We start from the raw sequence: 50,934 nt of genomic DNA, 5'->3' as shown, positions 1-50,934 counted from the left end.
AAACTGTTGGCGCTCCTTCTTGGTCATCCGGCGAAGGTTGGCCTGGTAAAACGGGCAATCGTTGTTCTTGCACTTATAGATGTKGTATTCTTTGCGTTCCTTGATTTTTTCCAGCGTCTTTTTGCAGTGCGGGCAGCGAAAGACCGCTTGCTTGGTGAACCGATTTCGGTGGTTGAACCGGCACTGGCACACTTTGCATTGGTATTGCCCGTTTCCGCCGTTATTGGCGTACAGGTAAGAAGAGGGAGCCTGGCAGCGAGGGCAGGTCAACGAATCCGGAACACGGTGTTTCGCCTTCGCGCGGCGCTGGATGGGCCGTAAAGGACGTCCGTGCTGGGCTTCGTAGTCCGCCAACAGCTTCCGGTAATCAAGGGTTTCCGGCACATCGATGATCGGAAGGTCATCGACCTGAAGTTTCCGGTACGGCTTTTGGATGGGTTCGTCCAAGTCCTCGAGATTCAAGGATTTTCCCAATATCACACCCATCAAATACACAATGATTTGATATTGGGTCTTGATTATTTCGAGCAAATAGGCTAATAATTGAGGTAACAAAGCTTGTCACTCCTTTGTTTTGGCTGTTGAGTGTGTGGTTACCTCAATGATGGCCGAAAACAACGGGGGTGGCAAGCTTTTTTTCTTCCAACCGTTGAAACTCAAGAGAAAACCGTGAGTGTGGAGGATAAACTTTTGACAATACCCCGAAAACAGGAGGGAGAGAGTCCATGAAACATCTTACCACAGAATGGCCTTTATTCAAAGAGCTGGAGGAGCAATTAGTCAGAACTCTTCAAAAGGTGTTCGCTGTCTTGTTGGCCGCCCTTTTGGAGGAGATCGATCAACAACTGGCGGAAGCGCGGGACAAGCGCCGGCATCAGCTGAAAGACAAACGGCCGACTACGATCCAAACGCTGTTTGGAGAAGTGACGTTTCGACGGAACTACTACTATGATCGGCAGACGGGGGCGTATACGTTCTTGCTGGATGCCGAACTGGGCTTTGATGGAGCGCAGTCGATCAGCCCTTGCCTCGAGGAAACAGCGGTCGAGTTGGCCGTAGAGTGCTCTTCCTACCGCAAAGCCGCTCGCACGCTGGAGTCGATCGTGGGGTATGCGGTCCTCAGCCACGAGGCGATTCGCCAGTTGGTGCTGGAGGCCCCTGTCTCGCTGCACCACCCTGTTTCCAAACGGCAGGGCCGGGTGCTGTTTGTGGAGGAGGAAGGACTCTGTTTCCCGCCAGGGGAAAGGGAAACGGGCGAAAGAGGAGAAAATCTTGGCGGTTCACGAGGAATGGAGACGAAACGGGTCGCAGCTCGAGCTCGTGAACCGGCGCCACTACCTCCATGAAGGGACGGGGGACGTGTGGGAGCGGTTTGAGGAGTGGCTGATGAAGGAATATGCCTATGATCCGTGCCGAGACCTGTTGGTCATCAACGGCGACGCGGCGGCGTGGATCACGGCCTGCCGGGAGTATTTTGGGAAGCGGGCGTGCTTTCAGCTGGATCGATTTCATGTGGCGCGGGAGCTGCGTCAGTGTCTGTCCGGCCATCCGCGTTGGCGGGACGTGCGGAAGAAGCTGGCGAAACAAGACGAAGAAGGGCTTCTCGTGGAGCTGAACAGCGCGGTCGGCACGTTGGAGGACGAAGCGAAAGAACAACAGCTGGCTGCCATGATCCGCCGGATCGAGTCGATGCCGGGATGCCTCCGGGACTATCGGGAGTGGCTGTCGGAGCAAGGGGGGGAGACGACCGGCATGCGTCCGATGGGCCACGCGGAGAGCGTGATGAGCCGGTTTGCGCATCGGGTGAAATCCCGCTGCAGCTGGAGAGACCAAGGGCTTCGGGCGTTTCTGAGGGCGATGGCAGCCTGAATCGACGGGATCGGGTGGAGAAAGGGACGGCGGGAGGAGGAGCCCCGGCCGGCCGTTTCGTCCTCAACAACGTCCAAGCGGGTTGAACAGGCCAAACGGAAGGCCGGACGGTTGTGGGCAGATGTGGTGCGTCAGAATCTACCGTGTCTGCAGCAGTCATCCGGGACGCCGATCCATCAAGCCTTGTCGGCGCTCCGAGATGGCGGTTGTTTGTAAAAAATGGAATAGTATATCATCACCTCAAAGATGAGGGATGAGAGTCCGAAAGCGCTTACGATATCCATTCCCGAAAATGGATCACTAACTAGTGATTGACAACGCCCGTAGTGAACCGAAAAAATGTTCTCCACAAAGTCTTGGCTGACTCTTTTGTTTGCCTAGTGACTGTCGAACTCGGGTCACACATCATGGATGAAATGGAACAAAAAGAGTCGCGCCAAGTAGACGCGACCATGACAGAGCTCTATAATGCCCGATAATGCCGTGCAAAATCCGTGCAAAATTTTTTCGGATTCTATCGATTTCTTTAGGATTCCCCAAAAATGAAAAACGACCGCAAACGCGGTCGCATCAAGGGTTTCACGATTTCGCATCCGAACCGTTCGGATGTTGGAAATGGAGACGGTGGGAGTCGAACCCACGTCCAGAGGCATCGCCACTTAAGCATCTACGAGCGTAGTCGGTATATTTCGCTTCGCCGTCCGTTCCGCCTACCGACAGGCATCCCGGCGGCTAGCCTGGTTCGTCTCTTCCCTCATCCTCAGGCAGCGGATTTGGGCGTAGCCCGCTTCATATGAGCCCCTCGAACGCCACGCGGGCGATGGCGGGAGGAGCTAGCTGCAGCAATTAGGCAGCTAAAGCGTAGTTTTGTTTGCCAGTTATCTTTAGGTGACGTTTTTACGAGGACGTCCCCCTCGGCTCGCCGCTTAAGCTCGACCTACCCCTGTCGAATCCGGATCGTCCCCGCGATGGCGAAGAAAGATCGGAATAGCGTAAGCGATGGATAACTGGCTGTTGCATTATTTATTATACCATGGCGATGCGCATTTTCAATGGGAATGTTTTCAACCCCGGTGAAAAACGGTCATTTTTGCCAAAGCGATGGAGTTCGCCAGGAAAGAAGAGCCGATGTTTCAATGCTTCTCCACTTGAGAAGATTCGATTGAGAACTGTTTTTCCCATACACCACCGACTCCCTATAAGGCTGGTGAAAAACGGGTTTTGCACCCAGATCGGCGGCGCTGGACGAGAAAGGCATGTCGATCCAACAGGGTTTCTCTAATAGAAAAAGAATTGGGATCTCCCGTTTTTTCTTTGAATCACCAACCCTCTATAGTTTTTGCCGCTCGCGGAACGCCCGCTCGATTTCGCGCTGCGCTTCTTTCCGCTTCATGTCTTCCCGTTTGTCGTATTTTTTCTTTCCTTTGGCCACCCCGAGCTCCACTTTGGCAAAGCCGTTCTTGATATACAATTTGAGCGGCACGAGCGTATACCCTTGCTCTTTCGTGTAGCCGATCAGCTTGTTGATTTCGCGGCGGTGCAAAAGGAGCTTTCTCGTCCGCAGCGGATCATGGTTGTAGCGGTTGCCTTGTTCGTACGGGCTGATATGCATGTTATGGAGAAACACTTCCCCTTTTTCCACTTTGGCGAACGAATCTTTCAAATTCACCCGGCCGTTGCGGATCGATTTGATTTCCGTCCCTTGCAGCACAAGGCCGGCTTCATACGTCTCTTCGATGAAATAGTCGTGGTGCGCTTTTTTGTTTTGGGCGATCACTTTTCCTTCGCCTTTCGGCATCCGTTTTCCCCCTCCTCATCGTAGCGTTTCTTATTTTACCAAAAACGAAAAAGAAGGAAAAGCCGCCCGTTCGGCTTTTCCTCACCGTTTTTTCTTTTTCTTCTTTTTCGCCTTCGCGCTGCGGTTTGAGCCGCTTTGCGCTTTCGGCTCCGCCTTCGCTTTTCCTTTCTTTTGCTTTTTCCCTTCAATGACGACCGGAGCGGCTTTCGCTTTCGGCGGACGGCGTCCCTTCATGCCGACGACTTCAAAATCGACGATCCGTTCGTCTTTGTTGACGTTGATGACGCGGACGGTGATTTCATCGCCGATGCGATACATTTTCCCGGTCCGTTCGCCGATCAACGCGTAGTGGCGTTCGTCGTAGCGGTAATAGTCGTCCGTTAAGTAGCTGACGTGCACCAAGCCTTCGATCGTGTTCGGCAGCTCAACGAACAAGCCGAAGTTCGTCACCGAGCTGATAATGCCATCAAACTCCATCCCGATTTTGTCTTCCATAAACTCGGTTTTCTTCAGATCGTCCGTCTCCCGCTCCGCCTCAACGGCGCGCCGCTCCATATCGGAAGCGTGTTCCGCAATTTCAGGCAGCTTTTCCGCCCATTTTTGCTGGGTGTCAAGATCCATCTGGCCGTTAATGAGATACGTCCGGATCAACCGATGGACGATCAAATCCGGGTAGCGGCGGATCGGTGACGTAAAATGGGTGTAAAACTCGGTCGACAGGCCGTAATGGCCGAGGCTCTCGGCGTCATAGCGCGCCTGTTTCATCGACCGAAGCATGACGGTCGAGATCACCATTTCTTCCGGCTCGCCGCGCACCGCTTCGAGAATTTGCTGGAGGGCGCGCGGATGGATTTGGTTGCCCGTTCCTTTCACGACATAGCCGAAGTTCGTGATGAACTCTAAAAAGCGCTGCAGTTTTTCCGGCTTCGGATCCTCGTGAACACGGTAAATAAATGGCACGTTCAACCAATGGAAATGCTCAGCCACCGTTTCGTTCGCCGCCAGCATAAACTCTTCAATCAACCGCTCAGCGACCGACCGCTCGCGCAAGACGACATCGTACGGCTTGCCGTTTTCATCGACAAGCACCTTCGCCTCCTTAAAATCGAAATCAATCGCCCCGCGCTTCATCCGCTTTGCCCGCAAAATGTCAGCAAGCTCAGCCATCAGCTCAAACATCGGCACAAGCGGCGCATATTTTTCCCGCAAGGCTTCGTCTTTGTCAACGAGAATTTTATTGACATCGGAATACGTCATCCGTTCCGCCGTGCGGATGACGCTTGGGAAAATTTCATGGCGGACGACTTCTCCTTGCGGGGTGATTTCCATTTCGCACGAGAGCGTCAGCCGATCGACTTTCGGGTTGAGCGAGCAAATGCCGTTCGACAGCCGATGCGGAATCATCGGAATGACGCGGTCGACCAAATAAACGCTCGTGCCGCGCTCGTACGCTTCGCGGTCAATGGGCGAGCCTTCCTCAACATAGTAGCTCACATCGGCGATATGGACGCCGAGCTTATAGTTGCCGTTCTCAAGCTTCGTCACCGTCACCGCGTCATCCAAGTCTTTCGCATCTTCCCCGTCGATCGTGACGATCATCTCACCGCGCAAATCGCGGCGCCCTTCCAAATCTTTCTCCGTAATGACGTCCGGCACCCGGTTGGCATGCTCGATCACGTCTTCTGGGAATTGAAGCGGAAGGCCGTATTTATAGATGATCGCTAAAATGTCGACGCCCGGGTCGTTTTTATGGCCGAGAATTCGAATGACTTCCCCTTCGGCGCTCATCCGCCCTTCTGGATACGACGTCAGGCGGACGACCACTTTATGCCCTTCGACCGCGCCGTTCGCCGCGTTTTTCGGGATGAAAATATCGTTGACGATCCGTTTGTCATCAGGGATGACAAAGCCGAAATATTTGCTTTCCGTGTACGTGCCGACGACTTCCTTCACCCCACGCTCCAAAATGCGGACGATCGTTCCTTCGCGGCGCGCCCCGGATGAATCGGCTTGGACGCGCACAAGCACCGTGTCGCCATGCATCGCGTTTTTCAATTCGGACGGCGGGATGAAAATATCATCCAGTCCCGGCTCCTCCGGTGTGACAAACGCGAATCCTTTCGGGTGGCCGGTCACTTTGCCGCGCACGAGATTCATCCGCTCAGGCACGCCGTAGCGGTTGCTTCGCGTCCGGACGACAAGACCTTCCTCTTCCATGGCGACAAGCGTCTTGACAAATTCTTTGAACCCGTCCGCATCCTCGATGCCAAACGCTTCTTCCAGTTCTTCGACGGTGAGCGGTTTGTACGCCTCATCGCGCATAAACGTTAAAATGCGTTCGGCCAACACATGATCCATTGGCCATCCCCTCCTTTCTCCATTACCAATCTAACGATTCAAGAAATGCATAAATATCTTCATGCAGCTGATCTTTTTCTTGATCAAGCGTAATCACATGGCCTGATTGCTCATACCATTTGATTTGTTTGACCGGCGATTCAATTTCGTTATAAATGATGTTCGCGCTGTCTGGATTGATCATCTCATCATGGCGCGCTTGGACGACGAACGTCGGTGCATAAACCAAATCAAGGTGGGCGCGCACATCGGCAATGAGTTCTTGCAAAGCTTTCAACGTCTTCATCGGCGTTTGTTTGAACCATTCCATTTCCTGTTCGATTTGTTCCTCTGATTTTCCTTCCCGCTTTTTATACTCGCGCGCGTACTCGAGCACGCCTTCGTACATTGTTTCTTCGCTTTTGATGTACATCGGCGCGCACATCGTCACAATGCCTTGTATAGGTACAGTGTAGCCTAATTTGAGAGAAAATACGCCTCCAAGCGACAGTCCGGCGACGGCAATTTTTTCGTAGCCTTTGTTTTTCAAAAACTGATAGCCGTTCATGACGTCTTGCCACCAATCATCCGGTCCGGTGTGGACGAGCTCTTCCGGCGGCACGCCATGCCCTTTGTAAATCGGAGCGTGGCACGTATACCCTTTCGATTCCAAGAATCGCCCAAGCATCCGAACGTCGGCGGAATTGCCGGTAAACCCATGCAAAAGCAGCACCGCCCGCTCCCCGGCTTCAAAGAAAAACGGCTTCGGCGGAACAATTTTCATCATAGGCTCTCCTTCCTCTCTGGTGTGAAATAGAAAGGGCAGCCCTTCATTCTATGGACCGCCCCATGTTTGACTTATGATGGCTGTACGTACGTAACCAGGATCGTCAATACGAAAAACAAGACGGCCAACACGACCGTGACGCGCTGAAACACCGCATCGAGCCCACGGGCTTTCTGCTTCCCGAACAATTGCTCGGCGCCGCCAGTGATCGCCCCCGACAGCCCGGCGCTGCGGCCCGACTGCAACAAGACAACCGCGATCAGCGCGATCGACACAATGACAAGCAGCGTCACAAGCAAGGCATGCATGCCTGACACCTCCAACGACCGACGTTGCAATAATTTCACTATACCATAGATCGCCGTTGGCGGCAACTGGCGGGCCTGTCTCAACACGACGAAAGGCACAAATTCACTTTTTTGTGAAACATGTGATCATTTTTGGTGAATTTGTATATACTGTGTATATACATTTAAGGATGGAGATGATAGAATGAATTCAAAACAAAACAACATCGCAAAAAGGAAAGGAGAGAATGATATGTCTACCGTAATCGTGCAAAAGTGGGGGAACAGTTTGGGCATTCGCATCCCAAAAGACGCGGCTGACCAAATCGGGATTCAACAAGGTTCTGAAATGGAATTACATGTCATCGAAAACGAAGGAATCATCACATTAAAGCCGAAAAGAACACGGAAGAAATACACACTGGAAGAACTGATATCACAAATTACCCCTGAAAATCGACATGAGGAGATGGATTTCGGGGTAGAAGGACGTGAGTTGATCTAATGCCCGCAGACGTACCGGAAAGAGGAGATTTCGTTGTGTTGAACTTCCATCCACAAGCTGGCCATGAACAGGCAGGAAGAAGAATTGCCATTGTTTTATCTCCTAAAAAATTCAATCAGGCAACAGGATTTGTGGCTGTTTGTCCAATCACCAATCAGAAGAAAGGCTATCCGTTTGAAGTGGATTTGCCAAAAGGAGGAATACTCCTTGAAGGCGGCGGCGATCCCATCACAGGAGTCATTTTAGCGGATCAAATCAAATCATTGGATTGGAAAGCCCGTCATCTAAAAGTTTTAAAAAAATACAATCCGGAAGATGCTCAAATGGAGGAAATCGATGAAATCATTGACGAATGCCTGGCAAAAATCGCAACGTATCTGACTTGATCGGCCTGGAGGCAACGGAAGAATGGAACGGTGTTGAAGGAAAGACTGCGTTTCCTGTCTTTGCAAGACAGCTGAATCGAAGGGCGGGGGCCAAAAAAATTCCCTGCCTCTACCCCTTTGCATAGATGGGGGAACGTTTCATCCTCCATCTGCTTGACGCTCCATGCCTCGGGCGCGGTATGATCATTGTCGTCCGCAGCCGAAATAAGTTACAATGAAAGCAAATCGGCAACGACTGGAGGGACTCCAATGGCAAGACCAGACGAACGAGTCGTCATCGCGATTGACGGCTATCAATTCAAACGGGCGCGGGAGGCGAAGAAAGGAAAAATTTTCGTCACCTCGCCGATCGGGGCGAACTTTACGTTTGACGTCAACGTCATGCGGAAGCTGCTTGAGGCGATCGACCGCGACCCGGCGCTGGCGGAACAGTTCGGGCTTCCTTCACCGGGAGCAAACGAATAACAAAGGAACGGCGGTTGGCCGTTCCTTTTTCCTTATGCGCGCGTCATCCACGCCGCACGCTCGCAGCCGAACGGATCGTCTTCCACATGGCTTGCCGCGGCAAACACAAACACCGGCTTGCGCTCTTTCGCATACGCCGGCCACTCTTCCGGCAAGTGATCGCCGTTCGGGTTGCCCGTGCGGGCGAACGAAAGCCAAGCATAATGCATTTCGTTGGCGATCGCCTCGCGCTCCGGCCGATTGCCGACGAAATTCGCGACGCCCGGCTGATGGAGATTGTGAAATACAAACGGCAGCTCGAGCGCGTGGCATGCTTTCAGCTGGCCGCCGAACACCGGCGTCTCATAATCAAACCGGTACATGTACACATCCGCTCCGTGGACCGCTTGGGCGTCCGCCGTCCGCAGCATCCCCTCGACAAAAACGCGGTACGTCATGATACGAAGCCACTTTTGCCAGGCGGGCGCCGACGGCTCCGCCGTTTCTGCATAATAGCGAATCGCCGCCTCCGGCACGGGCCCGACTTCACGGTTGATCCGGTCAAGCAGTTCTTTTTCGCCAAGCTTTGTCCACGATGGATCCGTCAAGGTAAACAAATTGTACTCGTCTTTCGTGACGCCGATGAGAATCGGAATGCCGCTGGCCGCCCCGTCGTTGAGCGCCTCGATCGGATGGCGGCGCAATACGCGGCCATCTACCACCGGACCGTACATGATTCTTGGGCCGAGCGACAGCGCCGCCCGCAGCAGCTCCTCGGCCGGAATCGACAAGAGCCGGCCGCGGTCGCCCAGGCGGATGCCGGCGCGCTCGAGAATACGCTCGGTCATCGCCATGGCTGTCTCCGGTGAACGAAGGAGAAGCGCTCCCGAACCACTTTGCAAAATGGCGCGCCGAAACAGCCCCCTCGCCTCCGGAAGCGACAAGAGGACGCCGACGCTCGCCGCTCCGGCCGATTCACCGAAAATCGTCACATTGTCCGGATCGCCGCCAAACGCCTCAATGTTCTCCTTCACCCAGCGCAATGCCGCCACTTGGTCCAAAATGCCGAGATTCCCGGCTTGGGCGTACTCTTCGCCAAACGAATCACCGAGATGCAAAAAGCCAAACACGTTCATTCGGTAGTTGATCGTCACGACAACGATATCGCCGTGTTTCGCGAACGCCGTCCCATCATACCACGGCGAAGAACCCGAACCGAACAAAAAGGCTCCGCCATGAATCCAAAACAACACCGGGCGCTTCTTCCCATCAGCCGCGGGCGACCAAATGTTCAGGTACAGCCCGTCTTCGCTCGGCGCCTCGCTCATCCGCCCGAGCAATCCGCTGAAAATCGGATCCGACGGCTGCATGACCACGGGGCCAAACGCGGCCGCCTCACGCACCCCATCCCACGCATCGGGCGGTTCCGGCGGAAGAAACCGACGCTCGCCGACCGGCGCTTTCGCATACGGAATTCCTTTCCAAACGAAAACGCCTTCATTCGTCCCCCCGCGCAACCGTCCATACCGTGTTTCGACAACGGTTGGTTCCATTCCCTTTCCTCCTGAATATTCAAATGATTCAAAAATATTATAAACCAACAGCCAGTCTGCGTCCATCGTTTTGCGACCGCACGCGAGGTTCTCATACCGCGTCCAAAAGAGAGGTGCCCCGCCCATGCACAAAAGTAAAGATAGACGCGGCCGAAACAGTCAGCGCCATGAAAAAGATGATTCTAGGCGCGATCACCTTAAGCGGCGTTGTTCGGTCGCCCGACAGTCGATCAAATACTCGGGAAAAGCTGCAAATGGTAAAGCTTCAAATTGCATCTATATAGTTGAGCAAATTCACTAATAAACTGTAGGTTGGTCTCTTTGTTAATGGAAAATATTGTAATGAAAATTGCTCATCTACAGTAAAGTTTATTTTTTTGAACCGCTTTAACTATACTACAATTATCTCCAACTTTAATTTTTTTGACTACTTTACCGTTTTTAACTAATCGCAGAGTTCCATTTTGAGGATTAGAAACTATGAATTCTTCAAATCGCTTATTGTAGTCAAAATACGCTGGATTTTCTATTGAAAAAAAGATTCACTTAAGTCATTTTTATCAAGTATTGTGAAAAATCCCCCTTTCATATCCAAATCCGTATAATTATTAATGTATAACTCACATTTCGCACCCTCTCGACGAAAATCGGGAGGATTTTTTCGTTCCGATGTCGAATGAATCCTTGACACACAAGGAAAGTGAAGGAGTTTTTCTCTCATGGATGTTCAAGTCGAAGCGGTCTATCGCAATTCTTATTTGAATATAATAAGTGCCCTATTCAAGAAACTGGGTCTGCCTCAATTGATTGACCATCTCGTGCCCGTCGATCCGCAGTGCCAAACGCGAGTCAGCGATGCCGTTCAGGCCATCCTCTACAATGTGTTTGACGGCCGGCAAGCCCTCGTTCACTTGGAACATTGGGCTCAGGAGGTCGATTGTGAGAAACTCATCCGTTCCGGGCTCCATCCTTCCCAGTTGAATGACGATGCGTTGGCCCGTCATCTCGATCGCCTGTATGAGGCTGGCATTCACAACGTCATCAGCACTTGCTTGATTCATATTTATCGCAAAGAAGGCCTTTCCCTCCGAGCCTTCCACGCCGATACGACGGACAAGACCGTTTACGGCGCGTATGAATCGGCCTCGTTAGAGGCCTTACAGATCACACATGGCTACAACCGCCATCATCGTTGGCAAAAACAGATCGGTTTCGGACTGGTCGGCAACGAGGACGGCATCCCGTTTTACGGCGATGTGCACGATGGCAACCTGCCCGATAAAACATGGAATCCCGAGGTGCTGTCTCGTGTCCATGAACAGCTGAAGCAGGCCAAAATCGAAGACGAATGGATTTACGTGGCCGATTCCGCCGCGATGACGAAAGAGACCCTGGCGCAAACCAAAGCGGCCAACGCCTTTTTGATCACGAGAGGCCCTTCGTCGCTCCGGATCGTGAAACAGGCGTTGGCTGAAGCGGATGCTCAGGACACGACGTGGAGCGATCCCTTTACGTTGGCGGAGAGAAACGGCGCCACGTACCGGGTATGGGAAACGGCCTCGACGTATGAAGGCCACCCCGTTCGGCTGATCGTCGTTGAATCGAGCGCGCTCGACCAGCGAAAAGGAAAGACGCTTGAAAAAGAACGAACCAAAGAAGCGGAGCTTCTTCGCGAGGAACAAGCCCGTTGGGAGCGTCACCCATTCTCCTGCCGGGAAGATGCCGAACAAGCCTTGGCGTCCCTCAAGGCGTCCCTTCGCCCCCGGTTTCATCGGGTTGAGGCCGCGGTCGAAGAGATCGTACGCCCGAAAAAACGGCGCGGACGGCCGAAAAAAGGGGCGGAACCCGAGGTGGAGACGCTGTATCTCTTGCACCTTGACGTCGAATTCGACCAAGACGCGTGGGAACAGGCGAGACGGAAAGCGTCCCGGTTTGTCCTTGTCACGACCGTTCCGAAGGAATGGAAGGGCCAACCCATGGATGCCCAAGAGATCTTGAAGCTATATAAAGGGCAGATCTCGGTGGAAATGAACTTCGCTTTTTTGAAAGATCCGTTTTTCACGGATGAGATTTACGTCAAAAAACCAGAACGGGTCGCAGTATTAGGCTATTTGTTTCTGTTGGCCTTGGCTATTTACCGCGTTTTTCAGCGCCGAGTGCGTCAGTTTATTACTCCAGAACACCCGTTGAAGGGTCCTGGAGGCCGCAAGCTGACCCGGCCGACGGGACAGGCGATTTTTCAGCTGTTTCAATATGTGAACGTCGTCCTGTTCAAGCTGCCGGATGGGCGCATCCAACGCTCACTGGATCGCTCCCTCACCCCTGATCAGCGAAGGATTCTGCAGGGATTGGGCATGGATGAGAGCATCTACGTGTAACGTGATACGGAACGACCAGCGATGGCAAAAAAAGGATTGCCATCGCTCGTTGTGTTGGTCGGAAAGTTATTCTAAAAAACTAAATAAAAAATTCTTTCTTTCAACCCTGTTAGGGTGCGAAATGTGAGTAAAATATAAAATGATAGTAATTATAAATAAAAAGCAGATCATTTGGACCCTTTTTCCATTTATGATAAAGTAATGATAGTGCCAATATTCAAAACAAGGAGGCGGTCACGATGTACGACATTGCCATCATCGGCGCTGGACCGGCGGGAGCGAGCGCTGCGATCTTCGCCGCCAAAGCGGGAAAGAAAACGGTGTTGTTTGACAACGACAAAGGCATGACAAAGCGCGCTTGGGTGGAAAACCATTACGGTGTTCCGGAAATCAGCGGCCCGGAATTGGTGGAAACAGGAAAACGGCAAGCCGCTAAATTCGGCGCGGAATTGGTGGAAACACAAGTGACAGACGTGCAAAAAACGGACGGTGGCTTCCGCCTCGAAACGGAAAACGGCTCCTATGAGGCGAAACACGTCATTTTCGCCACCGGCGTTGCCACGGATCTGGCGGAAAAAGTCGGCCTGCGCACCAAACCGGGCACGGAGCCGCGCATCAAAACGGTGATTGACGTCGATGCAAACGGCAAAACGAACATCGACGGCATTTGGGCGGCAGGGACGGTGGCCGGCGTCAGCGTTCATACGATCATCACGGCGGGCGACGGGGCGAAAGTCGCCATCAACGTCATCAGCGAGCTGAACGGCGAACGGTACGTTGACCATGACGTGCTGAAAAAATGACAAAAAGGTGTCCCAAAAGAGACGGGACACCTTTTCTGTTTGCCGTATAAACCGCCAGAACACGATATGGCGGGCTATGTTGAACGAAGAACCGCCTTTTGAGACAGCCTCTTTTCATCCCCACATCGAAATGTCAGCCGACTGCCTCGCCAATCCCGGGACGCTTACTGTCCGATGCTTCGGTATTGTCCTTCGAAAAACAAAAGCGGGTCGCCCGGTTCCTCTTTCATGAAAATGTCGGTGACTTCGCCAAAATACAACGTATGGTCGCCGGCAACGTACGAACTATAGACGTTGCATAAAATATTCGCCAACGCCTCCGGCAAAATCGGATGGCCGTTCACCCAATCAAACGAAACATTGCGTTCTTCTTTCAACTGGCCGGCAAACAAGCGCGACAACTCCTCTTGATCGCGCCGCAAAATGTTGACAGCAAATTTCCCCGTTTGCTTGACAATGTCATGCATTCGCGCTTTATGGCCAATGGAGACGACGACAAGTCTCGGGTCGAGCGAAACGGACATAAACGCGTTCGCCGTCATTCCTTTCGCTTCCCCTTGATATTCCGTTGTCACGACCGTCACGCCGGTCGCAAATTTTCCCATGGCTCTGCGAAATGTACGATCATCCATACGGTTCTCCCATCCTTCCCTTTTCGTCATCCAGCAGCCCTACGCCTTCAGCTGGCGGTTGGGCGGCTTTCCTTCTTGATGTTTCCACACGCCGGGCGCTTCGTCCGACATCTTGCCTCTATGACTGAGACCCATTCATGCCGGAATGAGGGTCAAATCTACCCCCATCATAGCAGAAATAGGAGAAAGAAACAACGACGATATACGGCTGTCATCGGCAGCCCGCTGCTCCAAGGTACGCCTCTGCCACCCGCTCATCGGTGAGCAGCTCGGCGGCCTTCCCATGCACCACGATGCTTCCCCGTTCCAACACATACGCCTCATCCGCTGTCTGCAGTGCGGCACGTACGTTTTGCTCAACAAGAATAATGGCTGTGTGAAATTGGTCGCAGAGCTGTGTCAGCAGTTCCATGATTTCTTTAACGACGAGCGGCGCCAGCCCTAACGATGGTTCATCGAGCATCAGCAGCTTTGGCCTGGCCATCAGCCCGCGGGCGATCGCCAGCATTTGCTGTTCTCCGCCGCTTAATAATCCTCCCGGACGGTCGAGCATCGTTTGCAGTTTAGGGAACAGTTCAAGCACTCGCTCATAGTCGCGCTTCACTTCCTGTCCGTTGCGGCGGTGTCGTCGATAGGCTCCAAGCAGCAAATTATCCTTCACCGACAGGCTGTCAAAAATTTGACGTCTTTCCGGAACAAGGCAAATGCCTTTTTCAACAATTTGCTCCACCTTTCCGTATGGAAGCGGTTCATGTTCAAAAAGAATCTCCCCTTCCTTTGGGGCGTAAACGCCGGCAATCGTGCCAAGCAAGGTGCTTTTGCCCGCCCCGTTGGCGCCGACAACAGTGACGATTTTTCCTTCGCCAACTTGCAAACTGACCCCTTTTAACACGTGCAAATGGCCGTGATATACATGGACGTTGTGAAGCGTCAGCATCGAGCCGCCTCCTCTCCTAAATACGCCTTAATAACGTCCGGGTGCCGCGCAATCTCTTCCGGAGCCCCTTCCGCAATTTTTTTGCCGTAATCGAGGACGACGATCCGATCGGCGATCGACATCACCGTTTCCATATCATGTTCAACGAACAAAAAGGTAAATCCTTGTTCCCTCATCGCCAACAACACGTCAACAAGTTGCCTTGATTCTTGCGGGTTAAGCCCGGCCATCGGCTCGTCAAGCAAAATGAGCGAAGGGCGAGACACGGCCGCCCGAGCGATTTCCACGAGCCGTTGCATCCCATATGGCAGCGTGCCTGCTCGCTCACAGGCGAGATGGGCCAAACCGACCTGCTCGAGGCAGGAAAACGCCTGTTTCTGCGCTTGCTTTTCTTCTTTCACCGTACGCGGCAGCCGAAAGCCGGCGCTGAGGATTCCGCTCTTCAACCGTGAATGAAATCCGACCATCACGTTTTCCAACACCGTCATATCGGAAAACAGCTGCAAGTTTTGAAACGTCCTTGTCATTCCCAGCATCGCCAGCTCGTGCGGTTGTTTGCCGCTGACCATGGCTCCTTGAAAACGAACGAGACCACTAGTCGGCGGAATAATGCCGCTGATCATATTGAACAAGGTCGTTTTGCCTGCCCCGTTCGGCCCGATTACCGCGACGATTTCTTCTTTTTTTACGTGAAAGGACACGTTCTGCACCGCCTGAACGCCGCCGAATGACTTGGACAATTGCTCCACTTCGAGCAACACTGCGCTCATCCCCGCTCCCCTCCGATCGAACGCGCCTTATGCCCCTCAACTGCGGCTATCTGCTTCTTTTGACGTCCGCCCATTTCAAAAAAGCGCCGCATCCCCTTTTGCATAACACCCGTCAACCCGTTCGGCATATAAATCAACATGACCACCAGCAACAAGCCAAAAAAGACAATTTCAAACTCTCCGCCGGCATTCGGAAGCAACAACGGGACAACGGCTTTGAGCCATTCTCCTAAACAAACATAGACGGCCGCGCCGACGAGCCCGCCCCACACATGGGCCGATCCACCGATCACCACCATAATCAAAAAGGAAATCGACGGGACGATGCCGAATAAGTCCGGATTGATAAACGTGACATAATGGGCGTATAAGCTCCCGGCAACCGAAGCGTAGACAGCGCTGAGCATAAAGATTTGCAGCTTGTATTTCGTAATGTTCACCCCAAGGGAGCTTGCTGCCACCTCGCTTCCATGAATCGCCCGCAGCGCCCTTCCGACCCGGGAGCGGACAATATTATGGGCAAACCATAACCCGGCCAGAACAAACAACGAAACGAGGTAGTAAAACTGGAGATCGCTTTGCAACGGAAACCCAGCTATACTGATCGGGGGAATGCCAAAAAAGCCATTTAACCCCCCCGTGATCCCTTTCCATTCTTTGAAAAAAGTAAACAGAATAACGCCAAATCCTAACGTCGCCAAGGCCAAATAATGTTCACGCAGCCGAAAAACCGGAATGCCGACAACCAACGCCACCAAAGCGGCCAATGCCGCACCGGCAACCAACGCCAACCAAGCCGGCCATCCCGCGTGCCCCGTCAAATAGGCGGACGCATAGGCGCCGATGCCATAAAAGGCAGCCTGGCCAAGCGAAATTTGCCCAGCATACCCCATCAACAGCGTCATCCCTGTGCTCACCAGCGCATAAAGTCCGATGAGAATGAGGGTGCTTAATACATAATTATTGCCGGAGGCGAGCCAAGGGAAACCGAGCCAGACGGCTGCGCCAGCAAGCAGCAGCAACCGTTTCCGTCTATCCACCACTCGTCTGTACTGCTCCATTCCCATTCTCCGCTCCCCCTATACCCGTTTTCCTGTCATCTTGGCGAACAATCCGTTTGGCATGAAAAACAGCACAAGTAGCAACAGTCCAAAGCTGATCGCTTCTTTGTATCCCGAGGACAAGTATCCTTCCGCAAACGATTCGAGCAACCCGACGAGAAATGCGCCGGCGATTGCAGCCGGCGCATTGGTCAATCCGCCGATCACAGCTGCGATAAACGCCTTCAAACCAATCATGATCCCCATATCATACGAGGCTCCGGAAATCGGGGCGATGACAATTCCCGCCAAAGCCCCAAGCCCCGCGCTGACAGCAATGGCCCCAAGCGACATTTTGCGGATGTCAATCCCCATCAACCGAGCGGCAAACGGATTGATGACACAGGCCGCCACCGCCTTGCCGATATACGTCTGGTTAAAAAACAGATACAAGCCGGCAAAGCTCGCGAGCGAAATGACAATCGCCCAGACGCTTTGCCATTGGATTACGGCTCCGAACACCTCAAGAGCCCCATTCCCAGTAAATGGGCGCAAAGCATACGGATCCGTTCCCCAAATAAGCAAGGCGATCCCACGAAATACAAACGATGCCCCAATGGTTATGATAATCAGCACGGCTGCCGATGAACGGCGCGCCGGCTGAATCGCCAGCCGCTCAAACAGTCCGCCGACGGCCATCGCCGCAAGCATGCTCAAACCGATGGCCGCGGCAAACGGCACGCCATTATTGACCAACGTAATGCAAAACAGCGCCCCTAACATAGCGAAATCGCCTTGAGCTAAGTTCAAAATACCGGTCACGCTGTACGTAATGACAAATCCGAGCGCCACCAACGCGTAAATGCTGCCGATCGTCAATCCGGAAAACAGCAGTTGCACAAACTGGCTCCACGCCTCCATCCACGCCCCCCCTTAGTAACAAGATGAAGCAAAAGGGAATTCGCAACCTATATAAACTTTAACAATTTGTAGCTTTTACAGAGCTATTTGATCGACTGTCGGGTGACCGAACAACGCCGCTTCACAGACCTATACATGGGTTTGGAAGCGGGTGGTTGTTCGGCCTTCCGTCATGCCAAGGCGTGACGAAGAAGCCTGCGGCTTGCCTCCGACAGTCGAAAAAATAGACAGCTGCTTTTTCGTCAAGGATATGGTAAACTTTTTCCTTGCAATCTATATCTATTGTTCTGCGAGCATGAATTTTCCGTCTTGAATTTGCACCATCACCAAACTGTCGGCATCAAGCCCCGTATGATTGTCCTTGGACATATGAAAGACACCCGAGATGCCGACGAAATTTGTTGTATTCTCCAACGCTGTCCGGATTTTTTCCTGATCCGTTCCCCCTTCTTTGATCGCGTTCATCAATAGATGGAAGGCATCCCAAGCATGTCCGCCAAACGTCGTCGGGGCATAGCTGTACGCTTTTTCAAACTGTTCCTTGTATTTTAGCAGCGTTTCTTTTTGCGGATCACTGTCTGGAAGCTGCTCTGCCACCAAAATGCGTCCGGCAGGGAACAATACGCCGTTGGCTGCCTCCCCGGCCAAGTCAATAAAGCTTTTCGTGCCGATGCCATGGCTTTCAACAATCGGAACATCAATGCCCAACTGGCGGATGTTTTTCGTGACGACCGCCGATTCCTGCGCTGTTCCCCATACGATAATGGCTTGCGGATTCGCTTTTTTCACCTTTGTCAACATCGCTTTCGCATCATCGACCGTTGCCTCAAACTCCTCTTCGATGACGGCTTTCACCCCATATTCCGGGGCATAATGCACAAACTCTTCATGCCCGCTCGTTCCATAGGCATTGGCGACATTCAGCCAGGCGACGTTCGTCCATCCTTTCTCTTTTAGAAAACCAAGCAGCTTCTGAATGACGATATTGTCCCCTTGAGCGGTTTTAAATGTCCAATGACGTGAGGATCCATCGCTTGGATTGACGATTTGTTTGCTTGCGGCGAGGGAAATGTACGGAATGCCTGCTTTTTCAATGAGTGGAATCATGGCTAAGGAGTTGCCGCTGATCGTGCCGCCAATAATGGCAGTGACTTTGTCTTGTTCGATGAGTTTTTTCGTGGATAATACGGCCTCGTTTTGGTTGGACTTGTCATCATAGGCAATCAGCTTGATTTTCTTTCCATCAATGCCGCCTTGATCGTTCCATTGCTTCACCAGCATCTTGACGGTCTCCATCTCCGGTTTGCCAAGCGGAGCCGCCCCTCCGGAGGCCGAAAAAATGGCGCCAATTTTGATTTCATCCTCTCCTCCCGATGTCGCCGTCTTCCCGCAGGCGGCAAGGAAAATGAGCAACAATGCCGCCATCAATAGAGACATTCCTTTTTTCATCTTTTTTTGCCCCCCTTTTATATTGACAACGCTTTCAAATCATCGTTCTTCCGCCAGGCCTCCACCCGGCGGAAGAAGATCAGCGCCGCCGCTTAAACGCTTCGGCGGTGTTTATTTTGTGTTGACGAACGTATTGTTCGATTTCATGCGGCGGCGCCTGTTCACGCAACAGGCGGATAATCTCTCTATGTTCTTCGATCGATGCTTTTGCCCGCTGCGGAACAAACGTGAATCCATATGCGCGGATGCGCTTCATCCGCTGCCAAATTTGCTTGATTTGTTCTTCTAAATATGTGTTGTTGCAATGGGCATAAATCAAAGAATGAAATTCATAGTTCAGCTCGCTGAACCGTTCAAGCTCCAACTCTTCAAGCGCCCGCTCCATCCGCTCGTTCAACTGCTCAAGCTCGTTGATCGCCTCCTTCGTTACATTGGTGGAGCTGAGCGCAGTCGCATAGCCTTCTAAGACAGCCAACACGGATAACGTTTCGACATATTCTTTTTCGTTAATGGTGCTGACAACGGCGCCGGCATACGGCTTGAACTCGACAAACCCTTCCGCCTCGAGTTGGCGGATCGCCTCGCGCACCGGGATGCTGCTTAACTCATATTTCGCAACCTTTGCATAATATACAAAAAATAACCAAAATATTCGCATAAAAATAAATTTTTATACAAATATTGTAAAATAACTAATTTTTATTCACTCAAATCAGGCTTATTTTGAATTTTTATTCAGGGTGCGAAATGTGAGGCTTAACCCAAGCTCGCGGGCGATTTGATCGATGACGACGCGGTATCCCGGGCCATAAACGCCGCTTTCAATGCGGGACAAAATATACTCATACGCCAACTGTGTTTTGTTTTTCGCTTTCGTTTCCATACATTTATCATATATCACATAATATATGTTGACCAGCTGTTATTTCTGTTCTGCAGACAAAGCGGAAGGCGGCTTCGCCTTGCCGAACGAAGGGATTGGCGGGTCACCGACCGCGACGTGGACGACTTGCACTTCCGTATAGAAATCAAAGCTGTAATGCCCGCCTTCGCGGCCGATGCCGCTGTACTTCGTCCCGCCAAACGGGATGCGCAAATCGCGGACGTTCGGCGAGTTGACCCACGCCATCCCGCTTTCGATCGCTTGAGCGACGCGGTGGCCGCGCTTCATATCGCTCGTCCAGACGTATGCCGCCAGCCCGTATTTCACATCGTTCGCCAGCCGGATCGCCTCTTCTTCATTCACAAACGACATGACCGCCATCACCGGGCCGAAAATTTCTTCCTGCGCCACCCTCATGCTGTTATGGCAGCCAAGCAGCAGCGTCGGCGGCACAAAATTGCCTTTTTCCAACCTTTTCGGAACGCTGGGGGCATAGACGTCCGCCCCTTCTTGCTTGGCGATGTCAATATAGCGGTTCACCCGCTCCCAGTGAGCACGGTGAATGAGCGGGCCAAGCTCGGTCGTCGGGTTCATCGGGTCGCCGATGACGATGCGGTCGACGCGCTCTTTGAGCCGGGCCACAAATTCGTCGTAGATCGACTGCTCGAGCAGCAGCCGCGAGTTGGCTGTGCACCGTTCGCCATTGAGCGAAAACATCCCCCAAACCGCCGCATCGAGCGCCCGTTCGAGATCCGCATCGGCGAACACGATGAGCGGCGACTTGCCGCCGAGCTCCATCGATGTTTTTTTCAACGTCGCGGCGCTGTTGCGGATAATTTCCATGCCGGTTGTCGTCTCTCCGGTAAACGAGATGAGGCGCACATCCGGGTGGGCGACCAACGCGGCGCCCGCCGTTTCACCAAACCCATGCACGACATTGAACACACCGGCAGGCAGCTCGGCTTCATCGATGATTTCCGCCAGTTTATTCGCCGTCAACGGAGACCATTCCGCCGGCTTCAAGACGACGGTGTTGCCGGTGGCGAGCGCTGGAGCCACCTTCCACGTTTCCAGCATAAACGGCGTATTCCACGGCGTAATGAGCCCGGCGACGCCGACCGGTTTATAGACCGTATAGTTCAAAAACTGCCCATTCACATGGTACGCCTCGCCGACAAGGCGCGTTTTCACCATTTCTGCGTAGAAGCGAAAGTTTTCCGCCGCGCGGGCGGCTTGCTTTTTCGCCTGACTGATCGGAATGCCGGTATCAAGCGCCTCTAAATAGGCGATGTCGTCCGCATACTGCTCAATCAAGTCAGCAATGCGGAAAAGGTAACGAAGGCGCCGTTCGACCGGCATTGTCCGCCACGGCCCGTGATCAAACGCCTCTTTCGCCGCCCGGACCGCCGCGTCGATGTCTTCTTTCCGCCCTTCGGCCACTTCGTTGATCGGTTCGTTCGTAAACGGATTGATGTTGTTGAAATACGCACCGGCCGCCCCTTCCACAAACTGCCCATTGATATAATGAAGCACTTTTGGTTGCACTGCCATTCGTTTCCCCCCGTTACCGCTGCGTCCGATAACGCGCATGAATGTTGTTGTGTTTATACGTCCCCGCCTCGTTGAATTCATACAGCTCAAGCGACAGCGCCAAATAGCGTTTGGCGAACAGCGGGGCGAAATGGTCTTTCATCACGGCAAACAGCTCGTCGCCGACTTCTTTTTTCACCTGTTCCGGGCGTCCGGCGCCGATTTTCAGCGTCCCGTGCACAAACGCATCGTCTTCGGCCCCATCAGCCACATAGTACTCGTCAAGCCGAATGGCGCGCGAGCGGATGCCGCCGACGGGAAACCAATCGCTCCGCTTGATCAACACGCTGTGAATTTTTCCAAGCAAGCCGCGAATATCGGCCTCTTCGCCGAGATTGGCCGTGTATTCCAAAATAAAGTGCGGCATCATTCCTCCTCCTTTGGCTAGACGATGTAATTGATCAGCCGGCCGATGCGTTCGATTTCGGCCACGACTTCATCGCCGGGCTGGACGTTCACCGCCCCTTTCGGCGTGCCGGTCAAAATCACGTCGCCAGGCGCGAGCGTCATGAATTCGGTGATGTACTCAAGCAAATACGGGATCGAAAAAATCATATCGCCCGTATATCCTTCCTGCACAACCGCCCCATTGACATACGTCCGCAAACGAAGCGCCATCGGATCGCCGACTTCCTCATGGCTGACGATCCACGGGCCTAGCGGCGTCGTCCGGTCGCGGTTTTTGACGCGGAAATTCGGCCGGTAGTAATTTTCCAAGTAGTCGCGAACAGCGTAATCGTTGGCAATCGTGTAACCGAAAATGTAGTCGTACGCCTGTTCCGCTTTCACCCGGCTGGCTGGGCGGCCGATGACGACCGCGAGCTCGCATTCATAATGCATCATGTTGACCCCCTCCGGGCGAACGGTTCGGCCGCGATGGCCGATGAGCGTATTTTTCCCTTTGAAAAATAAAAGCGGCTCTTTCGGCGCAACAAAAGACAATTCGCCGGCATGCTCGGCATAATTCAATCCAAGCGCCACGATCACTCCCGGCTCCACCGGGGGAAGCCACATCACTTCAAGCTCCCCGACGATCGTTCCGTCCGGCAGGCGGAGGCGGCCATCGTCGAGCGGCTCGGCTTCGGTCACGGTTCCGTTCCAGGCCACACGCGCCCGCCTCATCATTCATCGCCTCCTTGTTCCAGGGCGATTTCATTTTCCAACACACCGATCCTTTCGATTTCGATGCGCACCACATCTCCTGCTGTAACAAGCGGCGCATCGGCCGGCCAGCTGAAAAACAGCACATCGCCTGGGTAAAGGGTCATAAATTCGGTCACCTCAGCGAGCCATTGTTCGACTGGAAGGCGAAAGCGGCTCGGGTCTGCACGCTGGACGAGGCGCCCGTTGACGTATACGCGTGCGGTCAAGGATGACAGCGGCGCCGCTTCCTCTTTCGGCACAATCCACGGGCCGACTGGGGCGAACCCGTCGCGCGCCTGCTCCTTCACCGCCGGGCGGTGCCGCTGCTCGTGTGGAATCGACAGATCATTAACGATCGTATAGCCGAATACAAAATCGAGCGCCTGCTCGCGCCGCACGCGCGCCGCCGTCCGCCCGATCACCAGCCCGAGCGCCGGAGCAGCCTGAAGATGCTTCACCCCACGAGGCAAAAGCACCGGACGCCGATGGGCGTTGATGGTGTTCGCCGGCTTCATATACAGCACCGGGCCTTCCGGCGGCTTTTCATACGGCGGGGCGTTCATCTCTTTTGACAGCGCCGCCCACTCCTTTCCATCATTCAGCGCCACCCCGTACATCGCCCCGCCAATAGGCGCGTCCCATTCCAATTCATCGATGCGGTGCGTCCGCCCGCCAAACGACACCGTCCCGCCGCGCGGATCCGCTTTTGCCTCCATCGCCCGCCTCATGCCGGCCAGACGCAAGCGCACATTCGCCATCGCTTCTCCTCCTCATCTGTATCGATGCCATTTGAAGCTTTACCATTTGCAGCTCTTACCGAGCATTTGATCGCGCTTTGGCGTGACGGAGAAGCCTACGGGCTTACCCTCGTCAGTTGAAAAATGGACAAGCGATTTTTCCGTTTTTCGTTGCATCTCATATGCCTGCTCCCAGGCGTGTTGATGAACCAATCAAAACCAGTTGAGAAAGCACTGTTCCCGGCTTTTCTGCCGCCGTCGGCAAGCGGTTCGCTTGCCGACTGGGCATGCAGCCGCATGCCCTCCTCGAACAAGAACGCTTTGCGGGCAAATGGCATTTGCCCACCGGCGTTCTTGTTCGAGGGAAGAGGCAGAAAAGCCTGTGTTCAGCCGTATGATGCTGTGTTTTTAGTAAAATAATGGATCATCAACACTCGTGGCCTGCTGCATGCGCCTGTTTTATGTCGTTTGCCGTAGCTCTTCGTGCTACAGCTCTTCGTGCTGCGGCGTCGTTTCTGCCAGCAACCCGTATTTGACGAGCGTGCGGCGGATGTGCTGTTGGTGTTCTTCGCTTGGCAAATCGAGCGGCAGCCGGAGCTTCGGGGTGATTTTCCCCATCATGCCGAGCGCTGCTTTTACGGGCCCGGGGTTCGTTTCGATGAACAGGACATCATTTAATTCCATCAATTCAAAATGAAGATCTTGCGCCCGCTTGACATCGCCGGCAAACCAAGCGTCGTGCAGCTCGGCCACTTTATGCGGCACGACGTTCGCCGTCGCGCTGATCGATCCGGCTCCGCCGATCGCCAGCATCGGATAGCACAAAAGCTCGATGCCGGAAAAGAGAAGGAAATCGCGTCCGCAATGCCACAACACCCGGTTGACATGCTCAAAGTCTTTGTTCGACTCTTTCACCCCGATAATGTTCGGACAATCCTCGGCGAGCCGCGCCAACGTTTTGACTTCCAAATTGACCGCCGTCCGCCCCGGAATGTTGTAGACGATGATCGGGATATCGACCGCCTCGGCCACCGCCTTAAAATGTTTATACAGCGCCTGCTGGGACGGACGGTTGTAATACGGGACGATGACCATCGCGGCATCGGCGCCAATCTCCTGTGCAAATTGGGTCAGCTCGATCGTTTCCGCATGGTTGGTCGAGCCCGTCCCCGGCACGAACGGCACCCGCCCCGCCACCGCTTTTTTCGCCGTTTCCATCACCTGTTTTCGCTCTTCAAGCGTCAGCGAGCTCGGCTCTCCCGACGTTCCTGTAACGGAAATGCCGTGCGTGCCGCTTTCAATATGCCAATCGATGAGCGCGGTCAACGCCGCAAAATCAATTTTTCCTTCTTCATCAAACGGCGTGACGACCGGCGCGATCGAGCCGCGCAGCCGTTCTTTCGCCTCGCGGTATGCCATCCCCTTGCCTCCTATTGACTCTATTTTTCTGAATCTTACCTATATTGTACACAAAATCATATATGAAATCAACGATAAAATCATATATAATTGTGATCCCGAAAACCGCCAGCAGAAGGGCTGCGGTCCTTTTCTAAATCAGGAAGGTCGGTTTCCGCTTCGCCAATGTCGGTTCGTTCGGCTCGATCGGCTGGCCGCTGTGAACGTCAAGAACGACGGACGCCTCTTCAAACCAGCTGTCCGGCGCCGCATGCCCCCAGAACGTTTGCCGGCGCGGATCGTCCAAATCCCAGCGGATCGGCGGAAAATCGGGGTCGCTCGTCAAATAATCGCCGTTATACAGCTCAATTCGGTGGCCATCTGGATCGCGCAAATAGACAAAGAAGGCATTCGACAATCCGTGACGGCCCGGCCCGCGTTCAATGTTCGGCGCATATCCGGCCGCCGCCAGCACATCGCACGCATGGATCAGGCTGAGCGGGTCCGGCAGCCAAAACCCGATATGGTGAAGGCGCGGCCCTTTTCCGTTCATCAGCGCCAAATCGTGGACGTTTTGCTTCCGATGCAGCCATGCAGCCCATAGCTTTCCATCCTCTGTTTCCGTATACTCCGAGCAGGCAAAGCCCAAACCATGGACATAAAAGTCGTACGCGTTCTTTACATCCGTCACCGCGCAGTTGAAATGATCGATGCGCTGCACGCGGGCGCCGCGGTGCAAGTCATACCGCTGCAAAAGCCGCTCCGTTTTCTCCATATGAGCGAAAAACTCAAGCGGCAGCCCGGACGGATCTTGCACGCGAAACGCCCTTCCGACGGCGCGCTGGCTCCCGTCTTCCAGCCATTTCGGCTGCAGCGTTTGCGCCGCAAACCATTCATAAAGCGCTTCCAACTCCTGCTCGGAACCGACTTTGTAGCCAAGCGCTTCGACCGCGGGGCGGGGCGCCTTTTTCAATAGAAGGCTATGATGATGATATTCTTCAAGTCCACGCAAATACAGATGGCTCTCATCCGCTTCCGTCACGACAAACCCAAGCACCCGTTCGTAAAAATCGCGGGCGGCGGCCAAATCGGTCACATGCAGCACCGCACGGGCGCAGCGAATAATGGAACATGTCATCGCTCTCTTCCCCCTTTCGCAATATTCCTCCATCCAGAGTCAGGCGGCCGACAGAAAGAATCTTTCTTTTCTGCTGGCGAACATGGAACAAAGCCTTCCTTGTTGCTGGCCAAATCCCTTCGCTTCAAACATCTCGCAACATGCCCGGATCAGCCAGCTTGCGCGCCGTTGCGCCCGCCTTTTTTGATCGGCGGCAACCTTGGGAAACGCCGCAGCGGGCGATCCTCCGCCACTCCTCAACCGTTCCAACACCCGCCCGTGTTTGCGAGCGTCCGAATGAACGGTCAATGCTTGTTGTCAGCAGGAATGAACACGCTTTTGGCGCCGCGCAGAAATTCGCGCACGAACTGTTTATACGGCTCTTTTTCGTAGCCGTCAAAATACGCCATCCCCATCCGAACCGGATCGCCGAAAAAGTAATATTCGTAATGCGTCTGTCGGGCTCCGAACGCGCTCATCGTGAGATCCCAGGCGAGCCGGAACAGCTGGACGCGTTCATAGCCGTCCACCGTCGCCCCTTGCATCGCTCGGCTTACAATCTCGCCAATTTCTTCGTTGTGGAAATCGGCTTCGGTCGGAATCGCCATCAACCCCGATGCTCCTAAAATGCGGATGATCTCCGAAAGCCGTGGATAAATGCGCGGATACCAGTTGCGCGCGGCATCGAGCGCGGCAAAATCCGGCGTCATCGTTCCCCAGCGGTCTCGCTTCGCATTGTGCTCAGCCCGGTACAAGTGGCTTTTCATCGTCTCGAGGACGAGCATGATTTCCGCCCCTTTGTCTTTCACATGCTGGAACTCGCCGATGCCGATTGCTTCGATCAGACAAAGCGTGACGCCGAGCAAAAACTCCGTTTTGACGATGTTTTTCGCCACCACTTGATGGGACATATGAATGACCGCGTTCGTCTCACGGAACGTCCGGTTGCAAATCGACGAATTGCCGCAAACAAACACGCGCTCCCACGGCACAAACACGTTTTCAAACGAAACGATTGCATCGCCCTCTTCAAAGCGGGACGCCAGCGGATGGTCCCACGCACTCCGCCCGTAGTCAAACGCCTCGCGGCAAATGAACTTTACGCCCGGCGTATTGTTCGGAATAGCAAAGGCGAGCGCGTACGGGTCTTCACCGGCTGTCGATTTTTTCACGGTCGATGGAAACACTAAAATTTCGTCCGTAATCCCGCCTTGCGTCGCCAACAGGCGGATGCCGCTGACGATGATCCCGTCTTTTCGCCGTTCCACCAAATGGAGCGGCACATCGGCATCGTTTTGTTCGTGAAGCGCCTTGGCGCGGTTCATTTGCGGATGGATGAGCGTGTGCGTCAAGCTGATGTCGTTTTCACGCGCGTACTCATAGTAGTTTTTCGCGTTTTCGGCAAACATCGGGTCATCTTCGGCAAATAGATCATTGGCGACGCCCATGGCCATGACTTCCGCGTTTAAATAATCGGGAGAACGGCCCATCATCCCCGCCGACATACGCGCCCACTCTTGCGTCGCCTCGCGGCGGGCGATGAGCTCGTCAATGGTTGTCGGCTGAATGAACGTCATGCCGACGAGCTGCCCGGTTGTCGGCGACCGGTACAACATTTTCTCCGGCTTTTCATATTGCCGGTCGTAAAGCGCCGCCATCGAACGGACGACGTTGCGGAACGCCGGATGAACGGTGACATCCTCAACTTTTTCCCCGTGGATGTACACGCTGCTTTTCGCCCGCTTGAGCCGCTCCATATACTCCTGACCCGTTTTGGCCGGCATTTTCATTCCCCCCGTTTTCACGTATAATAGATAAGGAAGCGCTATCATTCAGAATGTTCAAAATTAATATAACATATGATTTCATATATGAAAAATACAAAAATGATCAACCATCCTATACGAAAAAGATATGGAAGCAAGAGAGGAGGCACGGCCATGATCGATGTGAAACAGCTGAAATATTTCGTCACGATTGCCGAAGAAGGGCAAATCACCAAAGCGGCGCAAAAGCTTCATATCGCCCAGCCGCCGCTCAGCCAGCAGCTGAAGCAGCTCGAAGAAGAGCTCGGCGTTCCTTTATTTGACCGGAAGGCGAAAAAAATGGAGCTCACCGCACCGGGCAAAGCGTTTTACGAAAAGGCGAAACAACTGCTGCGCCAGCTTGATGACGCCGTAGCGGAAGTAAAAGAAATCGAAGAGGGAACGGCGGGAACGCTGTCGATCGGCTGCGTCAAATCATGCTTTTACTATTTGGCCCAAGCGATCCGCCGATTCCATGAACAGTTTCCGAACGTGACCTTTCATCTCCGTGAAGGAGATACGTTTTCCATTTGCCAGCTGCTTCAAGAGCGGCACATTGACATCGGCATCATCCGCCTGCCGATCGACTCGGCTGATTGCGACGTCATCCGTCTGCCCGGCGAACGTTATGTCGGCGTGTTGCCGGCGCAATGGAAAACCGGCCAAACCGCGTTATGCATGCGCGATTTTGCTGATTGGCCGCTTCTCCTTCTCCACCGGGTGCACGGCGCCGGACAGTACGAGCGGGTCATCGAGGAATGCCGTCGCCATGGCTTTGAACCGAACGTTCTATGCGAATGCCCGGACGCGACCATATTGCTCTCCCTTGTCGCCCAAGGCCTCGGGGCCACCATTGTGCCGCAATCCACTGTAGCCTTGTTTCGCCTCCCCGGCATCAAGGTGCTTGAGATCATCGACTCTTCCATGACAGCGGAAGCCGCCGCCATCCTCGACCGACAACGGTATTTGCCGAAAAGCGCCCGAACATTCCTCGACGTGCTCCAAACCGCTGCGGCCCGCGCCGCCGGCGGACAACATGAAGAAAGATAGCGATTCCTCCAATCGTGGACGCTCAAGTGAAGGGAAAAAACAACATTGGCGTCATCTCTTCGTTGCGCCGCACTTTTTGTTCAACGACCGGCTTTCCAAAAAAAATCAGGCGCCGTTGGGCGCCTCATCACAACCCTGCCGACCGCTGCAGCCGCTTGGCGATTTCGAAAAAATCTTCGGCCGAAATCCCGGGGGCGAATTCTTCCGGCACTTCGTCCAAATCGGGGATCGCCCCCCCTTGGGGCGCTCCTTCGACCACCTCGAGCGGCTGTCCATCGCTTGGATGGGTTCCTTGCCAAATGCGGACGATTTCTTTGTAATAGCGATCGCTGAACGTATAAAGCCGGCGGTGGACGCCTTGATCCTCATACTTTCTCGCCTCGTCGAACACACGGTTATCCAACTTCGGGATCGGCAGCAGTTTCGTCACATCGACCCCCGTAGCCACTTCGATCGCTTTGGCGTACGCCAAAATATGAACGCCCCCGCGCACAAGCAAGTAGCCGATCATCTCGCGGGCGGTAGGATGGTCCGTCATTTCATAGACGCGCATTTTATGCGTGCGCGCTCCGCATTCAAGGAAAAAGTTGTGAAGCAAATCCAAAATCAAGTTGCCGCTGTTGAACACGTACTCCCCCGTCCACGCCTTCCCCATCGAATCGCCGGGAAACGCCGTCTGCGCCGTCGCGATAAAATGATACGTATTGCGCTTGTCTTTCGCATCCTTCATCGGCGCTGTATCCGGATCACCCGGATGGGTGGAGCCGGTCAAGCAAAGGTTGATCGCATTGGACACGAGCTCCACATGGCCAAACTCTTCGGCGGTGATGCTCGCCACCAACTCGTAAAACGGGCGCAGCTTCTTTTTTTGCCGAAAATTGAATGACTGAAACAAATAATTGTTTAACGTCGACATTTCTCCGAAACGGCCGCCAAGCAGCTCCTGGACAGCGGCAGCCGCATTGGGGTCCGCGTACTTCGGCTTCGGCAATTCGATCGCCAGCCGGTCGATCCGCTGAAATACCACGACTCTTTTCCTCCTCTCCATTAATTGCTGAGGCGAACAGACACCACTTGCGCCAAGCGGATGTAATAAACCGCCTGATGCGCCGAGATGACGATATGGTCCGGCTTCACATCCCTCACAGTTCCTTGGATCGAACCGCGGACTGTTTCCACCACCACTTCTTTGCCGTTCAAAGCTTGGAAAGCGTGGTACACATACGGGTCAACCAGGGCAATGAGCTGCGGTGACGAAGCATGGGACGCGTAGGGCTGGTTCATTCTCATTTCCTCCCTTTTGATGCGCTGAAGAAGATTCCCTTTTTATCCATATGCCGCCCCATGCAGAACATGACAAAAAAACCCAACGTCGAGAAAAGAAAGCGGCCTGATGCTCAAGGACATTCAAGCCGCTTCCAAAGATGTTTACGCCGCTAGAAAGCGGCGAATGCTCGGAATCTTTTGCACAACAAAACGATCAAACAGCCAAATTGCGGCGAGCGACAAAGCAAATAGAGGCATCACGACCGCCGCGGCGATCATGCCGCCCCACACCGTTTTCGCCGCTTGAGGGTCTTTCACCCTCGCCGGAGCGCCGAAACCGTCTTTCGGCTTGCGCTTGCGCCACATGACAAAGCCGCTGACGCACAAAAACACAAGCCCGAGGCAAAAAACGAGATTGACGAGCTGATTGGCCAGCCCAAACAACCGCCCTTCATGGAACGCGATGCCAATCGTAATCGCTTTGGCCAATGCGCCGTAGTCGGAAAAGCGGACATCGCTCAGAACCCGTCCCGAATATTGGTCAATATGCAAGGTGGCGTTATCCCACGGCTTCGTCTTCGATGTCGCAACGGTAAACACCCCTTTCGGCCCTTGCGGCAGCGAAATGGTGAACGGCTTTTTCACCTTTTTCGCCTCCGCGATCGCATACACCTCATCGAGCGACAACGAAGCCGCCTTGCGCTTGCGAACAGAAGGCACAGGCAGTTGTTCGGCCGCCCATGGCACGTCTTGCGCCACTTCTTTGGTGACCACTTTCGACTCCGGCTTCGGTCCGAAGCTGAACGCAAACGGCGGATACCCGGTGTTTGTCGCCGTCGCCACGCGGTTGATGACCTCCCCCATGACCCCTGTCCACGGCATCCCTGTCACAATGAGCAGCAAAATACCGATGCTCAACCATATGCCTGTCACTGCATGCCAATCGCGCCAAGCCAACCGTTTTTTCGCCCGCCAGCGCGGCCAAAACGTCCCGAGAACAGAGAATGATTGCCGCGGCCACCAAAGATAGAGGCCCGTGGCAAGCAAAATGAAGCCCCAACAAGCCGCCAGCTCTACAAAACGGTTGGCCGCCGTTCCGCCAATCAATAGCTCGCTGTGGATTTTTTTCGCGATTTCCGTCCAATTCTCATCCGCGCGCAATGTCCCTTGAATCTCCCCGGTATACGGATTGACAAAGGCAAACACCATTTCTCCTTTGTCCATCATCCCGATTTTCACGGTCCGATTCGCTTCCTTCTCAAGCGTCACAGAGACAACGGAATCATGCGGATATTTCTCCTTGACCCGTTCCGTCAGCTCAACGAGAGACAGCCTTTTTTCCCCAACCTTGTCCACCTCGTACAAATGGCCGTACAGAGCCGATTCGATCTGCGGCTTAAACAAATAGACGGCCCCGCTCAACGCCAAAATGATCAGAAACGGCGCAAAGATGATCCCAGCATAGAAATGCCACCTCCAGACCGCCGCATACATCGGCCGCTGTTTGTCCGCCGCCTTCACCGTTTGTTCCACAGTTTTCCCCCCTGCCATGTTTTCATGTTTTTCAGTAGGCAGTATAGAACAAAACTGTGTCCAAACGGTGAGCAATCGGCGAAAATGGTGTGAAATGAAACAGCCGGACAGACCGGTCCGCCTCGTCATCCAATCAACCCAAGACGCAGCGCTTTCGCCACCGCTTCCGTCCGATTTTTCGCGTTGAGTTTCCTTAAGGCGCTGGAAATGTAGTCGCGCACCGTAAATTCGCTCAAATAAAGCTGACAGGCCGCTTCCAATGTCGAGGCTCCGTCCGCGAGCAGCTTCAAAATCTCGATTTCTCTTGGCGACAAGGATTCAGCCATCCCTTCCCATTCTTTTTTTGGCGCCTCGATCCATTTCAGCAGCAACTCCCCCGCGCTTTGGCCAAATTTCATCAGCGCGGGAAACAGGCGGCGGTCAACGTCAAAGAAGCGGCCCGGTCCACGGTCGAGAACGACGCCACCAATCATTCGCCCTTCCGTCGGCACATACACTGGGACGATCACCAACGAGGCCAAACCGAACGGATCCACATACAGGCGCGGAAACTGTTCGCTCGCCCTCGGCACGTAAATCGGGCGAAAATGGCGAAATTCATGCACTTCCGCTTTCAATTTCCCCACGCTTTCTTTCAACATCGGAATGCTGTCCAATTCCACGCGCAAACGCTGGATTTGCCCGTTGTCCACCCCATGTCCGCACAGACCGATGGCTGTGCTCTCCCGATTGACAAATTGAAACAGCGCGCACCGGTTGAAAGGAAGAAAATAGGAAAAACCAAAACAAATATGCGCTGCCGATTCCTCAAACGTTTGCGCCTGCAAAATCCATTCGTTGAACAAAATGACGGCATCTTTCCACAACGATTCCTTCTTCCACGAAGAACGATCGCCGCTTTTGAATGATTGTTCATTCACTTCATACAACAGCCATTCATTCCATTTGAAAAACAAATACCGCACGGCTGGGTGTAGCGCAGCGGCCGCTGACGCATGCGCCTTCAACACTTGATGAACCGTATTTTCCATTAAATTCAGAGAAAAGATGATCATCTCCGGATGAAACGCCGCGATGCGCTCAAGATGCCCATCCGCTGAATGTTCGCCCCCGTACGGCAGCAATCTTGCTTGAACGAATGCGCACAGCGCGAAAAACACCTCTTGAACCCGCGCATTCCGCTTGCCAAGCGCTTCGCCGATCCGCTTCCATTCCCGGTTCAATTCCGCCTCATACATGTGCAAGATGTTCGCCGCTTCGTGCAGCAAACGAAGCAAATGATCGTTTAATTCCTTCGACATCCCCATCCTCCCCCCGCATCCCCGCTAGTTATCGACTACTTTGATCATCTACTTTCTTAATTCGATCGGTCAATTCCTTCTTTTGCCCGTCACGGTTGTCCAAGAGCACTTAAAAAATCCGACAAACATAGGGATTTAATGGAATGTATAATTGTCATAAAATTTAAACAGATTCACTAAAGCGCTTACAGCGCTTATCATTCAAAAAAAGGGGGAGGAGAAACGCCATGGAAATGGCAACAAAACCGGTCATCATTGGGGGGCGTACAGCGAAAAAGCCGCTGATCGCCGCACTGTTGGGAGGGTTCCTGCTTCTCGGAGCCTTGCTGTCGATCTTCGGGCTGACAGGCGTCGCCTATGCCGTACCAATCAGCGGGGTCGGCGAATTTACCGTTCAATTTGACAAACTGAATGGCAGCGGGTTTAAAATGTACGGCGGCGTGGCGGAAGCAGGCAATGCGCCGCAGACGCCGGTCTTCGTCAATGAAATGGATAAAGCGACGATTCAAGGTCTTCGGATTTCGAAAGACTTCCCGGCCTTGGGCATTCGCGTCGTCATTGTCGCGAGCGAGCCTGTCTCCATTGACGGCCTCGTGCAAAAAGCGACGCAAATCAACGGCAACATCTCCTTCGGCAGCTTGACGATGAAAGAAAGCTATGTCGGCGATACCAGCAACCCAGTCGAGAAAGCGGCCAAAGAATTCACACAAGGAGCCGACAGCATTACGATCGAAAACGGTGATATCAAAACCGTCTACTTATTCCAGCAAAAAGTGTCGCTGCCGGGCATGAAAGTGTACTTTGAAAAACTCAACTAATTTCAGTAAGGATGAGAAACATTGGGCATCATTCGTTCTAGCTGGCAGGCGTTCGGTCGCTGGCGGAAACGCCGCCCGTTTTGGGGGGCAACGTTTCTCTTGTTATCAAGCCTTGTGATTTTATGGATTCCGATGCAGCTATACGAAATTTCTCTCGTTCCCGGAAGCATGGTCTTTTCCGGTTTTTTCCTTGGCGGCATGGTCATGTTGATGGGGATTCTTTCCTACGCCATGCCGCGGCTGTCGACATTGCTCGGCATCATCGGCATGTTCAGCGCGATTTTATCGATTATGGGCGCCTTGGGGGGATTTTTAATCGGCACCATTCTCGGCATCATCGGCGGAGCGCTTTGCATCGCCTGGCGCCCGCAATGGGCCGAAGCCGACACTCCTGCCGCTCATCGTGAAGCAGCGGCAGACAAAGAGCCATCCGCCGCAACCGACTAACAGGCGCCGATCGCTCGGCCGAACGAAGCGAAATATTCGCTCGTTCGGCCTTCTTTTTTTATCTCTTTTTTCCCCCCGAGTTCGACAGTCACTAGGCAAACAAAATGCCTCTCGCCCCTTGATACAAAAGGGATCGGAGGCATTTGGGCACACTTCGGGCGTGTATCTAGGCGCGAGGATGGATGCCTAGGAGTCTGTCCGACGGATCGATTTTTGAGGTTACACCTTAAGGCATGAAGTTCTGTTTTTGCCAATTTTTTGTTGATCTTGGGGTTCAAAAACTTAATTTTATTTGTTATTTTTCCCCTTTATGCTGCGTTTTTCCGTTTTTGGGCAGACCTCTCCCGTTTATATTGGGTAGACTTTTTGGGGTATTTAGCTGAGTGGAGCTTGCGCAGGTTGTAACTTATTGCCAATAATATAAATTCGCCTGTAACTTTGGCTTCGCGGTAGCGTCAAAAGTTCTATGAAAACTCCACACAGATCATCCCATTGAGCATCATTGGGCATGCGGAGAACCGGATTCGCCCTTGACCAACACCCGCCAAAGGTGCGGAAGAGTCGTCAAGGGCGACGGGGACAAAAAAGAAGACAATAAGAAAGCCGCCCTTGTCTTTACCGAATTTTACCTTTGGCGGTGTTCGGTTGGTCAAGGGTTCGCTTCGCCGAATCCGGCAGGAGTTCTGTTCAACGGGCTCCGGAGGACAAAAAAGTCAGGCCGCCTCTTGTTGGAGAAACGCTTGTGCCATTGCGATGAGCTTCGTCCACCGAGCCGGCATATGCGGAAGATCCGCCAATTCCGGGATGACGACCGGCACCCGGCCTTCGAGCGCGCTATGCGGGCGCAGAAAGTTGAAATACGCCACAAACAGCGTCACAAAGGACACCGAGCCTTCTTCCGCACCGAACCCATGGGTCGGGCGGTAGTTGCCTTTAAAGGTCCGGTTGAATCGCTCGATGATCTGCTTGAGAGGGCGAAACTCTTCCGAGACCGGATCTTCGTTGGTCAGGCCGATCACCTGGCGGACGTCAAACGAAATCCCGTGCTGGGCAAAGAAGTGTTGCGCCAGCAGGTAAATCGGGTTGCCATCCACGACAAACGACAAGTCGTCTGGGAGGGACGGCAGCTTCCGCAGGACATCATCGATGGCCTGAATGGCCGAGAGCGTGTCTCGATGGGGCGAGACGCGATACGACAGCACGATCTTTTTGACGGCATCGAACATAAAGAACAGGTAATGCCAGCGCCCTTTGACGCGAATATACGTCTCGTCCCCGCAAAACGAACCGGACAGCTCATACGGGAACCGGTCGACAAAGGGCTTGATCCAAAGCGCGACGCTGTTGGCGTAGTTGAGCACCGTCTGATGGGAGATCGAGACRCCATGGATGTCCTTCATGGCGGCGGCGGTCTCCCTCGAGGACATCCCAAAGTTGACGTAGTACGTCAACACGAGCCCCAACACGTGCGGCGACGCAGCCAGCCGGGACAAATCGACCTTCGGCTTGATGGGCGACGAGGAAGCCAACGGGAGAAAGTCAAACAAGAACTCTCGAAACAAATACCGCACCTTGAAGGCTTGAGGATCCTGTTGAAACTGTTGGCGCTCCTTCTTCGTCATCCGGCGAAGGTTGGCCTGGTAAAACGGGCAATCGTTGTTCTTGCACTTATAGATGTTGTATTCTTTGCGTTCCTTGATTTTTTCCAGCGTCTTTTTGCAGTGCGGGCAGCGAAAGACCGCTTGCTTGGTGAACCGATTTCGGTGGTTGAACCGGCACTGGCACACTTTGCATTGGTATTGCCCGTTTCCGCCGTTATTGGCGTACAGGTAAGAAGAGGGAGCCTGGCAGCGAGGGCAGGTCAACGAATCCGGAACACGGTGTTTCGCCTTCGCGCGGCGCTGGATGGGCCGTAAAGGACGTCCGTGCTGGGCTTCGTAGTCCGCCAACAGCTTCCGGTAATCAAGGGTTTCCGGCACATCGATGATCGGAAGGTCATCGACCTGAAGTTTCCGGTACGGCTTTTGGATGGGTTCGTCCAAGTCCTCGAGATTCAAGGATTTTCCCAATATCACACCCATCAAATACACAATGATTTGATATTGGGTCTTGATTATTTCGAGCAAATAGGCTAATAATTGAGGTAACAAAGCTTGTCACTCCTTTGTTTTGGCTGTTGAGTGTGTGGTTACCTCAATGATGGCCGAAAACAACGGGGGTGGCAAGCTTTTTTTCTTCCAACCGTTGAAACTCAAGAGAAAACCGTGAGTGTGGAGGATAAACTTTTGACAATACCCTCTACTGAAGAGGGGGAAGAGCTACCGCTAGACCAACGTTTGTTACTAACGGAGGCATGGGAAGCCGATGTCGTATTGACAACGTTCGTCCAGCTGTGCCATTCGATCTTTACCAATCGGAACAGTCCGCTCAGGAAATTTCATAAGCTGGCTGGAAGCATTGTGATCCTCGATGAGGTACAAACACTTCCAGAAAAATATATGCCGCTGATAGGAGCTGTATTGCGGAAAATGGCGGAGTACTATGGAACCAGATTCATCTTAATGACTGCCACTCAGCCGAAATTGTTGGAGCTGGGGGATCGATTGCTTGGTCAATCGTTCTGCAAGCCTATAGAACTATTGCCTAGCCATAGAGAGTACTTCGCTAGCTTCACTCGCACCCAGCTCATTTCCAGGATCGAGCGTAAGAGAAACGCTGAAGATTTTTTCAGCTTGTTTCTTGATACTCGGCAGCCGCATCAATCCGCATTGGTTGTAATGAATACCATTCGTAGAAGCAAGGAGATTTACCAATTGCTGAAAAAGGCTCAGTCGGAAGGGGTATTGCGGAATGTGGAAATTTTCTATTTGTCGACTAATATCGTTCCTTGGCAACGAAGCCAAGTAATCGAGGCAGTGCGGGAGCGATTGGCTGATTCGAAAGGAAATCCTGTGATTTTAGTCTCTACCCAAGCGATTGAGGCAGGGGTCGATCTGGACTTTGACATTGGATATCGCGATCTCGCTCCATTAGAATCGATTATCCAAACGGCGGGCAGGGTGAATCGCCATGGAAAGAAAGGGGAACTTTGCCCAGTGTATGTGATGCGGCTTGAAGAGGATGCACAATATATATATGGCTCCCATCATCTCAATTGGACAAAAAAACTGTTGGAAATGTATCAAGAAGTGCCTGAACCGCTCTTTCCACGTTTGTTGTTTGACTACTATCAGAATTTAGCAAAACATCTTCCCATGGATATCTCACGCGATCTATGGAATGAAGCGATTTGTCGGCTTAATTTGGAAAAACTCAATGAATTTCAGTTGATTGAGACGGACGGAGTGGCTGATGTGTTTATTGAATTGACAGAAGAGGCAACCGAGTTAGCCGATGAGTATGAGCGTGTTATGATGGCGACAAATATGTCTTTTTACGAAAAGAGAGCTGTTCTCCGTCGGATAACAACAACGATGAGCCAATATATGGTTCAAGTAAGGGTCAATCGGTTGGTGGACAGCCAGCTAGCGGAGTTTGCGGCGCGTGGAGGTGTCAAAGCGAATTTCCTTTGGGTGTCTCCCGATCAGGTGGATGCATTTTATGATGTGCAGACCGGTTTTAAAGAGGCTTATTTATATTAGAAGAGCGATTGATAACTGTTTAATTGTCGTCGACCCCCAATCGTGCAAAAATCCCAAGGGATTGACGACAATCTTTTTATGCGCTTGAAGCTTACAGCCATCGAGGATGAGGATTATTGGCAGAATTTTTCGGAGTATGATATTCTGAAAATAGTCTTGGAGGAAAAATCTTGATATATCAAGCATTTTTTGGGGGTTTTATCATACCTATGAGGGATTGAAACAAATCATACACGAGAATCACAAACAAAACATCCCAGGTTTTATCGTACCTATGAGGGATTGAAACCTTTGTCCCGGGAGCAGATAGGGTTGTGGACGAAAAGTTTTTATCGTACCTATGAGGGATTGAAACTTTGAAATAAAAGAATCATTCGAACCGGATGAGTAGGTACAAGACTGTTGGGTTGCAACCAAACCAAAGAAATGATGATGTCGATTCAACAAAGATATGGAAAAAATATTTGGGAATTTATCATCTCGCGCCGAGGAGACCCCCACTTCCACGCGTGAGCGTAGGTGGGAGAGCGTTCAATGTCCAAGCTTTTGGTTCGTTTGGAGTTGTTTCCATCAGTTGGCTTCACATCATTCGGAAGTAAACGGAGGTTGCAATGCGCTCTAAACTCCGCGATCTTGGTTTTTCCATCGGCACGCTTCCGACAGGGGAGCGCAATCAAATCACCGATGTGCCTGGGGTGAAGGTTGGGCACGTGACGATTCGGGAAGATATGGATGAGCGGACGGTGATCCGCACAGGGGTGACGGCGGTGCTGCCGCATGGGGGCAATTGGTTTTTGGAGAAGGTGCCCGCGGCTTGTTTTGTTTTGAACGGTTTTGGGAAAACGGTCGGGTTGGTGCAAGTTGAGGAGCTTAGGACGATCGAGTCGCCGATTATGCTGACGAATACGTTCAGCGTTGGGGCGGTTTGGCAAGGGACGCTCGAGCATATGCTTGCGATGACGCCGGAGATCGGAGATACGACTGGGTCGGTCAACATTGTCGTCGGGGAATGCAATGACAGCTATTTGAATACGGCGCGGGTGATGGCGGTGACGAAGGAGCATGCGAAACAGGCGATTGCCACAGCGCGCGTCGATATGGAAGAAGGGGCGGTCGGCGCAGGAACGGGGATGATGTGCTTTGGCTGGAAAGGGGGCATTGGCAGCTCATCGCGGATCGCGGGCGGGATGTATACAGTCGGGGCGCTGGTCGTGAGCAATTTCGGCCGGCGCGAGGAGTTGCGGTTGGTGCCGTATGTGCCGCCGTCGTTCGATGAACGGGATGTGCCGCCCGGGTCGATTATGATGATCGTCGCGACCGATGCGCCGCTTGATGCGCGGCAGTTGAAGCGGCTGGCGAAGCGGGCGGCGGTGGGGTTGGCGCGGACGGGAAGCCATGTCCATCATGGGAGCGGCGATATTGTCATCGCGTTTTCCAATGCTTATATGATTCGGCATTTCGCTGATTCTTCCCACCAACCGCTGCCTCCGCTCGTCCGCGACGATGCGCCGCTCATGAATGAGCTGTTCCAGGCGGCGATCGAGGCGGTCGAAGAAGCGATTTGGAATTCGCTCACGATGGCGGAGACGACGACCGGACGAAATGGACGCGTCGGGGAAGCGATTCCGTATTCGTTGCTTCGATGGATCAAATGGACAGAGAAATGAAACGGTGAGAGGAAACGGCTCGAAAGGAATGGTCCTTCGGGCCGTCTCGTTTTTTCTGCCGCGCCTCTTGCCGCTGTGGTTGTCAGTGCCGACTATGGAGACGATGCGTCCAAGCGGCGATCCTCTCTTTCATTTCCTCGCGCCATGCACGGTCATGCGTCGCATACCCGACCAATGCGCCGGTGGCGATCAGAAGCAATCCGGACAAGGCAAAAATCGAGGAAATCGAAAAGAACCCTGCGATCGCGCCGGCGGCGGTCGGGCCGGTCAAGTTGCCGAGGAAGCGGCTGCTGGCGGTGACGCCGAACACGCGGCCTTGAATGCGGCGCGGGCTTTGCGCATTGATGAGCGCTTGAATAGACGGCCATACGCCGCCGACAACAAGCCCTTGCAAAAAGCGCCACACGTACAGCTCATAAATGTTGTCCGTCCATACTTGCGGCAAGGCGAACAAGCCGGACAGCACAAGCAAAATCGGCAGCATGTTGGCTTGCCCGATCCGGTCGCCGAGCTTCCCTAAATACGGCGCGCCGATGATCGTCGCGATGCCGGTGATCGACGAGGCGAGGCCGGATAAAAATGCGAGATTGCTAGAATGGCCGATAAGCGATTGGATAAAAATCGTCATCATCGAGTTGACGCCAAGAACCGCGATTTGCACGAGAAAAGTGGCGATAAATAAGACGGTGAGCGGCCGATGGGCGAACACGTCTTTGAAACTCGCTTGATTCTCTTTCGTCTGCGGCACGACCGGGTCTTTTTCGAGCCAAAAAATGACCGGCAAGAGCGTCAGTAAAATGCAAAGCCCGGTCACGAGAAACACCGGGCGGAAGCCGAACAGGTCGGATAAGGCGCCGCCGATGAGCGGCCCGATGATGTTGCCGGCGATGCTTCCCGTCTGCAGCGTCCCGAGCGCCTCGCCGCTATGGTCTCTCGGCACAACGCGGGCCAAGTATGAAAACGAGACAGTGATAAATCCAGAGAAAAAGCCGACAAGAAATCGGAGAGCAAGCAGCGCCATCGGTGAGGCGGCGAACGCCATGCATCCGGTGATAAGGCCCATGCCGATCCCCGCGCGGATGAGGTTCGCGCGCTGGCCGTACTTATCGGCGAATACCCCCCAAATCGGCGCCATGACAGCGGCTGACACGAACGTGACGGAAAACACAAGCCCCGTCCAGACGCTCAAGGCGTGGTGCTCAGTGACGCCCATTTGCCATAAAAAGAGCGACAAAAAGGGAATGACCATCGTCATCCCGGCAGAAACCATGAAATTGCACAGCCAAAGAACGCGGACGCTTCGTTTCCAGTTCACAGAAGGTCATCTCCTGTATTATTTCGCTTCTCTAATGATTTTACCACGATGGAAAAACAAAGGAAACGATTTTGCTTCTGAACGGGGGAAGCGACAGTCAGGCCGTGCGACGGTGGGGAGCGGCGTCATTCCCCTGAACAAACACCATCCCCCTTGCCTGCCCGGCAAGGGGGTCATCTATGTCAAAGGGGGAGGGGATTAGGCGTTATTGGCTTGGGCTTCTTTCCACTTGGCTAACTCACGTGCGACTTCTTCATCAAATGGCACGGGGGACAACGCAGCATTCGTCCCGAACCGGGCGGCGGCCGCTTCGGCTTCTAAGGCGATGACGCGCTCTTCCATGCGGGCGAAACCGCGCAGCGCCTCATCGGCGGAAAACGAAGCGAGCGCCGTGTCGATTTGTTTCAACGCTTGGGCGGCGTTCACCCGCGCGGCGAGCTCGAGCTGCTTGGCGGCGAGCTCGTCGTACCGCTCGCGCAGTTGGTTCAAGCGATTGGCGACCTCAGCTGTTTTCGCTTTGATGGCTTCGTATTGTTGTTTGTACGCCTCCAGCTTTTTCTCGTACAGCAGTTTATCGCGCAGCGCCAGTTTGGCGACCGATTCTTCGTTGCGCTCGAGCGCCAGTTTCGCTTGGCGGCTTCGTTTCTCAATGGTCGCTTCGGCTTGGGCGATGAGCGTCTCATAGCGCCGCTCGGCGATCCATTGCCGGGCGAGCGCTTGGCGGCCTTGTTCGAGCTGTTGCTCAAGCTCACGCAAGTATTGTTTCGACATTGCGATCGGGTCTTCCCATTGATCGATTTGTTCGTTCACTTCAGCGAGAACGATCGTTTTGATCCGGCGAAAAATGCCCATGTTGTTTGGCCTCCTTTTGTATCGTTTTCTCCCATTCATCCAACCAATCGACGGGAACGGACGGCAGTGCTGGCGCCCATGCTTCGGCGGCAAGCGGATTTCGCGCTTGGCGGCGTCCTAAGGCGTACACGGCAGCTAGCGCCAGCAAGATCAGCACCCATTTCGGCAAGATCGCAGCAACGCCTAAAGCGACAAGCGCCCAACCGATCCAGCGCTTCGACCGCTTCACTGCGAGCCATATCGCCCCAGCGCCCACGAGCAAGAGCGGGATGAGCCACCGCATGAACAAGCCTGCCATCATCCAGCCTTCGCGCGGTCCCATGCCGAACTCTCGATGGTGATGTCCGAATCCACCGTGCACGCCGGCAAATGGAACGCCCGGACGGCCGTGCGCCATCACTTCATGCGGCGTCAGAACATGAAACGCGCTCCATCCAGCGAGAGCAACGAGCGCGATGAATAGAAAAGTTTGTGCCTTTTTCACATCGTCACCTCCTTTTTTCGGCAGTGGACTGGCTTACGGTTTGTATTGTAGAGGAGGAAGGAGAAAATTAGGTGAAAAGCGAACATTTTTTTGAAGGATTTTTGAGTATATCATGAATAGGGGATCCGCCGCGAGATGGACGATGATTTTGGCGGGCATCTGTTTTTTCTGACATTGTGGGGACGAAGGAGGGGAAGACGTGGTTCGGTCGTATGGGCTTGATGTTGGCGGCGCTTTGTTTGTCTTTTTGTTTTCCTTTTTGTTTTCCACGTTTAACGCCGGGTACTATGCGTACGGCTCGTTTCTCGGATTCGCCATCGGCTCGTTGATCGTCGGCTTGGCGAGAATTCGATGGAATCCGCATGCGCGGTTGGGTGGCGCTCTAATCGGTTTGTTCCTCATCATCGCGATCTCTGTCATCATCATCCGCCTGTTTCCCATCGAAATCCGAGATGTCGGAGACTTGGTCATGCCCTATGTCAATGCCATCGTGAATGCGTTGATTTATTTTATGATTATTAACGCCCTCCACCTGTTGCATCGCCTAACACAGGGCAACGCTTCGTTTTGGAAAAAACGCTGAAGCGGCTTATGCAGCTATGATGATTAAAAGGCGCCCCCGTCTGCCTGGAGCGCCTTTTGCTTTCAAGAGGAAGGCAAGCGTGTCGCCCCCCGACCCCCCTAATAAAGTGAATACACGAACCCTAAGTTGATCGGTTTTCTATAATAAATATCTGACCCTGATGAATAGCCGTACGTGAACCCAGCCTCTTTAAGAGCCGAAATGGAAAATGATCCTGTTATACTATAGCTAGTCTTCACTTCAATTGTAGCACTTCCTGATGTCTGCACTTTTGTAGTAGGAAAGGATCCAGTCATTGAAACTGTGTTGGCTACGTCACGAGTCAAATACCAACTTCCTCCACTAGCTTCAGACCACCAGGTGTTCAATACTTTATTAATTTGACGAAACGAATCATATGAATAGATGTAAAGTTGGGTGCTCAATCTAGAAACGGCTGGACCGTCATTTCGTTCGCGATAGACAGTCGAAATCGAATATGTTCCAGATGCATTTGCAACCGATGCATCATTCATTCCAACTGTTTTTGTTGCAACTTGTTCTAGGGGCTGTATAATTTCACCGTATGTTTCTAAAATCTTTCCCGATTTTTTATCGACTAGGCTAATTTTAGTGGAATTCTGATCTTCCGTTCGAACCAAATTTACTTGTGATTTGTCATAATGAATGTCCACAAATACGTTTTTGAGCTTCACTTTGTTCTGAATGAACTGCTCAGCCCCTACACGGGAAGTTGGTGAAAAAAGGGCTATAACCAACAAGAAAACGGACGATAGGAAGCAAAAAGAAAATCTTCTCATAAATCAATCCCCCCTAAATCCAATATTTTATGATTATTATAAACAATAACATTTTTTTGTAAATAAACATTTTTCTGTTATTGTGCTATGATATAATCACAAGACTATTTGCAAGAGAGGCAGGGAAGATGTTGAATAGGGTAATAGAATCTGAGAAGGCGGGTGATGAAACAGAACGAAACAGAACATAAGGTTCAACCATAGTGCTTATCAAACTGAGAAACTTTATAACGCCTGTCTCACCGTTCAAGAACCATCGGTTAAGGAAAACATATGATTCCTCACCCAGTCTTTCATACAAAAGAATACGAAGAATGTTTGATTTTTTGGCAATGTCAACTTTATACATGCGAGGTGAATTCCCTATGAGAAAACTTTATGGTTTGCTGTCTATTCTTCTTTTATGCGTATGCGGAGCAGTGATTTTCTTTCAAACATCAGCAAAAACAGATTTCAATCGAAAGGAGGTAGAAGTCATTCGAGTAACAAGCAGAATGGAGGACTTTTCTAGCATTCATGAAATTCGAGACAAAAGAAAAGTAAATAGAATAATCGAAATTATGAAATTTGTAGAATGGTCAAAAACAGCCAAAGTCGATGAAGGTCAACCCGACTATCGTTTTTGGCTCGAACATCCAAAAACGAAGGACAGGCTATTCAATTACAACATTTGGTTTAAGAAGAATAACACAATGATCTTCGATAAAAAAACAGGAAAATATGGGGTCGTTCCTTCAAAATATGAAACAGAATTGAAACGTTTGCTCAATGAGTAGGCAATGCTTAACAAAGTGGATTATTTGAACGCCAGCTCACATTTCGCACCCTAACAAGGTCAAAACAAAGGATTTTTTATCTCGCTTTTCAGAATAACGTTTTGGCCAACACGACTAGCGATGGCAATCTTTTTTTTTACCATCGTTAGTCGTTCCGTATTATGTTAGACGTAGATGCTCTCATCCATGTCCATATCCGTCAAGTTCAGCGTTAAAAATCGCTCTATCCATACATAGTGTTTGTGCCCATGGGATGAAGAAAAGAATATTTTTCATTTTAGGCATGGGACTGACTCAAAAGGAAGTCTGTCTTCAGAATAGGCGCAAAATATAGTGCTTAAGAATCGGTCGGTGCGTATATATAGAAACGAAAGAGGGTGTCTCGATCCTTTTGGGACACCCTCATTTTTATCAATAGAACTGTAGATGAGCATTTTTCATTACAATAATTTCCATAACCCAACAGACAAACAGGGTACCCCTTAGGCGACATGGAGCTGTTTTTTGATCACATCAATGGGAATATCTTGCTTCGCGGCGTCATAAATGAACTCGACGACGCTGTGGCCTTTCCGTGATCGAAGAAGCTCCAGTCCAGCGGAAAGGTTTTGTTGGGATTCGGCGATGCTGTACACGCAGGAGAGCAGCACCACCGCCCAATACCGTTTCACCGCCCGAATGTGGCGAACGCGGTATCCATCAAGCTTCAGTTGATCTTTCGCCTGCCGGAAAAAGCACTCGATCGTCCAACGCTGAGCATAGTAACGCAAGATGTCTTCGTCGCTCAGCTCCCGATCGGTGCTCAAGACGACATGGAGATGTTCTGGTGTCATCGGCTGATCCGCCTTCCAAGCGAAGAGCACCACCGCATCATCGAGGCCATGGATGGCCCCCTCATAGCGATACACGCGGTAACGCTCCTGACCCACCGTGACGAGGCGGGTGTCTTGGGGCTCGACATAGCGGGCGAACTGCTTCGCTTGGATCGCGATGCCTTTCGGGTAGAGAATCCGGTTCGTCTTGAGCATCGCGATGACATGGAATCCCTGTTTCAGACAGGCTTCGATGAGCGTTTTGGACGGATACCAAGAGTCCATCAACACATACACCGGCTGAGTCAGCTTCACCTTGATCGAGGAAAGCATCTCGATCGCCAGGTCGATTTTGCTTCTTCCCGCTTTCTTGTCATACAAGCGGAACGCGAACGGAAACGCTTGCGTGAAGGTGTGCACCATCAGCCAAACGAGCGAATGCCCCCAAACCAATTGATGATCTTTATGCGAGTAGTGCCAATCACACCCTTGAATGGCGTGTGCAGCCCGTGACGAAGGCTTCGTTTTTTGGCAAATCGTATCATCAATTGAAACAAAAAGGGGTTGATTTTTCCGTTTGGCCAGTCGTTCGACCTGGGAAAGGATCCACTCTTGAAGCTTCCCAAGCAGCCTTTCCTCGTTCCAAGGGCTTTTCGTGAAAAAGTGACTGAGCGTCGTTCGATGATTCGGATGAAAGCCCCAGTGATGAATATCAGTCAATGTTCCCGAGAATCCCTTGGTGGTCAAGGCATCGACGATATGAATGAGATGCTTCAGAACCGGCTTCGAGAAATGCAATGCCAACCCCAATGCGAAGAAAAACTTGTGGATTCCTTGATGATGTGCTAATCTATTCATGAGACATGAACCTCCTTGTGAATGGTTGGTTAGCACATCTATTTTAACCAAGGAGTCCGGTTCATGTCTCCTTTTTTGTTTGGTTGTCAATTTATGTTAGTGAATTTGCTCATCTACAGTGACTAAGATATGCTTCCTGTTTCTAACCGAACGCGCAATGCAAATCGTTGGATGTTTCGATATCCAATGCCCGTTGTTTGATCAGTTTTAATTTATTATTTGTCCCTTCCATGATGCTGTTCGAATAAGAGAAAAGGGTACGCAAAAGTAATGCTTCTCGTCGAGTGACAAGCGTTTTGGCAATACTTTTTACTGCAGCACAATCGTTAAAGAGATAATGATCGAACCATTGCTTAAGGCGAATGTCTGTTTGCTTCTTCGTTTCACTTTTGAGTACGTAACTAAGATGTTGAAGCGATTGGTACAAGCGATGTAATGGAGCGTCTTTTTGACACCACTCTCGTATTTTTTTATCGTTCTTCTTCTGTAAGATGTTCCGTACGTTGACTAAGCAACCTAGTGACATGTCAAACGATTCCGTGCTTCGTTCTACCTTTAGAGAAATTAGCAACTATATTGAAATTAATGCCCGAGGTAATCACAACCTCGGGCAAATTTTTTATGTTAACCAATTATTTTATACTCACCATTAGACCAAAATAAGTACAAACTATAAATAACAATCCACAAACTACTGCAAAATACGGCTTCATCTTTTTGTAAAAGCTTAAAAATATCATCACTAAAAACATAAAACCAAAGAGTATTAAGAAGAATCCTTCAATAGAAAACATTGGTTTTAGATTAACGGGAGTTATAATCGTTTTGCCGATTAAGTATTCAAGCCACTTGGATGCTCCCTCAGATTTAACTGTAAAATCTATATCGTGTGGGGGAGATAAGGTGCCAAGTATACTTGTGAAAAAGAATATGACAGTAATAATGATGGTTTCAGCTTTCAACCAAGCTCGAATATTAAGATTAGGCTGCGCTGACAATCTCCTTAAAAGAATTCCATTGATTAGTGCAAATGCAAGTAAAGGTATGATACTGATATGCTTTAATAATAACATTTGACCATAAGGCAGAACCCATGAATTGATATAATCACTTATATCTACTACAAAGAGCATCACAGAAAAGCCACTTGTTAATATGATTACCATACAACCAATAGCAAATGGTGTAAACCATTTTAAAAAGGTCATCCAGTTATGAAGGTTTTTTGAAAACCACGCAACATGAATGAGAATTCCAGTCCATAATGCTACTGCTAAAAAGTGAATACTGTGAGAAAGCAGCCCAGTCCAAAATGATAATGATGCAACATGGCTAGCGTAACCAACTGCTAAAATCATCAATAATAACCAAAAGGCTTGTAAATATTTCGAACCTTCCACATACACGGTCATCCACAAGAAGGTTGCCACCCAATCAATGAAAATCCACGCTTTTCCAACTTGAAAGTCAGTTAAGATTGACCATGATTTCTGATTAAAATAGTCACTGCCATCAGAAAAATAAAAAATGACTTGTAAAACTGGACCAAAGGATGAGACGATGATGCCTAATATAGATAAAAGGAGCATTGGTTTTGGAATGATGATTTTTGGTTTTTTTTCATCAGGTACAAAAGATAATGCAACATGACCAGCAAGTAAAGAATAGAAAATATAGTTAAAAAATTCGCTAAGAGAAACAATGAATGGCAATGCTTATCCCTTCTTTTTTAAGATTGATATCAAACCAACGATAAGAATAATACCTAAGCTAACTGTTAAAATTCTGATCAATGTGCTGGAAGATGTATTTTTTGCTTGGCTATCTTCTTCTTTTTTCTGACTTTTTTCAAGTTCTGTATTCTTTTCGCTACTGTCTGGTTTCGTTATAGAGGAAGATGGTTGGGATGGTGTTTTTGTGTTGTTTTTCGCTACTTTTACATCAAACGGAATTTGACCAGTGATTGGATGACCATCTTCTCCAACAATTTTCCATACAATTGTGTATGAACCGTTCTCAAGTGGGGTTGAAAAAGTACCAATAAGTTGATTGTCTTTTACAGTAATATTATTGAAAGGTATTTCATTTCCTGAGCTGAGAAGATGCATTGTGCTTAGTTTCTCTATTTTTGTCTCAAATGTAAGAGTAATTGTTTTTAGTGGTGTAGTTACGGTTTCTCTTTCTTTCGGATTAGAAGATGATAAGTAACTATGAGCATGTCCGATGGATGGAATACATAAAAAGATAAGAAACATCATTAGAATCATTTTTTTCATCATGTTTAATCACCTAGTTTTTTTAATATGATTTTTCGGTACATACCTTTAATCATAACATCTTTATCTTCAACTAGGTAACATTCATGTTTGACATTTTTGTAAACCTTTTCAAATGAAATACCTATGTCAGTACCCAACAGCTTGATGATGGGACGAATTACTTTTTTTCCGAATGACAGTTCTCTATGTTTAGGTGCAAATTTATCAAATATAATAATACGTCCACCTTTCTTCGTTACACGCACGATTTCTGACATCACTTTTTCGGGGGAAGGGACTACGCTTATGACTAAACTTGCTACTACTACATCAAATGAATTGTTTGGAAATGTTAGAGATTGAGCATCCATTTGAATGAATTTTATATTTTCATTCTGATACTTATTTTTTGCTTTTTCCAGCATTTCTTTAGAATAATCAATAGCAACTACATTTATTTTTTCTAATGGACAAAAGGCTAAATCAGCACCCGTTCCTACTCCAACAAATAGAACATTCTCACCATCTCCAAAAGGAAATTCATGAAATATCTGTTTTCGCGCTGAATAAAACACACCTCTATTAAAAAATAAATCATAAAAAGGAGCCCAACATTTATAAATAATCCGATTCCATTTGTTATTCATTTTCTTTTTCTCCTTTTTACATGGCATTTGAGCATTGATTAAGTCAATTAAATAAAATCCATAAATTCTGCACAAATTCAAGATAATATAAAAAAAGTAGAAATATACGGTATGTTGAAAAAAGCTTAAGAGTCTTTAAACAAGTATTTTTTAACAGTTTAATCACTGAACATAATAGAAATCAAGGAGGGTAATATGGATAGATGAACACAAAAAAAAATTCTCAAAATGTTAATTGCACTTTTTGCGTCTACTATTATTGCGGCAGGTTGTAGCGCACAAAATGGAAATGACTCAAAAAAAGCAGAGCAATCAATGGAGCATAGTCAGCATAGAAGTAGTCAATCGAATGGAGCAAGCAATGACAAGGAAAACACAGCTATAGTTGTTCAAGAACCGAGTGTATATAATGAAGAAGCGAGTAAAAATCTTCTTACATTGTCAACAAAAAACGTTACTCGATTAAATACTGATGATCCAGTTGAACTTTCGGTATTAGTATCACAAACGATATGGCCGGCTACTCATAAAGAAAATCAACCAAATGGGATTATCCTAGCTCCCCTTGAAAATTGGCAAGCAACATTGGCTGCAGCTGATCTTATTCATCATCCAAATAACGGACCTATTTTATTTACAAAAAACAATACAATTCCAAATCAAGTGTTGAATGAAATTCAACGTTTAAATCCACTTGGGATTAAAGACGGTACACAAATTTTTGTTATCGGTAACTTGCCGAAACAAGAGTTGGATAAACTAAAACGTTATAAAGTTCAACAAATTAATGAAACCGATTATGCAGCATTAGCACAAAAAATTGATCAATTGTATGCTGAAGTAGCAGGTAAACTACCAGAGAGTGTCATCATTGGTTCTTTTGAGGAAAAAGCAAAACTTTATACGATTCCTGCGGCCAATTGGATTGCTCATATGGAAGAACCGATTTTATACGTTAGTCAAAATAAAATTCCGAAACAAACAGAAGAAGCATTGAAAAAAAGAAAAGGAAAAGCGAATATCTACATTTTAGGTCCTCAGTCCATAATATCAAAGGAAGTCGAAGAGAAGTTAAAAGAATTTGGAAAGGTTACACGAATTTCAGGAGATACTCCAACTCAACAGTCTGTTGCATTTGCGACTTTTAAAGATAAGAAAACAGGATTTGGTTGGGGATTAAACAATCCGGGACACGGTTTATCATTTGTTTCGACCAAATCTCCTGAAATGGCATTAGCAGCAGCGCCTTTTTCACATTTGGGAAAACATGCGCCACTTATTTGGCTGGAGAATGGCGAACTTACCCCAGAAGTTTATGAGCTTATGGCTACCTTAAAACCAACGTTTGAAAACGATCCAACTGTAGGACCGTATAATCATGCTTATTTATCCGGAACAGAAAAACTGATTTCGTATCAAACACAAGGGGTTATTGATGAAAAGCTTGAAATTGTTCCAGAGAGTGGAGAGGGGCATGGCAGTCATTAAGAAAAAAATTAGATAAATTTTTTATAACCGTACAGAAATACATCTGTACGGTTTTTTGTGGGTTCAAACTAAATTTTTTCTCCCATCCCATATAACTTTATTGATTCGAGTATTTTTAAGTAAAAATATCTTTCATTAAAAATCTGTTATATTTTTTGTAAAGAGTTCTTGGTATGTTGCAAGAGGCATTATTCAAAAGGAGTGAATCAGATCGTCTATGCCCTCATTTTATTTTTGCGGGTGTTGAAGCGTATGCTTTCCATTAAATTTTTCTTGCGTCTAATGTCAAAAAATAAAGGGTCTTCACCATTTTCTGTGATTTCTACTCAATCCTAGAAACATGTTAGCTGGATGAAATAGGTTCATCAGTCAGGATCCTTCTTCCGCATACAGACCACGAAGTTGGTAGAATGGAAACAGTCAAGTGCTTTCCTTGACGGGTTCCATTCTACCAACTATCATACCGATAGCGGAAGAAGGGAGCGCTTAAGCAACCTGACTACCTGTAGTGTTCCCTGTACACTCCAGAAATACACGCAAACGAAACCGTTCTAGATTTCGATAGCCATATGCCCGGCGTTTGATGTTTTTGATCTTGTGATTCGTCCCCTCGATTCGGGCATTGGTATATGGGCACAAAAAGTAGGAAAGAATAGGCTCCTTCCACCTTTCAAGCGTGTTGGCTGCTTCCTGAAAAGAAGCAAAAGGGCTCTGTTTGGCTAACTGAATCCATTCTTCCAAGCGTTCCTTTGCTTCGTTATATCCATCG

Annotated in this window: 50 protein-coding genes, 1 other RNA gene and 2 pseudogenes; 15 read left to right on the top strand and 38 right to left on the bottom strand. The window is 50.9% G+C overall.

All coding sequences use genetic code 11. The features are described from left to right. Positions 1 to 555, bottom strand: a 555-nt coding sequence (locus B1A75_RS12765; RefSeq protein ID WP_483299636.1) for an FmdB family zinc ribbon protein, incomplete at its 3' end; no start/stop codon positions are given. Positions 556 to 725: 170 nt separating this feature from the next. On the opposite strand from B1A75_RS12765, the pseudogene B1A75_RS12760 reads away from it, so the two are divergent. Beyond that, a pseudogene (locus B1A75_RS12760) lies at positions 726 to 2,085 on the top strand (ISLre2 family transposase). 397 nt (positions 2,086 to 2,482) lie between these two features. On the opposite strand, the gene ssrA reads toward B1A75_RS12760, so the two are convergent. The 6 genes from ssrA to secG form a co-directional block, all read right to left on the bottom strand. Beyond that, positions 2,483 to 2,834: a transfer-messenger RNA gene (gene ssrA, locus B1A75_RS12750) on the bottom strand. A gap of 61 nt (positions 2,835 to 2,895) precedes the next feature. Beyond that, positions 2,896 to 3,051 carry a hypothetical protein gene (locus B1A75_RS19940; RefSeq protein WP_014196709.1) on the bottom strand — a complete coding sequence of 52 codons (156 nt, stop codon included), beginning with the start codon at positions 3,049 to 3,051 and terminating at the stop codon, positions 2,896 to 2,898. Positions 3,052 to 3,199: 148 nt separating this feature from the next. Beyond that, on the bottom strand, positions 3,200 to 3,667 hold the full coding sequence (smpB, locus tag B1A75_RS12745; protein ID WP_013144268.1) for an SsrA-binding protein SmpB: 468 nt from the start codon (positions 3,665 to 3,667) through the stop codon (positions 3,200 to 3,202). Between the two features lie 81 nt (positions 3,668 to 3,748). Continuing rightward, the gene (gene rnr / locus B1A75_RS12740) at positions 3,749 to 6,025 is read right to left on the bottom strand and encodes a ribonuclease R (protein ID WP_079936335.1); all 2,277 of its coding nucleotides are present in this window, start codon (positions 6,023 to 6,025) and stop codon (positions 3,749 to 3,751) included. A gap of 22 nt (positions 6,026 to 6,047) precedes the next feature. Continuing rightward, a complete protein-coding gene (gene estA, locus B1A75_RS12735) occupies positions 6,048 to 6,788 on the bottom strand; it encodes a carboxylesterase (protein ID WP_025949894.1) in 741 nt (246 codons plus the stop codon). 74 nt (positions 6,789 to 6,862) lie between these two features. Further along, positions 6,863 to 7,099, bottom strand: coding sequence for a preprotein translocase subunit SecG (gene secG / locus B1A75_RS12730; protein WP_013144265.1), 237 nt, complete (start codon positions 7,097 to 7,099; stop codon positions 6,863 to 6,865). Between the two features lie 184 nt (positions 7,100 to 7,283). Between secG and B1A75_RS12725 the strand changes: the two genes are divergently transcribed. The 3 genes from B1A75_RS12725 to B1A75_RS12715 all read left to right on the top strand — a co-directional run bounded on the left by B1A75_RS12725 (position 7,284) and on the right by B1A75_RS12715 (position 8,434). After that, a complete protein-coding gene (locus B1A75_RS12725) occupies positions 7,284 to 7,583 on the top strand; it encodes an AbrB/MazE/SpoVT family DNA-binding domain-containing protein (RefSeq protein ID WP_025949893.1) in 300 nt (99 codons plus the stop codon). Further along, complete coding sequence (locus tag B1A75_RS12720; protein ID WP_025949892.1) at positions 7,583 to 7,969, top strand: type II toxin-antitoxin system PemK/MazF family toxin; 387 nt, start codon at positions 7,583 to 7,585, stop codon at positions 7,967 to 7,969. The genes B1A75_RS12725 and B1A75_RS12720 overlap by 1 nt, the downstream gene beginning before the upstream one ends. 249 nt (positions 7,970 to 8,218) lie before the next feature. Next, a complete protein-coding gene (locus B1A75_RS12715) occupies positions 8,219 to 8,434 on the top strand; it encodes a hypothetical protein (protein ID WP_011232518.1) in 216 nt (71 codons plus the stop codon). A 32-nt stretch (positions 8,435 to 8,466) separates the two neighbouring features. Here the strand turns inward: B1A75_RS12715 and B1A75_RS12710 are convergent, their stop codons facing one another. Further along, positions 8,467 to 9,966 carry a carboxylesterase/lipase family protein gene (locus B1A75_RS12710; protein ID WP_079936334.1) on the bottom strand — a complete coding sequence of 500 codons (1,500 nt, stop codon included), beginning with the start codon at positions 9,964 to 9,966 and terminating at the stop codon, positions 8,467 to 8,469. A 719-nt stretch (positions 9,967 to 10,685) separates the two neighbouring features. Here B1A75_RS12710 and B1A75_RS12695 point away from each other — a divergent pair. Then, positions 10,686 to 12,344: an IS1634 family transposase gene (locus tag B1A75_RS12695; RefSeq protein ID WP_074044844.1), complete on the top strand. Its 1,659-nt coding sequence runs from the start codon at positions 10,686 to 10,688 to the stop codon at positions 12,342 to 12,344. A gap of 239 nt (positions 12,345 to 12,583) precedes the next feature. After that, positions 12,584 to 13,147, top strand: a complete 564-nt coding sequence (locus B1A75_RS12690) for an FAD-dependent oxidoreductase (RefSeq protein ID WP_079936333.1) — start codon at positions 12,584 to 12,586, stop codon at positions 13,145 to 13,147. Between the two features lie 164 nt (positions 13,148 to 13,311). Here B1A75_RS12690 and B1A75_RS12685 read toward each other — a convergent pair whose 3' ends face one another. From B1A75_RS12685 to hpaD, 14 genes and pseudogenes are all read right to left on the bottom strand, one after another. Beyond that, positions 13,312 to 13,779, bottom strand: coding sequence for a flavin reductase family protein (locus B1A75_RS12685; protein ID WP_079936337.1), 468 nt, complete (start codon positions 13,777 to 13,779; stop codon positions 13,312 to 13,314). A 211-nt stretch (positions 13,780 to 13,990) separates the two neighbouring features. Continuing rightward, the gene (locus tag B1A75_RS12680; protein WP_079936332.1) at positions 13,991 to 14,716 is read right to left on the bottom strand and encodes an ABC transporter ATP-binding protein; all 726 of its coding nucleotides are present in this window, start codon (positions 14,714 to 14,716) and stop codon (positions 13,991 to 13,993) included. After that, a complete protein-coding gene (locus tag B1A75_RS12675; RefSeq protein WP_079936331.1) occupies positions 14,710 to 15,486 on the bottom strand; it encodes an ABC transporter ATP-binding protein in 777 nt (258 codons plus the stop codon). The genes B1A75_RS12680 and B1A75_RS12675 overlap by 7 nt, the downstream gene beginning before the upstream one ends. After that, positions 15,483 to 16,553: a branched-chain amino acid ABC transporter permease gene (locus tag B1A75_RS12670; protein ID WP_371878450.1), complete on the bottom strand. Its 1,071-nt coding sequence runs from the start codon at positions 16,551 to 16,553 to the stop codon at positions 15,483 to 15,485. The genes B1A75_RS12675 and B1A75_RS12670 overlap by 4 nt, the downstream gene beginning before the upstream one ends. 12 nt (positions 16,554 to 16,565) lie before the next feature. Then, positions 16,566 to 17,447: a branched-chain amino acid ABC transporter permease gene (locus B1A75_RS12665; RefSeq protein WP_079936330.1), complete on the bottom strand. Its 882-nt coding sequence runs from the start codon at positions 17,445 to 17,447 to the stop codon at positions 16,566 to 16,568. A gap of 279 nt (positions 17,448 to 17,726) precedes the next feature. Beyond that, on the bottom strand, positions 17,727 to 18,896 hold the full coding sequence (locus B1A75_RS12660) for an ABC transporter substrate-binding protein (RefSeq protein WP_079936329.1): 1,170 nt from the start codon (positions 18,894 to 18,896) through the stop codon (positions 17,727 to 17,729). Between the two features lie 79 nt (positions 18,897 to 18,975). Continuing rightward, entirely contained in the window at positions 18,976 to 19,554 is a 579-nt protein-coding gene (locus B1A75_RS12655) for a GntR family transcriptional regulator (RefSeq protein WP_079936328.1), read from the bottom strand. 102 nt (positions 19,555 to 19,656) lie between these two features. Continuing rightward, a pseudogene (locus tag B1A75_RS19415) lies at positions 19,657 to 19,779 on the bottom strand (GntR family transcriptional regulator); the annotation flags it as partial. 39 nt (positions 19,780 to 19,818) lie between these two features. Continuing rightward, positions 19,819 to 21,330 (bottom strand): 5-carboxymethyl-2-hydroxymuconate semialdehyde dehydrogenase, encoded by a 1,512-nt coding sequence (gene hpaE / locus B1A75_RS12650; RefSeq protein ID WP_079936327.1) that lies wholly within the window; start codon positions 21,328 to 21,330, stop codon positions 19,819 to 19,821. Positions 21,331 to 21,343: 13 nt separating this feature from the next. Beyond that, the gene (locus B1A75_RS12645) at positions 21,344 to 21,736 is read right to left on the bottom strand and encodes a 5-carboxymethyl-2-hydroxymuconate Delta-isomerase (RefSeq protein ID WP_079936326.1); all 393 of its coding nucleotides are present in this window, start codon (positions 21,734 to 21,736) and stop codon (positions 21,344 to 21,346) included. Between the two features lie 17 nt (positions 21,737 to 21,753). Then, positions 21,754 to 22,494, bottom strand: coding sequence for a fumarylacetoacetate hydrolase family protein (locus B1A75_RS12640; RefSeq protein WP_079936325.1), 741 nt, complete (start codon positions 22,492 to 22,494; stop codon positions 21,754 to 21,756). Then, on the bottom strand, positions 22,491 to 23,270 hold the full coding sequence (locus tag B1A75_RS12635) for a fumarylacetoacetate hydrolase family protein (protein WP_079936324.1): 780 nt from the start codon (positions 23,268 to 23,270) through the stop codon (positions 22,491 to 22,493). Before B1A75_RS12635 ends, B1A75_RS12640 begins: the two co-directional genes overlap by 4 nt. 465 nt (positions 23,271 to 23,735) lie before the next feature. Next, positions 23,736 to 24,668 (bottom strand): 2,4-dihydroxyhept-2-ene-1,7-dioic acid aldolase, encoded by a 933-nt coding sequence (gene hpaI / locus B1A75_RS12625; RefSeq protein ID WP_079936322.1) that lies wholly within the window; start codon positions 24,666 to 24,668, stop codon positions 23,736 to 23,738. Between the two features lie 133 nt (positions 24,669 to 24,801). Further along, positions 24,802 to 25,785 carry a 3,4-dihydroxyphenylacetate 2,3-dioxygenase gene (hpaD, locus tag B1A75_RS12620; RefSeq protein ID WP_079936321.1) on the bottom strand — a complete coding sequence of 328 codons (984 nt, stop codon included), beginning with the start codon at positions 25,783 to 25,785 and terminating at the stop codon, positions 24,802 to 24,804. On the opposite strand from hpaD, the gene B1A75_RS19410 reads away from it, so the two are divergent. Further along, positions 25,772 to 25,972: a hypothetical protein gene (locus B1A75_RS19410; RefSeq protein ID WP_139761736.1), complete on the top strand. Its 201-nt coding sequence runs from the start codon at positions 25,772 to 25,774 to the stop codon at positions 25,970 to 25,972. The two genes, hpaD and B1A75_RS19410, sit on opposite strands and share 14 nt — an antisense overlap. 97 nt (positions 25,973 to 26,069) lie before the next feature. Here the strand turns inward: B1A75_RS19410 and hpaB are convergent, their stop codons facing one another. Next, positions 26,070 to 27,548, bottom strand: coding sequence for a 4-hydroxyphenylacetate 3-monooxygenase, oxygenase component (hpaB, locus tag B1A75_RS12615; RefSeq protein ID WP_079936320.1), 1,479 nt, complete (start codon positions 27,546 to 27,548; stop codon positions 26,070 to 26,072). Positions 27,549 to 27,704: 156 nt separating this feature from the next. Between hpaB and B1A75_RS12610 the strand changes: the two genes are divergently transcribed. After that, complete coding sequence (locus tag B1A75_RS12610; RefSeq protein ID WP_079936319.1) at positions 27,705 to 28,619, top strand: LysR family transcriptional regulator; 915 nt, start codon at positions 27,705 to 27,707, stop codon at positions 28,617 to 28,619. A gap of 127 nt (positions 28,620 to 28,746) precedes the next feature. Here B1A75_RS12610 and B1A75_RS12605 read toward each other — a convergent pair whose 3' ends face one another. The 4 genes from B1A75_RS12605 to B1A75_RS12590 form a co-directional block, all read right to left on the bottom strand. Continuing rightward, on the bottom strand, positions 28,747 to 29,646 hold the full coding sequence (locus B1A75_RS12605) for a manganese catalase family protein (protein WP_011232506.1): 900 nt from the start codon (positions 29,644 to 29,646) through the stop codon (positions 28,747 to 28,749). A gap of 20 nt (positions 29,647 to 29,666) precedes the next feature. Beyond that, positions 29,667 to 29,903: a YuzF family protein gene (locus tag B1A75_RS12600; protein WP_013144273.1), complete on the bottom strand. Its 237-nt coding sequence runs from the start codon at positions 29,901 to 29,903 to the stop codon at positions 29,667 to 29,669. A 144-nt stretch (positions 29,904 to 30,047) separates the two neighbouring features. Then, a complete protein-coding gene (locus B1A75_RS12595; RefSeq protein WP_079936318.1) occupies positions 30,048 to 31,418 on the bottom strand; it encodes a PepSY-associated TM helix domain-containing protein in 1,371 nt (456 codons plus the stop codon). 125 nt (positions 31,419 to 31,543) lie between these two features. Beyond that, a complete protein-coding gene (locus B1A75_RS12590) occupies positions 31,544 to 32,719 on the bottom strand; it encodes a helix-turn-helix domain-containing protein (protein ID WP_079936317.1) in 1,176 nt (391 codons plus the stop codon). Between the two features lie 227 nt (positions 32,720 to 32,946). Here B1A75_RS12590 and B1A75_RS12585 point away from each other — a divergent pair, with 227 nt between their 5' ends. Both B1A75_RS12585 and B1A75_RS12580 read left to right on the top strand, forming a co-directional pair. After that, the gene (locus B1A75_RS12585; RefSeq protein WP_011232510.1) at positions 32,947 to 33,537 is read left to right on the top strand and encodes a DUF6230 family protein; all 591 of its coding nucleotides are present in this window, start codon (positions 32,947 to 32,949) and stop codon (positions 33,535 to 33,537) included. A 21-nt stretch (positions 33,538 to 33,558) separates the two neighbouring features. Beyond that, the gene (locus tag B1A75_RS12580) at positions 33,559 to 33,984 is read left to right on the top strand and encodes a DUF6114 domain-containing protein (RefSeq protein ID WP_079936316.1); all 426 of its coding nucleotides are present in this window, start codon (positions 33,559 to 33,561) and stop codon (positions 33,982 to 33,984) included. Positions 33,985 to 34,697: 713 nt separating this feature from the next. Here the strand turns inward: B1A75_RS12580 and B1A75_RS12575 are convergent. Further along, on the bottom strand, positions 34,698 to 36,134 hold the full coding sequence (locus tag B1A75_RS12575; RefSeq protein ID WP_079936315.1) for a DDE-type integrase/transposase/recombinase: 1,437 nt from the start codon (positions 36,132 to 36,134) through the stop codon (positions 34,698 to 34,700). 114 nt (positions 36,135 to 36,248) lie between these two features. On the opposite strand from B1A75_RS12575, the gene cas3 reads away from it, so the two are divergent. Then, positions 36,249 to 37,625, top strand: coding sequence for a CRISPR-associated helicase Cas3' (gene cas3 / locus B1A75_RS12570; RefSeq protein ID WP_176202416.1), 1,377 nt, complete (start codon positions 36,249 to 36,251; stop codon positions 37,623 to 37,625). A 611-nt stretch (positions 37,626 to 38,236) separates the two neighbouring features. After that, positions 38,237 to 39,292, top strand: a complete 1,056-nt coding sequence (locus tag B1A75_RS12565) for a DmpA family aminopeptidase (protein ID WP_079936313.1) — start codon at positions 38,237 to 38,239, stop codon at positions 39,290 to 39,292. Positions 39,293 to 39,374: 82 nt separating this feature from the next. On the opposite strand, the gene B1A75_RS12560 is transcribed toward B1A75_RS12565, so the two are convergent. The 3 genes from B1A75_RS12560 to B1A75_RS12550 form a co-directional block, all read right to left on the bottom strand. Further along, positions 39,375 to 40,607 carry an MFS transporter gene (locus B1A75_RS12560; RefSeq protein WP_079936312.1) on the bottom strand — a complete coding sequence of 411 codons (1,233 nt, stop codon included), beginning with the start codon at positions 40,605 to 40,607 and terminating at the stop codon, positions 39,375 to 39,377. 198 nt (positions 40,608 to 40,805) lie between these two features. Further along, positions 40,806 to 41,459, bottom strand: coding sequence for a PspA/IM30 family protein (locus B1A75_RS12555; RefSeq protein WP_079936311.1), 654 nt, complete (start codon positions 41,457 to 41,459; stop codon positions 40,806 to 40,808). After that, positions 41,419 to 41,943: a hypothetical protein gene (locus B1A75_RS12550; RefSeq protein ID WP_079936310.1), complete on the bottom strand. Its 525-nt coding sequence runs from the start codon at positions 41,941 to 41,943 to the stop codon at positions 41,419 to 41,421. Before B1A75_RS12550 ends, B1A75_RS12555 begins: the two co-directional genes overlap by 41 nt. Before the next feature lie 199 nt (positions 41,944 to 42,142). Between B1A75_RS12550 and B1A75_RS12545 the strand changes: the two genes are divergently transcribed. Continuing rightward, positions 42,143 to 42,526: a hypothetical protein gene (locus tag B1A75_RS12545; protein ID WP_079936309.1), complete on the top strand. Its 384-nt coding sequence runs from the start codon at positions 42,143 to 42,145 to the stop codon at positions 42,524 to 42,526. A 98-nt stretch (positions 42,527 to 42,624) separates the two neighbouring features. Here B1A75_RS12545 and B1A75_RS12540 read toward each other — a convergent pair whose 3' ends face one another. After that, positions 42,625 to 43,326, bottom strand: a complete 702-nt coding sequence (locus tag B1A75_RS12540) for a hypothetical protein (protein WP_013144191.1) — start codon at positions 43,324 to 43,326, stop codon at positions 42,625 to 42,627. A gap of 365 nt (positions 43,327 to 43,691) precedes the next feature. Between B1A75_RS12540 and B1A75_RS12530 the strand changes: the two genes are divergently transcribed. Then, positions 43,692 to 44,102, top strand: coding sequence for a hypothetical protein (locus B1A75_RS12530; protein WP_079936307.1), 411 nt, complete (start codon positions 43,692 to 43,694; stop codon positions 44,100 to 44,102). A gap of 482 nt (positions 44,103 to 44,584) precedes the next feature. Here the strand turns inward: B1A75_RS12530 and B1A75_RS12525 are convergent, their stop codons facing one another. From B1A75_RS12525 to B1A75_RS12505, 5 genes are all read right to left on the bottom strand, one after another. Beyond that, positions 44,585 to 45,772 (bottom strand): IS701 family transposase, encoded by a 1,188-nt coding sequence (locus B1A75_RS12525; protein ID WP_079936306.1) that lies wholly within the window; start codon positions 45,770 to 45,772, stop codon positions 44,585 to 44,587. Positions 45,773 to 45,914: 142 nt separating this feature from the next. Beyond that, positions 45,915 to 46,298 carry a transposase gene (locus B1A75_RS20650; protein ID WP_079936305.1) on the bottom strand — a complete coding sequence of 128 codons (384 nt, stop codon included), beginning with the start codon at positions 46,296 to 46,298 and terminating at the stop codon, positions 45,915 to 45,917. A gap of 106 nt (positions 46,299 to 46,404) precedes the next feature. Beyond that, positions 46,405 to 47,484 (bottom strand): copper resistance D family protein, encoded by a 1,080-nt coding sequence (locus tag B1A75_RS12515; protein WP_079936304.1) that lies wholly within the window; start codon positions 47,482 to 47,484, stop codon positions 46,405 to 46,407. Positions 47,485 to 47,487: 3 nt separating this feature from the next. Further along, positions 47,488 to 48,048, bottom strand: a complete 561-nt coding sequence (locus B1A75_RS12510; protein ID WP_176202415.1) for a copper resistance CopC family protein — start codon at positions 48,046 to 48,048, stop codon at positions 47,488 to 47,490. A gap of 5 nt (positions 48,049 to 48,053) precedes the next feature. After that, positions 48,054 to 48,677 (bottom strand): class I SAM-dependent methyltransferase, encoded by a 624-nt coding sequence (locus B1A75_RS12505; RefSeq protein ID WP_079936302.1) that lies wholly within the window; start codon positions 48,675 to 48,677, stop codon positions 48,054 to 48,056. A 228-nt stretch (positions 48,678 to 48,905) separates the two neighbouring features. Here B1A75_RS12505 and B1A75_RS12500 point away from each other — a divergent pair, with 228 nt between their 5' ends. After that, positions 48,906 to 50,165, top strand: coding sequence for a cell wall-binding repeat-containing protein (locus tag B1A75_RS12500; RefSeq protein ID WP_079936301.1), 1,260 nt, complete (start codon positions 48,906 to 48,908; stop codon positions 50,163 to 50,165). A gap of 486 nt (positions 50,166 to 50,651) precedes the next feature. Here B1A75_RS12500 and B1A75_RS12495 read toward each other — a convergent pair. Next, on the bottom strand, positions 50,652 to 50,934 hold a 283-nt coding region (locus B1A75_RS12495), incomplete at its 5' end, for a transposase (RefSeq protein ID WP_139761735.1).

Origin of the sequence: Geobacillus sp. LEMMY01, from assembly GCF_002042905.1 — a bacterium.
GTDB lineage: Bacteria > Bacillota > Bacilli > Bacillales > Anoxybacillaceae > Geobacillus > Geobacillus proteiniphilus.
This window is presented reverse-complemented; position numbering and strand designations above follow the sequence as displayed.

What these genes read in the sequence shown, in the direction of transcription:
- B1A75_RS12685 (WP_079936337.1), bottom strand. Translation starts at nt 13,779, where the DNA reads ATGGATGATCGTACATTTCGCAGAGCCATGGGAAAATTTGCGACCGGC.
- rnr (WP_079936335.1), bottom strand. Translation starts at nt 6,025, where the DNA reads ATGGATCATGTGTTGGCCGAACGCATTTTAACGTTTATGCGCGATGAG.
- B1A75_RS12660 (WP_079936329.1), bottom strand. Translation starts at nt 18,896, where the DNA reads ATGAAAAAAGGAATGTCTCTATTGATGGCGGCATTGTTGCTCATTTTC.
- smpB (WP_013144268.1), bottom strand. Translation starts at nt 3,667, where the DNA reads ATGCCGAAAGGCGAAGGAAAAGTGATCGCCCAAAACAAAAAAGCGCAC.
- B1A75_RS20650 (WP_079936305.1), bottom strand. Translation starts at nt 46,298, where the DNA reads ATGTCACTAGGTTGCTTAGTCAACGTACGGAACATCTTACAGAAGAAG.
- B1A75_RS19940 (WP_014196709.1), bottom strand. Translation starts at nt 3,051, where the DNA reads ATGGGAAAAACAGTTCTCAATCGAATCTTCTCAAGTGGAGAAGCATTG.
- estA (WP_025949894.1), bottom strand. Translation starts at nt 6,788, where the DNA reads ATGAAAATTGTTCCGCCGAAGCCGTTTTTCTTTGAAGCCGGGGAGCGG.
- B1A75_RS12670 (WP_371878450.1), bottom strand. Translation starts at nt 16,553, where the DNA reads ATGGGAATGGAGCAGTACAGACGAGTGGTGGATAGACGGAAACGGTTG.
- B1A75_RS12555 (WP_079936311.1), bottom strand. Translation starts at nt 41,459, where the DNA reads ATGGGCATTTTTCGCCGGATCAAAACGATCGTTCTCGCTGAAGTGAAC.
- B1A75_RS12675 (WP_079936331.1), bottom strand. Translation starts at nt 15,486, where the DNA reads ATGAGCGCAGTGTTGCTCGAAGTGGAGCAATTGTCCAAGTCATTCGGC.
- hpaD (WP_079936321.1), bottom strand. Translation starts at nt 25,785, where the DNA reads ATGACATGTTCCATTATTCGCTGCGCCCGTGCGGTGCTGCATGTGACC.
- B1A75_RS12610 (WP_079936319.1), top strand. Translation starts at nt 27,705, where the DNA reads ATGATCGATGTGAAACAGCTGAAATATTTCGTCACGATTGCCGAAGAA.
- B1A75_RS12695 (WP_074044844.1), top strand. Translation starts at nt 10,686, where the DNA reads ATGGATGTTCAAGTCGAAGCGGTCTATCGCAATTCTTATTTGAATATA.
- B1A75_RS12720 (WP_025949892.1), top strand. Translation starts at nt 7,583, where the DNA reads ATGCCCGCAGACGTACCGGAAAGAGGAGATTTCGTTGTGTTGAACTTC.
- B1A75_RS12715 (WP_011232518.1), top strand. Translation starts at nt 8,219, where the DNA reads ATGGCAAGACCAGACGAACGAGTCGTCATCGCGATTGACGGCTATCAA.
- B1A75_RS12655 (WP_079936328.1), bottom strand. Translation starts at nt 19,554, where the DNA reads ATGCGAATATTTTGGTTATTTTTTGTATATTATGCAAAGGTTGCGAAA.
- B1A75_RS12680 (WP_079936332.1), bottom strand. Translation starts at nt 14,716, where the DNA reads ATGCTGACGCTTCACAACGTCCATGTATATCACGGCCATTTGCACGTG.
- B1A75_RS12665 (WP_079936330.1), bottom strand. Translation starts at nt 17,447, where the DNA reads ATGGAGGCGTGGAGCCAGTTTGTGCAACTGCTGTTTTCCGGATTGACG.
- B1A75_RS19410 (WP_139761736.1), top strand. Translation starts at nt 25,772, where the DNA reads ATGGAACATGTCATCGCTCTCTTCCCCCTTTCGCAATATTCCTCCATC.
- B1A75_RS12505 (WP_079936302.1), bottom strand. Translation starts at nt 48,677, where the DNA reads ATGAATAACAAATGGAATCGGATTATTTATAAATGTTGGGCTCCTTTT.
- B1A75_RS12635 (WP_079936324.1), bottom strand. Translation starts at nt 23,270, where the DNA reads ATGGCGAATGTGCGCTTGCGTCTGGCCGGCATGAGGCGGGCGATGGAG.
- hpaB (WP_079936320.1), bottom strand. Translation starts at nt 27,548, where the DNA reads ATGCCGGCCAAAACGGGTCAGGAGTATATGGAGCGGCTCAAGCGGGCG.
- secG (WP_013144265.1), bottom strand. Translation starts at nt 7,099, where the DNA reads ATGCATGCCTTGCTTGTGACGCTGCTTGTCATTGTGTCGATCGCGCTG.
- B1A75_RS12525 (WP_079936306.1), bottom strand. Translation starts at nt 45,772, where the DNA reads ATGAATAGATTAGCACATCATCAAGGAATCCACAAGTTTTTCTTCGCA.
- B1A75_RS12565 (WP_079936313.1), top strand. Translation starts at nt 38,237, where the DNA reads ATGCGCTCTAAACTCCGCGATCTTGGTTTTTCCATCGGCACGCTTCCG.
- B1A75_RS12540 (WP_013144191.1), bottom strand. Translation starts at nt 43,326, where the DNA reads ATGAGAAGATTTTCTTTTTGCTTCCTATCGTCCGTTTTCTTGTTGGTT.
- B1A75_RS12690 (WP_079936333.1), top strand. Translation starts at nt 12,584, where the DNA reads ATGTACGACATTGCCATCATCGGCGCTGGACCGGCGGGAGCGAGCGCT.
- B1A75_RS12590 (WP_079936317.1), bottom strand. Translation starts at nt 32,719, where the DNA reads ATGTCGAAGGAATTAAACGATCATTTGCTTCGTTTGCTGCACGAAGCG.
- hpaI (WP_079936322.1), bottom strand. Translation starts at nt 24,668, where the DNA reads ATGGCATACCGCGAGGCGAAAGAACGGCTGCGCGGCTCGATCGCGCCG.
- B1A75_RS12600 (WP_013144273.1), bottom strand. Translation starts at nt 29,903, where the DNA reads ATGAACCAGCCCTACGCGTCCCATGCTTCGTCACCGCAGCTCATTGCC.
- B1A75_RS12500 (WP_079936301.1), top strand. Translation starts at nt 48,906, where the DNA reads ATGTTAATTGCACTTTTTGCGTCTACTATTATTGCGGCAGGTTGTAGC.
- B1A75_RS12510 (WP_176202415.1), bottom strand. Translation starts at nt 48,048, where the DNA reads ATGAAAAAAATGATTCTAATGATGTTTCTTATCTTTTTATGTATTCCA.
- B1A75_RS12725 (WP_025949893.1), top strand. Translation starts at nt 7,284, where the DNA reads ATGAATTCAAAACAAAACAACATCGCAAAAAGGAAAGGAGAGAATGAT.
- hpaE (WP_079936327.1), bottom strand. Translation starts at nt 21,330, where the DNA reads ATGGCAGTGCAACCAAAAGTGCTTCATTATATCAATGGGCAGTTTGTG.
- B1A75_RS12710 (WP_079936334.1), bottom strand. Translation starts at nt 9,966, where the DNA reads ATGGAACCAACCGTTGTCGAAACACGGTATGGACGGTTGCGCGGGGGG.
- B1A75_RS12585 (WP_011232510.1), top strand. Translation starts at nt 32,947, where the DNA reads ATGGAAATGGCAACAAAACCGGTCATCATTGGGGGGCGTACAGCGAAA.
- B1A75_RS12640 (WP_079936325.1), bottom strand. Translation starts at nt 22,494, where the DNA reads ATGATGAGGCGGGCGCGTGTGGCCTGGAACGGAACCGTGACCGAAGCC.
- B1A75_RS12645 (WP_079936326.1), bottom strand. Translation starts at nt 21,736, where the DNA reads ATGCCGCACTTTATTTTGGAATACACGGCCAATCTCGGCGAAGAGGCC.
- B1A75_RS12530 (WP_079936307.1), top strand. Translation starts at nt 43,692, where the DNA reads ATGAGAAAACTTTATGGTTTGCTGTCTATTCTTCTTTTATGCGTATGC.